Origin of the sequence: Cellulomonas pakistanensis (assembly GCF_016862755.1) — a bacterium.
In the GTDB taxonomy this organism is placed as follows: domain Bacteria; phylum Actinomycetota; class Actinomycetes; order Actinomycetales; family Cellulomonadaceae; genus Cellulomonas; species Cellulomonas pakistanensis.
This window is the reverse complement of sequence record NZ_BONO01000012.1, coordinates 1-54971: the sequence shown is the minus strand read 5'-3', so window position 1 is coordinate 54971 and position 54971 is coordinate 1. Positions and strand designations below refer to the sequence as shown.

The window sequence follows — 54971 nt, the reverse complement described above, 5'->3', positions numbered from 1 at the left end:
CACGGCGTTCTTCGTCGGCGGCGCGCTCGGGACGCTCGTGGGCTGGCGGCCGGTGTTCGGGGTGGTGCTGGCGCTCGCGGTCGCCGTGCTGGTGCTGAGCACCCGGCTGCGGTCCGACGGCGGGGACCGCGAGGTGCGGATCGACCTGGTCGCCTCCGTCCTCATCGGCCTGGCGGTCGTGCTGCTCACGCTGGGGTTCAACAACCTCAACGCCTGGGGGCCGCTGGTGGCCACGGACGACGCGCCCTTCAGCGTCGCCGGGGTGTCGCCCGCGCCGCTGCTCGTGGTCACCGGGGTGGTCCTCGGGCAGACGTTCTTCTGGTGGACCCGCCGACGCGCCGCGTCGGGCCGGACGCCGCTGGTCGACCTGCGGGTGCTCGCCCGGCCGAGCGAGCGCGCCGCCGTCTACGCGATGTTCGTGGTGGTCGCGCTGGAGGCCGCGCTCAACTTCACCGTGCCGCTGTACATCCAGATCGTGCAGGGCCGCACGCCGTTCGACACGGCGCTCGCGATGATGCCGTTCAACCTCACGGTGTTCGTCACGGCGACCCTGGTCGTGCGGTTCTACGGCCGGTTCAGCCCGAAGGTGATCGGCGTCTTCGGGTTCACGCTCACCACCGTCGCGCTCGCGTGGCTGTCGCTGGTGGTCACCAACAACTGGGAGACGCTCCCGACGGTCCTCGGGCTCCTCGTGTTCGGCGTCGGGCAGGGCGCGCTCGTGACCCTGGTGTTCAACGTGCTGGTCACCGCCGTCCCGAAGCACCTGGCGGGCGACGTCGGCTCGATCCGCGGGACCACGCAGAACCTGGCCTCGGCGGTCGGCACCGCGCTGGTCGGCGCGCTGCTGGTGACGATCCTGTCGGTGAACGTCGGCCGCGCGGTGGTCGAGCACCCCGAGCTGCCGCCCGGCCTCGTCGCGCAGGTCGACCTGGACGCCGTGAACTTCGTCAGCAACGACGAGCTCCGCGAGGTCCTCGCCGGGACGGACGCCGACCCCGCGCAGGTCGAGGCCGCGGTGGCGCTGAACGAGGAGGCGCGGCTGAACGCCCTGCGGCTCGGGCTGCTCGTGCTCGCCGGGGTCAGCGCGACCGCGGTGCTGCCCGCGAGCCGGCTGCCCCGCTACCGCCCGGGAGAGATCCCGGACCCGTCGCCGGAGCGGGAGGGCTGAGGGCGGGCTCGACGTCCCGCGCTCCCGCGACCTCGGCCAGCCGGCGCGCGAGGTAGCGGCGCTCCGCCTCGTTGCGGACCAGCCCCAGCGCGTCCCGGTACCCGTCCGCGGCCTCCGCGGCCCGGCCCGCCCGGCGCAGCAGGTCCGCCCGCGCCGCCGGGACGTAGTGGCTGCCGGCCAGCCGGGCGTCGCCCGCCACCGCGTCCAGCGCCGCGAGCCCGGCGTCCGGCCCGTCGGCCATCCCGGTGGCCACCGCGCCCGCGAGCCCCGCGAACGGCGACGGCGCGAGCCGCAGCAGCTCGCGGTACGCCGCCGCGATCGCCGCCCAGTCGGTGGCCGCCGCCGACGGCGCCGTGGCGTGCGCGGCCGCGATCCGCGCCTGCACCAGGTACGGCCCGGCCCGGCCGCCCCGGGCCACGAGCCGGTCCCCGGCGGCCAGCGCCGCCAGCCCCTCGGCGGTGGCCGCGGCGTCCCACCGCCCGCGGTCCTGGTCCTCCAGCGGCACCAGGTCGCCGGCGTCGTCCGTCCGGGCGGCCCGCCGCGCGTCCTGCAGGAGCACGAGGGCCAGGCAGCCCCGCACCTCGGGGTCGTCCGGGACCAGGCGCGCGACCAGCCGGGCGAGCCGCACCGCCTCGTCGCACAGCCGCAGCCGCAGCAGGTCGGCCCCGGCGCTCGCGGTGTACCCCTCCGAGAACAGCAGGTAGACCACCGCGAGCACCCCGTCCAGCCGCTCGGGCAGCCGGTCGGCGGGCGGGACCCGGTACGGGATCCGGGCGTCGGCGATCTTCCGGCGACCGCGGACCAACCGCTTGGCGGTCGCCGCCTCCGACGCGCCGAACACCCGCCCGATCTCCGCGACGGTCAGCCCGCACACGGTCCGCAGCGTCAGCGCCACCTGCACCTCCAGCGCGAGGGCCGGGTGGCAGCAGGTCGCGATCAGCGCGAGCCGGTCGTCGGGGAGGTCCCGGGGGTCGCCCGGCTCCGGACCGGGCACCGCGTCGACCGCCACCGCCGCTGCCACCTCCGCCAGCCGCCGCGCCTCGGTGCCCGCCCGGCGCAGCCGGTCCAGGGCGCTGCGGCGCGCCGCCGTCGTGAGCCACGCCCCGGGGCGGTCGGGCACGCCGTCCCGGGGCCAGGTGCGGGTCGCCGCGGCGAACGCGTCCTGGGCGCAGTCCTCCGCGAGCGCCCAGTCGCCCGTCACCCGGATCGTCGTCGCCACGACCCGCCCCCACTCGTCCCGGAACGCGCGGACGAGCGCGTCGTCGACCGCGGTCACGGCTGCCAGAGCGGCCGGACCTCGACGGCGCCGGCCGCGGCGGCCGGGTGCCGGGCCGCGGCGTCGAGCGCGGCGTCCAGGTCCGGCGCGGCGATCATCGCGACCCCGGCCACCTGCTCCGCGACCTCGGCGTAGGGGCCGTGCGCGACGACGGTCCGGCCGTCGCGCACCCGTACCGTCCGGGCCTCGGCGGGCGGGCGCAGCCGGTGGCCGCCCAGGTCGGTGCCGCGGTGCACCCGCGCCCACGCCGTCGGCGGCTCGTCCGGGTGCGGCGACCCGTCGGGCACCTCGCCCATCAGCAGCAGGTAGTGGCCGGCGCCCGCGTCCTCCGGCGCGAGCACGTGCCCGTCCGCCGCGGACCCGTCGAACGGCCACACCTCCCGGACCTCGATCGCGCCGAACCGCGCCGCGGGGTGCTCGGCCGCGAGGGCGACCGCCGCGTCCAGGTCGGGCACGTCGAGCACGTCGAAGCCGCCGACCAGCTCCTTGTACTCCGCGAACGGTCCGTCGGACACGAGCACGCGCCCGTCCCGCACCCGCACCGTCGTGGCGGTGTCCGCCTCGGCCAGGCGGTGCCCCTCCCGCCGGCCGGCGCGGTCCGCCCGCTCGACCCACGCGGCGGGGTCGGCCTCCTCGGCGGTGGGCGCGGCATCGGGTCCCACCCGCACGAACGTCACGAACGTCATGGCTCCTCCTCGGTGTCGTTCTGTCACCAGCACGACGCACCGGCGCGCCCCACGAGGACACCCCGGCATCATCCGGCCCGCGGTGGCCCCCGGTCGAGGGGTGTCCCGCGGCACGGGGCGGTGCGTCGGGCGGGTGCGGGCCGGCGCGACGCCGGTCCGACCGATCCCGAGGAGGCACGCCATGACCTTCGACCAGCCCCAGCTCGCGCTGCTGCTGTCCCGGCGCGCGGTGCTCACCGACGCCCGCAGCGCGCTCCCGGACGCGCCGCAGGTGCCGTCCCGACCGCCCCGAGGCCGTCGCGCCCACCGCGCGTGGACCGCCGTCGTCCGGCGGCGCCGGCGGTGATGCACCGAGTGTCCAGAAACGCCTGGACATCCGGGACTTACCGGTCCGGTTTCTGGACACTCGGTGGCGGGCCCCGCCGCGTGGACGAACGTCAGCGGCCGAGTACGAAGGTCTGGATCGCGATCACCGCGGCACCGCGCGCCCACTCGGTGAACGCCGGCGACTGCAGCGCGACGTCGGGCAGGGCCGCCTCGGGGTCGCGGTCCGCCCGCATCCCCGCGACCAGGGCGTCCCGGGCCACCTCGGCCAGGCGCACGCCCTCGCCGCCGAGCACGACGCGCTCGGGCATCGTGAAGTTCGCGGCGGCCGCGACCAGGCGGCCGAGCGCGCGCCCCGCGTCCTCGACCACCCGCGCCGCCGGCGGGTCGCCCGCGACCGCGAGGTCCAGCACCTCGTCGTAGCCGACCGGCCGCCCGTGGGCGACGGCGACCTGCGCGGTGATCGAGCCGATCGTCAGCATCGCGCCCGCGCACCCGCGGTGGCCGAGCGGGCACAGCGGGCCGGCGGGGTCGAGCGGGTGGTGGCCGATCAGCCCGAGGCTGGCGTCGTCCTCGGTGACCAGCCGGTCGTGCACGACGAGGCCCAGGCCGACGCCCGCGCCGATCGTGACCAGCGCGAACCGGGCGGCGCCGCGGCCCTCGCCGAACCAGTGCGTGGCCTCGGTCAGCGCCGTCACGTCGTTGGCGACCACGACGGGGAGCCCGGTCCGGGCGCGCACCATGTCGGCGAGCGGGACGTCGCGCCAGCCGAGGAACGGCGCGCGCACCACGTCGCTCGCGGCGGCGACGTGCCCGCCGAGGCTCACGCCGACCGCGGTGACGCCCGCGGGCGCCCGCCCGACCAGGTGCTCGGCGAGCTCCCCGACGACGTCCGCCACGGCGGCGGGCCGGTGGTCCGGCAGCCGGCGCTCCGCCACGGCGACGACGCCCGCACGCAGGGTGGTGAGCACGCCGTGCGCGGTGTCCCCGGTGAGCTTGATGCCCACGAAGTGGTGCGCGGCGGCGACCACGTCGAGCGGCTGCGACGGCCGGCCCACCCGCTGGTCCGCGACCGGGGTGTCGACCTCGACGAGCAGGCCGTCGTCGAGGAGCGGCTTCGTGAGCCGGGTCAGGCTGCCGGGGGACAGGTCGACGCGGCGGGCGAGCTCCGCGCGCGACAGCGGCCCGTCGAGCAGCACCTCGAGCGCGATGCGGTGGGCCGCTCCGGTGAGCGGCACCCAGGGTCCCGGCGTCATGCGCCCAGTGTGCCGGATCGAGTTCCGCGTCGGAACAAACAAGCCCGATTAGGTTCCGCACGAGAACTAATCCGGTCAGAAGCGATGGCGGCGCAGGTGAGCCACGCGGTCGAGCGCAGGGGTTGACGGCGAGGTTAATTCCGACGTAGAACTTACCCGTCCCCGACGAAGAGGCCCGCACCATGACGACGACGACGTCCCTGCCGACCCGCGCCGACCGCACCGACGTGACCGGCGACCCGATCCTCCACCTGTCCGCCGACGGCGTGAGCCTGGTGCTCGACCTGTCCGGCGACCGGCTGCCCCGCGTCCTGCACTGGGGCGCCGACCTGGGTGACCCGGGCGCCGACGAGCTCGCGGCGCTGCGCGCGACCAGCATCCCGCCGATCGCCTCCGGCGTCACCGACCTGCCCGTGCCGCTGTCCCTGCTGCCCGAGCAGTCGGTGGGGTGGCTCGGCACGCCGGGCGTCACCGGCCACCGGGACGGCCGCGACTTCTCGACGGCGTTCGTCGTCGACGAGGTGCGCGTCGAGCACGGCACGGACCGCGACGGCGCGCCGGTGGCCCACCGCGTGACGGTCGGCGCCACCGACGCCGTCGCCGGGCTCGCGCTCGTCCTCGAGATCGAGATGCTGCCCGACGGCCTCGTGCGGACCCGCGCCGCAGTGACCAGCACCGCGGGCGGCGTCTTCACGCTCGGCGGCGTCGACCTGGCGCTGCCCGTGCCCCGCGAGGCCGACGAGATCCTCGACTTCACCGGCCGGCACCTGCGCGAGCGGAGCCCGCAGCGGCACCCGTTCGTCGCCGGGACGCACCTGCGCGAGTCCCGCCGCGCCCGGAGCCACGACGGCACGCTGCTGCTGCTCGCCGGGCGCGCCGGGTTCGGCTACCGCTCCGGCGAGGTGTGGGGCGTGCACGTCGCCTGGTCCGGCAACACCCGCACGTTCGCGGAGCAGGCGATGCCGACCGGCGTCCGCGTGCTCGGCGCCGGCGAGCTCCTGCTGGCCGGCGAGGTCCGGCTCGCCGAGGGCGACACGTACGCGACCCCGTGGGTCTACGGCTCCTACGGCGACGGGATCGACGCGCTGTCGCACCGGTTCCACGCGTACCTCCGCTCCCGCCCGCAGCACCCGCGCACCCCGCGGAAGTCGCTGATCAACGTGTGGGAGGCCGTGTACTTCGACCACGACCTGCCGCGCCTCACAGCCCTCGCCGACGCCGCGGCCGCGGCCGGCGTCGAGCGGTACGTCCTGGACGACGGCTGGTTCAAGGGCCGGCGCTCCGACGACGCGGGGCTCGGCGACTGGGTCGTCGACGAGGACGTCTGGCCCGACGGGCTCGGCCCGCTGGTCGACCACGTGACCGGGCTCGGCCTGGAGTTCGGCCTGTGGTTCGAGCCCGAGATGGTGAACCCCGACTCCGACCTCGCCCGCGCGCACCCGGAGTGGATCCTGCAGACGGGCGACCGGCTGCCGCCCGAGGCGCGGCACCAGCAGGTGCTCGACCTCGGCCACCCCGGGGCCTGGGACCACGTCTTCGGCCAGATCGACGCCGTGCTCTCGGCCTACGACATCGGCTACGTGAAGTGGGACCACAACCGCGACCTGATCGACGCGGGACACACGGCCACCGGCGCCGCGGGCGTGCACGCCCAGACGCTCGCCACGTACCGACTGCTCGACGCCCTGCGGGCGAAGCACCCGCACGTGGAGTTCGAGTCCTGCTCGGGAGGCGGCGGCCGCGCGGACCTCGGCATCCTGGAGCGGACGGACCGCATCTGGACGTCCGACTGCATCGACGCGCTCGAGCGCCAGGTCATCGAGGCCGGGACCGGGCTGCTGGTGCCGCCGGAGATGCTCGGCTCGCACATCGGCTCGCCGCACTCGCACACCACGGGGCGCCGGCACGAGCTGGGCTTCCGGGGCGCGACCGCGTTCTTCGGCCACCTCGGGATCGAGTGGGACCTCACCTCCGCGACCGACGACGAGCGCGCGGGGGTGGCCCGCTGGGTCGCCGCCTACGCCGAGCACCGCGACCTGCTGCACCACGGCCGCACCGTCCGCGCGGACGACCCGGACCCCGCCCTGCGGGTGCACGGCGTCGTCAGCGCGGACCGGCGTGAGGCGATCATCGCGGTCGTCCAGGTCGCCACCGGCGTCTGGGCGCCGCCCGGGCGCGTGCGGGTCCCCGGCCTGGACCCGGCCGCGACGTACGAGGTCCGCCCGCTGCCGCCCGGCGACGAGGTCGTCCCCGGCCACGGCGACGCGCTGCCGCGCTGGTGGTCCGAGGGCGCCCGGCTGTCCGGCCGCACCCTCGGGGCCGTCGGCGTCCAGGTGCCGAACCAGTTCCCCGAGCGCACCGTGCTGCTGCACCTCACCGCCCGCTGAGGCACCCGTCCCGTCCGTCCGTCCCAGTCCCGCGAAGGCGCGGGGGAGGAGCACCGACATGGCCATCGCGTCATCACCGGCACGTCCGGCGACCACCAGGAGCCGTCCCGCCCGCCGCGGCGGGCGGGACGGGGGCGGCAGGGGCGACCTGCGCGCCGCGCTCGTCTTCCTGATCCCGGCGAGCATCGGGTTCGTCGTGTTCTACCTCGTGCCCGCCGTGCGCGGCGCCTGGTTCAGCCTCACCGACTACTCGGTGCTGGCCCCCGCGGAGTTCGTCGGCCTGGAGAACTACCGCCGGCTGCTCGACGACCCGCTGTTCTGGAACGCCATGAAGGTCACGGCGTACTACGTGCTGGTCAACATCGTGATCCAGACCGTGGTCGCCATCGCCCTGGCCATGCTGCTGCAGCGGATGACCCGGTCGATCCTCGTCCGCGGGATGGCGCTGCTGCCGTACTTCGTCGCGAACGTGGTCGTCGCCCTGGTCTGGTACTTCATGCTCGACTACCAGATCGGCGTCGTGAACGTCCTGCTCGGGAAGGTCGGCGTCGACCCGCAGGCGTTCTTCGGCGACCCGGCGCTCGCGCTGCCCACGATCGCGCTCATCAACGTCTGGCGGCACATGGGCTACACGGCGCTGCTGCTGTTCGCCGGGCTGCAGACCATCTCGCCGCAGGTCTACGAGGCGGCGTCGCTCGACGGCGCGTCCGCCTGGCGGCAGTTCCGCTCGATCACGCTCCCGCTGCTGCGGCCGGTGCTCGCCCTGGTGCTGGTCGTCACGGTCACCGGGTCGTTCCAGATCTTCGACACGGTCGCCGTCACCACGGGCGGCGGCCCCGTCAACGCCACCCGCGTCATCTACCTCTACATCTACGACCTGGCGTTCGCGCAGCTCGACTTCGGCTACGCCTCGGCGATGTCGGTCGTCCTGTTCGCCGTCCTGCTCGTCGTCGCCCTGGTGCAGCTGAAGCTGACCCGGGCGGACGAGTCGGACAACGCCTGAGGAGGCCACCGTGTCGACGACGACCGCCGAACCCCTCGCCCTGCCCGCCGACCCCGGCCGGGTCCGCCCGCGGCCCGACCGCCGCGCGCGACGGCGCCCCACCTGGGGGCGCGTGCTCGGGTGGGCGACGCTGATCGTGATCCTGCTGATCACGCTGTTCCCGTTCTACTGGATGCTGCGCACCGCGTTCTCCGACAACCGGGCGCTCGCGGCCCAGTCGGACAACCTGCTGCCGGCCGACTTCACCCTGGACGCGTTCCGGCGCGTGTTCGGCCTGACCACCCTGGAGGAGTCGCTCGCGCAGGGCGGCGCCGGCGGCCGGATCAACTTCTGGCTGTACCTGCGCAACTCCGTGGTCGTGGCGACGTCGATCACGCTCGGCCAGGTGTTCTTCTCCGCGATGGCGGCGTACGCGTTCGCGCGGCTGCGCTGGCCGGGCCGCAACACCGTGTTCGCGGTGTTCCTGTCCTCGCTGATGGTCCCGGGCATCTTCACCGCGATCCCGAACTTCGTGCTGATCAAGGAGCTGGGGCTGCTCAACACGTTCCCCGGGCTGATCCTGCCGACGCTGTTCATGACGCCGTTCGCGATCTTCTTCCTGCGGCAGTTCTTCCTCGGCATCCCGCGGGAGCTGGAGGAGGCGGCGATGCTGGACGGCGCGAGCCGGGCGCGGGTGTTCCTCCGGATCATCCTGCCGATGGCCGGGGCGCCGATCACCACGCTCGCCGTGCTGACCTACATCACGGCGTGGAACGAGTACTTCTGGCCCCTGCTCGTCGGGCAGAGCGACGACGTCCGGGTGCTGACCGTCGCGCTCGGCATCTTCCGGTCCCAGACACCGCAGGGCAGCCCCGACTGGGCCGGGCTGATGGCCGCGACGCTGGTCGCCGCGCTGCCGATCGTCCTGCTGTTCATCGCGCTCGGGAAGCGCATCGTCAGCTCCATCGGCTTCTCCGGGATCAAGTGAGGTGCGCCCGATGACCACGACCGACCACCACCGCACCGGCCGCGCCCGGCGCCGGCCCGGCCGCGCCGTCGCCGCCGCGCTCGCCGCGGGCCTGGCCCTGGCGGGCTGCGGGTCCGCCGCCACGGCGGCCGACGACGACCGCGTCGCGCTCACCTACTGGATGTGGGACGCCAACCAGGTGCCCGGGTACCAGCAGTGCGCCACCGACTTCGAGGCCGCCAACCCCGACGTGCTGATCAACATCGAGCAGTACGGCTGGGACGACTACTGGACGCAGCTCACCGCGCGCATGGTCGCCGAGAGCGCGCCGGACGTGTTCGTCGACCACGCCCAGCAGTTCGGCAAGTACGCGAGCTTCGACCAGATCCTCGACGTCTCCGACCGGGTCGAGGAGTCCGGGCTGGACCTCGACCGGTACCAGCCGGGGCTGGTCGACCTCTGGCGCGGCGCCGACGGCGGGCTGTACGGCCTGCCGAAGGACTGGGACGCCGTGGGCCTGTTCTACAACGAGGACCTCGTCGCCGAGGCGGGGCTGACCGCCGAGGACATGGGGGACCTGGAGTGGAACCCGGAGGACGGCGGCTCGTTCGAGCGGCTGCTCGCCCGGCTGACGGTCGACGCGAACGGCGTCCGCGGCGACGAGCCCGGCTTCGACAAGGACGACGTCGCCGTCTACGGCATGGGCTACAACGAGAGCGGCGGCGGCTTCGGCCAGGTGCAGTGGGCGTCGTTCGCGCTGAGCAACGGCTGGACCTACGCCGACCGGAACCCGTGGCCGACGGAGTTCGCCTACGGCGACCCGGCGCTCGCGGAGACGATCGGCTGGTACCGGTCGCTGATCGAGAAGGGCTACCTGCCGCCGCTGGCGGTGGCGACCTCCGGCATCGGCACGATCGAGTCGATGGGCTCCGGCTCGTACGCGCTCCTGATCGAGGGCGCCTGGAACGCCCGCGCGATGTCGGAGCTGCAGGGCGTCGACATCGGCATCGCCCCGACCCCGGTGGGTCCGACCGGCGAGCGGGCGAGCGTCTACAACGGGCTGTCGGACGCGATCTACTCGGGCACGCCGCACCCGGACGAGGCGTGGCGCTGGGTCGAGTACCTCGCCAGCCCCGCGTGCCAGGACGTCGTCGCCGAGCAGGCGCGGGTGTTCCCCGCCCTGACCGCGTCCTCCGAGCGGGCGATCGCGGCGTTCGAGGAGATCGGGATCGACGCGGACGCGTTCGCCGTGCACGTCGAGGACGGCACCGGGACGCTGCCGCCGGTCACCGACCGGTGGGCGGAGATCCAGGCCGTGATGCAGCCGGCGATGGACTCGGTGCTGTCGTTCCAGGCCGAGCCCGACAGCCTGGTGGCGGCGGACGACCGCGTGGACGGGCTGCTGGCGGACGACTGACCGCCGGCGTGCGCGAGGGCCCCCGGCGGCGGTCGCCGGGGGCCCCTCGTCGTCGTGCGGGGCGCGGGTCGTCAGGCGATCGTCGCGACGTCGATGACGAACCGGTACCGCACGTCCGAGCGCAGCACGCGCTCGTACGCCTCGTTGATCGCGTCGGCGCCGATCAGCTCGGTCTCCGGCGCGATGCCGTGCTCGGCGCAGAAGTCGAGCATCTCCTGGGTCTCGGCGATGCTGCCGATGCTCGACCCGGCGAACGAGCGGCGGTTGCCGAACAGCGTGAACACCTGCACGGGCAGCGGCTCGCCCGGGGCGCCGACGTTGACCAGCGTGCCGTCGAGCCGCAGCAGCGACAGGTAGGCGCCCAGGTCGACGACCGCCGACACGGTGTTGACGATGAGGTCGAAGCTGTTCGCCAGCTCGGCGAACGTCGCCGGGTCCTCGGTCGCGTAGTAGTGGTCCGCGCCGAGCTCGAGGCCGTCGGCCTTCTTGCTCAGCGTGCGGGACAGCACCGTGACCTCGGCGCCCATCGCGTGCGCGAGCTTGACGGCCATGTGGCCGAGCCCGCCCATGCCGACGACCGCGACCTTCTTGCCCGGGCCGGCGCCCCAGTGGGCGAGCGGCGAGTACGTGGTGACGCCGGCGCACAGCAGCGGCGCCGCCTTGTCGAACGGGATGGCCTCCGGCACGCGGAGCACGAAGTCCTCGACGACGACCACGTGGGTCGAGTAGCCGCCCTGCGTGATCGTGCCGTCGCGGTCCACCGACGCGTAGGTCTGGGTGTTGCCCTGCAGGCAGTACTGCTCGAGCCCGGCGCGGCAGTTCTCGCACTCGCGGCACGAGTTCACCATGCAGCCGACCCCGACGCGGTCGCCGACGGCGTGCCGGGTGACCTCGGGGCCGACCTCGGCGACGACGCCGACGATCTCGTGCCCGACGACCTGCGGGTACGTGATCGGGCCCCAGTCGCCGCGGACCGTGTGGATGTCGGAGTGGCAGATGCCGGCGTAGTGGATCTCGATCAGCACGTCCGTCGGGCCGAGGTCGCGGCGCTCGATCGTCGTCGGGACGAGCGGCTCGGTGGCGGACGGGGCGGCGTAGGCCTTGACGGTGCGCACGGGTCTCCCGGGTGGTGCGAGGGGGTGGGGGCACCAGTGAACACGACCCGCCCCTCCCCAGGGAGGTCCGCTCACCACGCTGAACCACGCGATGGACCCGGCGCGGCGCGCGGACATGGTGCCGGCGCCCGTCGTGATCGGGAAGCGGGTGTGGGTCGGGGCGTCCGTGACCGTCGTGCCGGGGGTGACGATCGGCGACGGGGCGGTCGTCGCGGCCGGCGCGGTGGTGACGAAGGACGTGCCGCCGGACACGGTCGTCGGCGGCGTGCCGGCGCGGGTGATCCGGCCGACCGGGTACGACTCGGCGGCGCCCTGAGGTCCGCGCGCCGGCGGGAGGGGGGTCCCGACAGGGCCCCTCTCCGGGCGGGCCGCAGGCCCCCGACGCGCCTACTGTCGACGGAGCACCGAGCCCGGGCGGGACCCGGGACCGGCACCCCGTTCCCCCACCTCACGAGGAGCACCACCATGCGTGGAGTCGTCATGCACGCCCCCGGCGACGTCCGTGTCGAGGACCGCGAGGACCCGACCATCGTCGAGCCGACCGACGCGATCCTGCGGCTGACGGCGACCTGCATCTGCGGGTCCGACCTCTGGCCGTACCGCGGCGCCGAGCCCGTGGACCACCAGGTCATGGGGCACGAGTACGTCGGCGTCGTGGAGGCGATCGGCTCCGACGTGCGGAACGTCCAGGTCGGCGATTTCGTCGTCGGCTCGTTCTGGGCCTCGGACAACACCTGCGAGATCTGCGAGGCCGGCTACCAGGCCTACTGCGTGCACCGCGTCCTCATGGGCACGGTCGGCACCCAGGCCGAGAAGGTCCGCGTCCCGCTCGCCGACGGCACGCTCGTCGCGACCCCGGGGCAGCCGGACGCCGACCTGATCCCGTCGCTGCTCGCCGCGTCCGACGTGCTCGGCACCGGCTGGTTCGCCGCCGTGGCCGCCGAGGCGGGCCCGGGCAGGACCGTCGCCGTGGTGGGAGACGGCGCCGTCGGCCTGCTCGCCGTGCTGGCGGCGAAGCAGCTCGGCGCGGAGCGCATCATCGCGATGTCGCGGCACGCCGACCGGCAGGCGCTGGCCCGCGAGTTCGGCGCCACCGACGTCGTCGAGGAGCGCGGCGACGCGGGCGTGGCCCGGATCAAGGAGCTCACCGGCGGGCTGGGCGCGCACAGCGTGGTCGAGGCCGTCGGCACCCAGGAGTCGATGATGCAGGCCATCCGCTCGACCCGTCCCGGCGGGCACGTCGGGTTCGTCGGCGTCTCGCACGACGTGTCGCTGCCCGGCGAGGAGATGTTCGGCGCCGGCATCCACCTGCACGGCGGGCCCGCCCCGGTGCGCCGGTTCCTGCCCGAGCTCGTCCGGCTGATCTGGGACCGGGAGATCGACCCGGGCAAGGTCTTCGACCTGACCCTGCCGCTCGAGGACGCCGCCGCCGGCTACGAGGCCATGGACCAGCGGCGCGCGACCAAGGTGCTGCTCACGCTCTGACCGGCCCGCCGGGCCCGCGTCCCCGTCACGACCAGGAGGAACCACCATGACCACCATCGCCGTCGTGGGCGCAGGCCCCGGCCTGGGCGCCGCCGTCGCCCGCCGGTTCGCCGCCGAGGGGCTGTCCGTCGCCCTCGTCTCCCGCACGCAGGAGCACGTGGCCGACCTGGCCGGCGTGCTCGCCGCCGAGGGCGCGACCGCCCGCGGGTACGCCGCCGACGTCCGGGACCCCGGCGCGCTGGGCGCCGCCCTGGACGCCGCGGCCGCCGATCTCGGCCCGGTCGAGGTGCTGCAGTACAGCCCGCTGCCGGCCCGGGACTACCTCAAGCCGGTCCTCGGCACCACCGCAGAGGACCTGGACCAGGCGCTCGCGTTCTCGCTGCACGGCCTGCGCACGGCCGTCGAGCGGGTGCTGCCCGGCATGCGGGGGCTCGGGCGCGGGTCGGTACTGCTGGCGAACGGCGGCAGCGCGATCCGGCCGAACCCGGAGGTCGCCGGGACGTCGGTCGCGTTCGCCGCGGAGGCCGCGTACGCGCAGATGCTGCACGCCGCGCTCGCGCCCGAGGGCGTGCACGTCGGGCAGCTGATCATCCCCGGCGGGATCGAGCCGGGGCACCCCACGCACGACCCGGCGGTGCTCGCCGGGCGGCTGTGGACCATGCACGCCGACCGCGGGGACTTCCGGGTGCTCGCGGACCGGATGCCGGACTGAGCGGGGTCGCGGACGTGGCGCGGGTCGCCTGACCGCCGGGGTCGCCCGCCTCAGGCGAGGACCCGCAGCTCCGCGACGCTCCACCACGGGTCGGCGTCCGCGGTGAGCCGGACCCGCAGGTACCGGACGGCGCCGCCGTCGAGCCGCGCGGCCGCGACCTGACCGGCGCCCGCTCGCCCGGGGACGACGACGTCCCACGCGTCGCCGTCCGCGCTGGTCAGCACCTCGTAGCCGCGCGGCCAGTCACCGCCGCCGGCGTCGAGGACGACCGACCGCGCCGCGACCGGCGCCCCGAGGTCGACCTCGAGGACGTCGCCGGGCCGCTGCGCCCGGCCGGTCGACCAGCGGGTCGCGAGGTCGCCGTCGACGGCGTGCGCGGCGACGTCGCCGGTGCAGCACGGGTCGCCGGGCGCGGCGGGGTCAGCGGTCACGGCCGCGCCGGACAGGTCGACCTCGGCGGGGAGCGCGGGCGGGTCGTCGGTGGCGGGGCCGGCCCGCTGCGCCTCGTCGCCGATCACCACCGTCGTGAGCGACCGCGTCTCGAGCCGCACCGGGTACCGCGCGCCGCCGTCCTCGACCACCACGTCCGTGCCGTCGCCGTCGTGGTGCGCGAGCAGCACCGTGGCGCCGGCCGGCGTCCGGAACGCCACCTGCGTGGTCGCGTCCCCGGCGGTCGACGACGCCCCGACCCGCACCGAGCCCCGCGGCACGAACCGGGCGGCGTGCGCGAGCACCTCCCGCTCCGCGTTCGGGGTCGCGTCGGCGCCGTCGACGGTCACCACCCCGGTGCAGGTGCCGCAGCCGCCGACGTGCGGCCCGCCGTCCGGGTCGAGCGCGAGGTTCCACGTCAGCACGACGGACGCGCCGTGGGCGAGCGACCCGACCAGCAGGTTGCGGGACTGCCAGCCGAGGGTGTCGGCGAACACGCGGTCCGCCGCGGACCCCTCGGCGTGCGAGCCGGAGCACTCGGTCACCCAGATCGCGGCGTCCGGGAACTCGTCCCGCACCGCGTCCTGCGCCGACGCGTCGCCGGAGTAGCAGTGGAACGCCACGCCGGACACCCAGCGCGCGGCGTCGCTGCGCAGCACGCGGAGCGGGTAGTCGGCCTCGGGGTCGCGACCCTCGGGGGTCGACTCGGCGTCGGCGGGGTGCAGCGCCCAGTTGTGGTCGTAGGCCAGCACGGCGGGGTCGAGGCCGGCCTCCTCGAGCGCTGGGCCGAGCGCCTCGAGCAGCCGGACCTGGTCCGCGACCGGCATGTCGGTGCCCGGGTACCCGTCGGGGTGCCGGGCCTGGGGCTCGTTCTGCACGGTCAGCGCGTCGACCGGCACGCCCGCGGCGGCCCACTCCTGCAGCGCGCGCACCAGGTACGCGGCGTAGTTCGCGTACGCCCGGTCGTCGTCCAGCAGCCGGCCGCCCTCGAGGCTGCCGGAGTCCTTGAGCCACGCCGGCGGGCTCCACGGCGACGCGACGACGACGAGGTCAGGCGCGAGCACCCGGATCTGCCGGAGCAGCGCGCGCACCGGCTCGTCGCCGGCGCTGCTGAACCGCTCCAGGTCCCGGTCGACCTCGCCGGGCGGCAGGTCGTCGTAGGTCGTGGCGGGCTCGGGGACGAAGTCGGAGCCGCCGAGCGCGACGCGCACCACCGACAGCCGCACGGGGCCGGCCGGGTCGAACAGCTCGGTGAGCAGGGCGCGGCGGTCGTCCTCGGGCATGGCGAGCAGCAACGACGCCGACGACAGCGTCAGCGCGGCGCCGAACCCGGTGACCTCCTGGCCGCGGTCGTCGGCGTCGACGGCGAGGACGGCGTCCGGTGCGTCCCCGGCCGAGCCGACGACGGGGTCGGCGGTCGCGGTGCGCGCGACGCGGTGGGTGCCGTCCGCGGTGGTCGTCCACACCTCGGCCCGGCGCGCCTCGGTGACGACGGCGTCGGGGGCGGGGTCGTCGCCGGTCCGGGCGAGCAGGAGGGCCGCGGCGCCGGCGAGGACGACGGCGAGGACGACCGCGAGCACCCACGCACGCCCGCGCCGGGGGCTGCCGCGCCCGGGTGCCTCCCGCCCGGGCTCCGCGAGCCCCGGCACCGCGCGCCCGCGGGCCTCGCGTCCCGCGCTGTCGTCGGACACCACCGCACCCCCTGGCCCGGCCGGGCGGGCGCGCCGCTCCGGACGCCCGCACCTCCGACGCTAGGCCCGGCGCGCGTCCGGCGCCCGGGAGCCGTGGCGCCGGGGTGCAGACGACACGTCCGCGGTGCCTCCGGTGCGGGCACCGCGGACGCGTCCCGGGCACCCTCGCGGGGTCAGGCCAGGCGCTTGGCGTAGCAGCGGGAGGGCAGCGGCATCGCCGCGTCGTACGGCGGGTAGGTCGGGATCCGGGTCCAGCCGAGGGCGACGTAGAGCGCCTCGGCCTCGGGCTGGCGGTCGCCGGTCTGCAGGATGACGCGGTCGGCGCCGGCCGCGCGGGCGACCCGCTCGACCTCGGTCATGATCGCGCGGCCGACCCCGCGACCGCGCTGGCCGGCGCCCACCACCACGCGCTTGACCTCCCACTCGCCGCCGAGGTCCCGCAGCGCCGCGTGCCCGATCGGGGTGCCGTCGTGGTCCACGGCGAGCACGACGTGCCGGACCGTCGCCGGGTCGACGGTCAGCGCGGCCTGCGCGGCCGGGCTCAGCGGGCCGGCCGAGGCGTAGCGCGCGCCCATCTCGGCGTCCATCGCCTCGCGCATCGCGACGGCCCGCGGGTCGGCCCAGTCGACGGACTCGAGCGTGTACGACGCGTCGGACGTGGTGGTCATGCGGCGGGTCCCCTCCGGTCGCGCGCCGCGGGGTGCCGGGCGCGCGGCGCAACGTAGCACGCGGCGGGGCGCGGGTCCGGCGCGGCCCGGGCCGGTCCGAGGGCGGACCGGGCGCGGTCCGGGCCGCCTAGTCGTCGCCCGTGCAGCCGTCGGCGGGGCCGCAGGCCGCGAGCAGGTCGACGACGTCCGGCGCGGCCTGCCGGACGACGGTCAGGGCCGCGTCGCCGAGCGCCGACATCCGCTCGGGCCCGAGCGCGTCGACGACCAGCCGCCGCACCTCGCGCACGTGCCCGGGCGCCGCGCGCCGGAGCTGCTCCTCGCCGCCGGCGGTGAGCCGCGCGCTGGTCCGCTTGCCGGCGGCGACGCACGACCCGCGCGTGACCCAGCCGGCCTGCTCGAGCCGGCCGATCGCGTGCGACAGCCGGGACGGCGAGCTCTGCGTCATCCGGGCGAGGTCGCTCATCGGCAGCTCGCCGTGCGGCCGGTCGGACAGGGCGACGAGCACGTTGTACTCGTACAGATTCATCCCGGAGTCGCGCTTGAGCTGGGCGTCGAGCGCCGCCGGCAGCGTCGTGAGCAGGGCGACGACGGCCTTCCAGTCGTCGATCTGGGCGTCGGACAGCCACGGGGTGGCGTCCTCGACCCGCTGGCTCATGCGGCCAGCGTACCGGACTTGAACATTCAACACTGGCGTGCGTAGGGTCTCTGTTGAACATTCAACACGCGCCGCCCGCGGCGCCGACCCCCCGGGAGTTCCGCATGACCGTGCTGCGCATCGACGCCTCCATCCAGGGCGCCCGCTCGGCGAGCTCCGCGCTCGCCGACCTCGTGACCGCCGAGCTGACCGCCGGCCGCCCCGACGAGGTCGTCGTCCGCCGGCACCTCGGCGAGACCCCGGTCCCCGCCGACGCCTGGGCCACCGCGGTCGGCGCCGGCTGGACCCCGGCGGAGCAGCGCACGCCCGAGCAGGCCGCCGCCGTGGCGCTCGCCGTGGAGATCGCCGACGAGCTGCGCGACGCGGACGCCGCCGTGCTGGCGCTGCCGCTGTACAACTGGGGCGTCTCCCAGCACGTGAAGGCGTGGATCGACCTGGCGATCGCCGGCGGCACCCCCGGCGACGCGTACCTGGCGGGCAAGCCGGTCGTGCTCATCGTGACCCGCGGCGGCGGCTACGGGCCGGGCACGCCGAAGCACGGCTGGGACCACAGCATCGACTACCTGCGCCGGATCGTCGGCGAGGTGTGGGGCGCCGACCTCACGGTGATCGAGCGCGAGCTGACGCTCGTGGGTGTCAACCCGGCGATGGATGCGCTCGCCGAGCCGGCCGAGCTGATGAAGAAGGAGGCCGAGGCGGCCGCGACGGCGGCCGGCCGCGCCCTCGCCGCGCGCTGAGCGCCTCCGCCCTTCTGGGTGCGTCGAGGTTGCACTCGTTGCGGGGTTCAGATCGTCGAACACCGCATCGAGTGCAATCTCGGCGAAGTGACGTCGGCGACGCGTCGCCCGGGTCAGGCCCGGACCGCGTCCAGGCGGAAGCCCTGCTCGCGCAGGCGCTCGACCAGCGCGTCGCCCAGCGCGGTCGCCGGTGTGAGCGAGCCCGCGCGGTCGGGCAGCCGAGCACCGTCGAGCGCCAGCGCCAGCGCCGCCTCGCCCAGCATCACCGCGGTCGCGGCGTAGCCCGGGTCGCCCGACGCCTGCACCCGCGCCGCGTACCGCCGGCTGGAGGCGGTCGTCGCCAGGAACCGGTGCCGGAACCAGCCCGCCTCCCGGGTCGCCGCGTCGGGACCGTCGCCCGCGGCGGGCAGCGCGCGCTCGACGAGGGTCCGGGTCGGCGGGAGCGCGAGTGCGGCGGCGCCCAGCGCGGTCGCCCCGGCCAGGGCGGTCGCGCGCAGCAGCCCGGCCGGCCCGCGCCCGGCGTCCAGGTGCTCGGCGTACCGGAGCCCGCGGCCGTACGCCCAGCCGGTCAGCGCGTTCGACCGGCGGACGACGTGCGCGTCGAACGGCGCCATCACCGAGGGCGCCGCCCACCGCCCGGCGACCCGGTGCGGCGGGGTCATCAGCCGCGGCTGCGGCGTGCCCGGCTCGGCCGCGCGGTCGGGGGACAGGGCGTGGGCGTCGGCGTGCAGCCGCCGGGCGCGCGGGTCGGAGCGCACGGCCTCGACCTCGCCGAGCAGCGACGACACTGTGCCGCCCGAGACCCCGCCGCGCGCCGCGACGAGCGCCTGCACGTCGGCGAGCCCGCCGTCGTCGTCCCCGTCGTCGGCGGCGGCCCGGTGCAGCAGGAGGACGCCCAGGTCGGACGGGATCGAGTCGTAGCCGCACGCGTGCACGAGGCGGGCGCCCGTGGCCCGGGCCCGCGCGTCCGTCGCGTCCGCCGCCGCCCGGACGAACGTCAGCTCGCCGCTCAGGTCCGCGTAGTGCGTGCCCGCGGCGGCGCACGCCTCGACGACCGGCAGCCCGCGGCGCGCGTAGGGCCCGACGGTGGTGACGAGCGCGGTCGTCGACCCCGCGACGCGGCGGAGGGCGGCCGCGTCCTCGACGTCGACCACGACGAGCGGCCAGTCGTGCGCCGCCGCGGGCAGCCCGCGCCGCACCGCGGCGAGCCGCTCGCGGTCCCGGCCCGCCAGCGCGACCCGGGTGCCGGGTGCCGCTGCGCGCGCCAGGTGCTCGGCGGTGAGGGCGCCGACGAAGCTCGTCGCGCCCAGCAGGACCAGGTCGTGCTCGCGGTCGGCCATGCGGGGCACCGTAGGCGCGGACGGGGCCCGGCCGCGCGACGAGCGTGTTCGACAGTACACGTTTCGCTGTACTGTCGTGGCCATGGAGACGGTGACGCTCTCGCACACGGCCGCGCTGGCGCGGCTGGGCCACGCCCTGTCCGACGAGACCCGCGCGCGGATCCTGCTCGCGCTGCGCGAGGCGCCCGCGTACCCCTCCGACCTCGCCGACGCGCTCGGCGTCTCCCGCCAGGTGATGTCCAACCAGCTCGCGTGCCTGCGCGGCTGCGGGCTCGTGGAGGCGATCCCCGACGGGCGCCGGGTCTGGTACCGGCTCGCCGACGGCCACCTGGCGCCCGCGCTCGGCGACCTGCTCTCCCTGGTCGTCGCCGTCGACCCGGGCTGCTGCGGCCCCGACTGCACCTGCGCATGACCGCGCCCGCCCCGCCCCTCGAGCCCGCGCGCCGCGCCGTCCTGCAGCGGCGCGTCCGCCTGGTCGTCGCCGCCACCATCGCCTACAACCTCGTCGAGGCGGTCGTCGCGCTCGCCGCCGGCAGCGCCGCCTCGTCGTCGGCGCTGATCGCGTTCGGGCTCGACTCGGTGGTCGAGGTGCTGTCCGCCGCGGCGGTGGCGTGGCAGTTCGCGGCGCCCGACCCCGAGGTGCGCGAGCGGACCGCGATGCGGGTGATCGCCGTGTCGTTCCTCGGGCTCGCCGCGTTCGTGACCGTCGACGCCGCCCGGGCGCTGCTGGGGGCCGCCGAGCCGGACCACTCGGCCGTCGGGGTCGTCCTGGCAGCGGTCAGCCTGGTGGTGATGCCCGGGCTGTCCTGGTTCGAGCGGCGCACCGGGCGGGAGCTCGGGTCGGCGTCCGCCGTGGCCGACTCGAAGCAGACGCTGATCTGCTCGTACCTGTCGGCGGTGCTGCTGGCCGGGCTGCTGCTGAACGGCGGGCTCGGCTGGTGGTGGGCGGACCCGGTCGCGGCGCTCGTGATCGCGGGGTTCGCGGTACGCGAGGGCATCGAGGCGTGGCGCGGGGACGCCTGCGGCACGCCCCTGGCGGACCTGGTCGGCGGGGACCGCGCGGCCGACCCGCGCGACGGCTGCTGCTGACCCGACCGGGTCGCCGAGCGGTCAGGCCTCGCCGTACGTGCGGCGACGCCGGGCGGCGTGGGCGCGCTGCCGGCGCGTGCGCAGGCGACCGCCGAGCCGTGCGCCGGACACCGCCCCGCCCGCCGCGCCGAGCACGGCCCCGGCCCCGACCAGCACCGGGTACGACGGCGTCTGCTCGCCGCGCCGGACGCTGACGCCGAGGTCCGTGCCCCGGCTCGCCGGTCGCGGGTCGAGGTGCACGACGACCTCGACGCCGCCGCGCCGCGCGCGCACCTCCTGCCCGGGGTCGGCCTCCGGCTCCACCTGTGTGACTTCCCACCCCGCGCCGGTCAGCGAGGCGGCCAGGCCCTCGACGTCCGGGGCCGCGCCGCTCCGGGCGTGGCTGAACACCTGGCCGCGGAAGAACGCCGGCGCCCACGCGCCGTCGACCGTGGGCGGCTCCAGCACGGCGAACCCCTCCGGGACCACCGCGGCCGCCACCGCGCGCAGCTCGTCGTCGCTCGGCTGCACGAGCGTGTAGTGCGCCGCGGCCGCGACGACCCCGCCGAGCGCGGCCGCGGGTAGCGCGAGGGCCACGGCGACGGCGGTCCGGAGGGCGGCGCTCACCGGGCCGACGCTAGCGGGGCGGGTGCCCCTCGCGGGCGGGTTCGGCGGCACGTCCACCCGGCCGGAGGGCGGACGGGTGGCGGCGCGGCCTCAGCCCGCGGCGACGTCGTCCAGCAGCGCCACGCTCGCCGCGACGATCTCCCGCTGGGCGGACTCCCGCGTCGTGGTCGGGGTGCCGTCGCCCGGCTGCGGCCCGTAGTCGGCGAAGAAGGCGTGCACCGCGCCGTCGACCTCGGTGAACGCCGTGCCGGCCGGGAGCTTCGGGCGCGACGCGTCGACGTCCTCGGGCGTGGTCAGCCCGTCCGCGGAGCCGGACACCGACGCGACCACGAGATCCGCGCCGGACAGGTCACCCAGCGGGTAGGACGCGTGCAGCAGCAGACCGTCGACCTCGTCGGCGTGCGACGCCGCGAAGGACGACGCCGCCACCCCGCCGAGCGAGTGCCCGCCGACCGCCCAGCGCTCGATCCCGTCGAACTCCGCCATCGCCGACGCCGACTGGTCCGGCGAGGTCAGCGCGATGCCGAGCGGCTCCTTGAGGGCGACGACCAGGTAGCCGGCCTCCGCGAGCGGCCGCAGGACGGTGGCGGTGGCGCGGACGTCGACCCGGGCGCCGGGGGAGTAGACGAGGCCGGTCGTGGGCTCCGCGCCGCGCGGCACGAACGCGTACCAGCCGGCCGACTCCCGGACCTCGACGGCGTCGTCCGCGCGCAGGGCGTCGAGCGCGACGTCGGTCGCGGGGAACGGACGCAGCCACGCCGTGGCGCCGGCCAGCACGACGAGCAGGGCGAGGCCGACGCCGGCGCCGGTGGCGCGGAGCACCCGGCGCGCCCGCGGCCGGTCCGGGCTCCCGGGCTCGCGGCGGGTGCGCAGCCACGCGACCGCGGTCGTGACGAGCAGGACGACGCCCGCCAGCGCGCCGGCTGCTAGCAGCGCCGCGAGCGTCCCGTGCTGGTGCGGCACCGCGCCGCCCGCCGTCACGAGCACCCACGCCGGGGCGGCGAGCAGCAGGAGCCCGACGAGCGCGCGCAGGGTCAGCCAGGTCGTCCGTCGGGTCATGGAATCAGTCTAGGCGAAAGGTCAGCATGCTGAGGATCTCGCGCGCGAGTGGAGGATCCGGCCGGACACGCCGGGGCGTGTCGGGCCGGATCGTCCACTCGTCGGGGTCCGGCGCGCGGAACCGCCCTGCTACGGACGCGCGGGTCGGTAGCGTCGGCGAGGACCGCGGGCGCCCGGCCCGCGCCAGGGGAGGACGACATGCACCAGCGCGACACGGTCGAGGGCTGGCGCCTGCTCCTGCCCGCGCCGTACGACCTGCTCTGGTCCGCGGCGCTCGTCGTGCTCGTCGGCCTGACCGTCGCCGCGGTGCTGGTCTGGTCCCGCCGCCGCGAGCCGGCGTCCAGCGCGCTCGGCACGCTCGCGCTGATCGTCCTGGTCCCGGTGCTCGGCCCGGCGACGTACCTCGCGGCCGCCGCGCTGGATCGCCGGGCGGAGGACCGCGCAGCCGCGCCGCCGAAGGACTGACCGCCCGCCCCCTGAGCCGGGGACGGGCGGTCGGGGACGCGCGGGATCAGTCCCGGGTGCGCAGGGCGACGACCACCTCGTCGAGCAGGTCGTCGACCGCGCTCTGGTCGTACCCCTCGCGGAACTTCGTCGGCGCGAACCTCGCGTCGAGCACGTCCTCGGGGCGGAACGCCTCGTCGGCCCCGTCCAGGGCGGCAGCGATCCGCACGGCGAGGGCGTCGACCTGGTGGACGTCGTAGCCCTCGCGGAACTTCGTGAGCGGGATCGCCTCGACCCGCGCGAGCAGCTGCTCGCCGGTCAGCCCGGGGCCGTGGTCGCGGGCGCCCGCGGACGGGCCGCCGAGCGTGGCGGTCGCCGCGCCCGTCGGTGCCGAGGGCGCGTCCGGAGAAGCCGTGAGCACGGGGGCGTCGGGGCCGCGGAGCAGGCGCGTCAGCCAGGACACCGCCGCCGCCTCAGTCCGTCGCGCCGTCGACGGCGGCGGCCGCGCTCACGGACGCCGGGGCGACGGGGCGCGGGGGCGTCGAGGTGCCCGCGGAGCCGTCGCCGCCCAGGCCGCGGACCAGGTCGAGCAGGTCGATCCCGGTCTGCGCCTTGAGCATGGTCGCGAGCTCCTGCACGCCCGTCGTCACCTGGCCGGGCAGCCGCGAGGCGCCGTCCTTGTCAATGATCGTGATGTCGTCGATCTTGCCGAGCGCGTCGGCGTACGGCTGGGCCAGCTTCGGCAGCGCGTCGAGCACCATCTGCAGGCGGGCCGACTCGGGGAAGGTCTGGTACGCGTCCGCCTCGGCCTTGATCGCGGCGGCGCGGGCCTCGCCCTGGGCACGCTCGGCGGCGGCCTCCGCCTCACCGCGCGCCTGGATGCCGTCGGCCTCGGCCCGGGCAATCGCCAGGGCACCCTCGGCGCGGCGCTGCTGCTCGACCAGCGCGGCCTCGGCGCGGGCGCGGGCGGCGGACGCCTCGGCGTCGGCCTGCGCGGTCGTGCGCTGCGCCTCGGCCTCGGCCTTGCGGATCGCCGCGGTCTTGAACGCCTCGGCCTCCTGCTCGGCGGCGTACTTGCGGGCGTCGGCCTCCTGCGCGGCCTCGTACTTGCGGGCCTCGGCCGGCTTGCGGACCTCGGTCTGCAGCTCCTGCTCGCGCAGGGCCGCGCGGCGCAGCGCCACCTGCTCCTGCTGGACCAGGACCTCCTGCTGGGCCTCGGCCTGCGCGCGCTCCTGCGCGGCGGCGGCGTCGGCCTGGGCGGTGGCGGTCTCCTGGGCGATCGTCGCGTTGCGCAGCGCGAGCGCCTTGTTCGACTCCGCGATCTGCACGGCGGCCTCGTTCGACCGCTCGGTGCTCTCCTGCCGGGCCTGCGCCTCGGCGATCTCGGCGTCGCGGGCGACGGCGGCGGCGCGCGGGCGGCCGAGGTTGCGGATGTACTCGCCGGTGTCCTCGACGGTCTGGATCTCGAAGTTCTCGAGGATCAGGCCGCGCTCGGCCAGCATCGGCACCGCGATGTCCTTGACCTCCTTCGAGAACTCCTGGCGCTCGTAGAGGATCGACTCGACGGTCAGCGTGCCGGCGATCGTGCGGAGCACGCCGACGAGGACCTCGGAGGTCTGCTGCTCGATGACCTGCTCCTGGCTGCGGCCGGCGAACCGCTGCGCGGCGGCGCGCACCATGCGCTCGGTGCCGCCGACCTTGACGACCGCGATGGACCGCAGCGTCACGCCGACGCCCGACTTCGTGGTGGCGTCCTCGGCGGCGACCGGGAAGCTCTGCGACGCGAGCGACAGCCGGACGACCTGCTCGAAGATCGGCTTCACGAACGTGCCGCCGCCGATCACGACCCGCTGGCCGGACAGGTCGGTGGTCTCGTCGCCCGTCTCCGGGTTGATGACCGGCTTGCCGCTCTTGCGGCCGGTGATGATCAGCGCCTCGTCGGGCGTGGCGATCTTGAACCGGACCTTGGCGTAGATCGATCCGACGACCGCGACCGCGATCACGGCGACGACGACCAGGACGACGATCAGGGCAGTACCTGCGAGCTCCATGGGACTCCTCGGGCGCGGCCGCGTCGCGGCCGGTCGTGTGGGTGGGCTGCCTCGACCCTATGCGGATCCTGTGCCCGCGGGCAGGCCTTTCGTGACGCGTCATCCGGCTGCGCGCCCGCGCGTCCGGGGCGGGGCCCGCTCAGCCCACGCGGACCGGCTCGGCCGGCGCCGGCAGCGTGTGCAGCGCCGTGACCAGCGGCGCCAGCTCCGGCGTCGCCTCCGCGCGCTCCAGCGCCTCCGCGAGCGCCGCGTCGTGGGTCGGCCGCGCGGCGCGCAGCAGCGCCTCGCCGGCAGGGGTCAGCTCGGTGTAGATCCCGCGGCGGTCGTCCTGGCACAGGATCCGGGTGAGCAGGCCGCGGTCCTCCAGGCGCGTCACCAGGCGCGTGGTCGCGCTCGCGCTGAGCGCCGCGGCGCGGGCCAGCTGCTGCATCCGCATGTGCCAGCCGTCCTGCCGGGAGAGCGCGTCGAGCACGGTGAACTCCACGACCGAGAGCTCGTGCGCCCCCTGGAGGGCGCGCTCGAGCGCGGCGTCGAGCGCGCCGTGCAGGGCCGCGAGCGTGCGCCAGCCCTGGGCGCGCACCTCGACGGCGTCGTCGGCGATCCCCATGCTGCCTCCTCGGTGTCGTCCACCCATCCTACGCCGCTTGCGCAGATATGCGGCGCGTGCAAACATCTCCAGCCGTTGCGCCTGCAACTAGTGCAGGCGCGGGATGTTGCATACGCATGGAGGATGTCGTGCCCCTCGCCCTGCTCGCCCTCGCCCTGGGCGGCTTCGGGATCGGACTCACCGAGTTCGTCATCATGGGCCTGCTCCCGGAGGTCGCCGCGTCGTTCGACGTGTCCGAGCCGGTCGCCGGCTACCTGATCTCCGGCTACGCCGTGGCCGTCGCGGTCGGCGCCGTGGCCCTCACCGCCGCGGTGACCCGGCTGGACCGCAAGCGGGTCCTGACCGGGCTCATGGTCCTGTTCATCGCCGGCAACCTGCTGTCGGCCACCGCGCCCACGTACGGCGTGATGCTGACCGGCCGGATCGTCGCCGCCCTGTGCCACGGGGCGTTCTTCGGCATCGGCGCGGTCGTCGCGGCCGGCCTGGTGGCGCCGGAGCGGCGCGCCGGCGCGGTCGCCACCATGTTCGCCGGCCTCACCACCGCGAACGTCCTGGGCGTGCCGTTCGGCACCCTGCTCGGCCAGCAGCTGGGCTGGCGCTCGACGTTCTGGGCCATCACGGCGATCGGCGTGGTGGCGCTCGTGGGGATCCTCGTCCTCGTGCCGGGCGCCCGCGCCCGCGACGGCGCGCCCGCGGCGTCGCTCCGGACCGAGCTGGCGGCGTTCCGCGAGCCGCAGGTCTGGTGGTCCGTCGTCCTGACGGTGCTCGGGTACGGCGGCATGTTCGGCGCGTTCACCTACATCGCGTTCACGCTGACCGACGTCTCCGGCTTCGCCGCCTCGACCGTCCCGTGGCTGCTCGTGGTGTTCGGTGCGGGCATGTTCGCCGGGAACCTGGCCGGCGGCCGCGCCGCGGACCGGTCGGTGACCCGCACGCTCGCCTCGGTGCTGGTGGTCCTGACGGTCGTCCTCGTGGCGTTCGCCCTCACCGCCGGCAGCCGGCCGCTGACCGTCGTCTGGCTGGTGCTCATGGGTGCCGCAGGGTTCGCCACCGTGCCCGCGCTGCAGATGCGGATCATGCGGCACGCGGAGGGGGCGCCCACGCTCGCGTCCGGCGCGAACATCGCGGCGTTCAACATCGGCAACGCGCTCGGCGCGTGGGTCGGCGGCGTCACGATCGGCGCCGGGCTCGGCTACACGTCGCCCATCTGGGCAGGCGCCGCCATCACCGTCCTCGGGCTCGGCGCCCTGCTGGCCGCCACCGCGCACGAGCGCCGGGTCGCCTCGCGCCGACCCGCGCCCGCCGCACCCACCGCCACCGAGGCGCCGGCCCCCGCCGCCGCCTGACCCCCGCGAAGGAGAAACCCGCATGACCACCGTCCCCACCGTCGCCCTGCACACCGGCACCCGCATGCCGCAGGTCGGCTTCGGCGTGTTCCAGGTCCCGGACGCCGAGACCACCGCCGCCGTCGCCACCGCCCTCGAGGCGGGGTACCGCAGCATCGACACCGCCGCCGTCTACGGCAACGAGGCGGGCACCGGCCGCGCGATCGCCGCCGCCGGCCTGCCGCGCGACGAGCTGTTCGTGACGTCCAAACTCTGGGTCGCCGACCTCGAGCACCCGCGCGAGGCGTACCTGCGCACGCTCGACCGCCTCGGCCTGGAGCGCCTCGACCTGTACCTGATCCACTGGCCCGCGCCGGGCCTCGACCGCTACGTGCACGCGTGGGCGGAGCTGGCCGCGATGCGCGAGGAGGGCATCGTGCGCGAGGTCGGCGTGTCCAACTTCCAGCCCGAGCACCTCGACCGGGTCGTCCGGGAGACGGGGGTGACCCCGGTCGTCAACCAGGTCGAGCTGCACCCCGGGCTGCAGCAGCGCGAGCTGCGCGCGCACCACGAGCGCCTGGGCGTCGTGACCGAGGCGTGGAGCCCGCTCGCCCAGGGCGCGGTGCTCGACGACCCGGCGATCACGGGGATCGCCGCCCGGCACGGCGTCTCGCCGGCGCAGGTCGTGCTCCGGTGGCACCTCCAGCGCGGCACGGTCGTCATCCCGAAGTCCGTGACGCCGGCCCGGATCCGGTCCAACCTCGACCTGCTCGGGTTCGCGCTGGACGACGCCGAGCTCGCGGCGGTCGACGCCCTGGACCGCGGCCTGCGCACGGGCCCGCACCCGGACCGCTTCGACGGCTGAGCGGCGCGGTCCCTCGGCCGGACCCGCAGCCCGGCGCTGCGTGATCCGGCCGAGGGACCACGGTGAGTGGGGGGACCGCACCGACGAACCCGGTGGTCAGGCGGTTAGGATCACCGCGGTCGAGAGGGGGCTCCGTGATGGTGGAGGTGGAGACACCGCCCGTGGTCTACCTGGCGTGCCTCGCGCACCACGGGTCGGATCCTCGCGCGATGGTGCTCGGCATGGACGACGGGCGACGTGCGCTGCTCGCGTACAGCAGCCTCGATCGCCTCCAGCGCTACGCGGGACCCGACCAGGCGTGGGCGCTCGTGTCGCGCGACGACCTGGCGACCGTCGCCGCGCACGACGTGCTCCTGCTCGACGCACGGGTCCCCGGACGCGAGCCCGAGCCGCGATCCGCACGCCCGGTGGTGGGCCCGGCGGTGTACCTGCCGGTGCGGATCGATGGCGACTCGGTCGAGGTGCGCACGCTGAAGGACGGGCGGCGTGCGCTGCTCGCCTACTCCGCCCTCGACCGCCTGGCGGAGCACTGCGGGCCGGCTCAGCGCTGGATCCTGGTCGAGACGGCGCAGCTGGGCTTGGTGAAGCAGCGTCAGCCGTTCGACGTCGTGATCACCGACATGCACGTGCCCGAGCAGTACCGCCGCGAGGGGCGGATCGCGTGAGCGGCCTCGACATCGACCGCGCCGCGGCGACCCAGATGGCGCAGAAGTACCGCAACGCGGCGGAGGACCTGGAGTCGGCGCTCGGCGGGCTGCCCGCGTCCGTCGACGGCGGCATCGCCAGTGGCGTGCTGGCCGACATCGTGTCCACGCTGGCGCAGAACGCCGCGGATCTCGCCGTCCTGAGCCGCGTGATGGGCGGCGTCATCGACGCGACGGTGTCCGACGCGACCGCCACCGACGACTCCGTGTCCGAGTCGTTCGGTGGGCTCACGCTTCCGGGCGAGGAGGCTGCGCCGTGATCGACCTCGACGTCCCCGGCAGCCCGTCCTCCGTCCGCGCCGCCGCCGAGTGGCTGTCGCCGGCTCTGCGGGACGCGGTCACCGCCTGGGCGGACACGGCCGCGGACATCCGCACCTCGTCCCACCACTGGCAGGGCGAGTCGGGCGACGCGTACCGCGACACCGCCGCTCGCGCGGTCACAGCGGGGGACGACCAGACGGGCCCGCTGAGCGACGCCGCCGAGAAGCTGCGCGCGTACGCGGGGCAGCTCGAGCGGATGCAGGAGGACTTCGCGGAGCACCTGGCGACGGCCGCCGCGGGGGGCCTGCAGGTCGACGGGACCGTCGTGCATCCGCCCGCCGACGCGGTGTCGCCGGGCCGGGAGCCCGGGGCGGGCGCCCAGGCCAGCGACGTGGCCGCGTGGGAGGCGGCGGAGTCCCGGTACCGCAGCCAGGTCGCGAAGATCGAGCTGTACGAGGAGATCTCGACCGAGGTGGGGACGGCCTGGGGCGAGCTCGAGGCCTGGATCGACGCCAACCTGGTCGCGTTCCGGGACGGCACGCTCGGAGAATCGTTGGCGACCCGGCTGCTCAGCTTCGCGCGCGACGCCAACCGAGGGCTGGTCGACTGGGTGCTCGAGACGCACGACCTGCAGCTCGAGCGTGACATCGCCGAGCTCGGCCGCACCGCGACGACCCAGCGTGCCGAGGCCGAGCTCTTCCGCGACGGTCTCCGATCGGGCAACCCCGCGGTGCGCGCCGCGGCCGAGGCCGCGGATCCGGCAGCGATCCGTCGCGCTGCGAACGCCGCTGAGCTCGCGGCGGATGCGCTGGGTCACACTCCGGTCAGGCACCTGCCCGTCATCGGAACCGCCGTCGGGCTCGGCCTCGCGGGGGCGTCGATCGCTTCGGGTGACTCACCCTCGCGCGTCATCGCTGAAGAGGCGGGCAGCGCGGTCGGTGCCGTCGCAGGTGGCGCGCTCGTCGTGGCTGGCGCGGCGCTGGGTACCGCGACTGCGCCGGTGTGGGCCGTCGGCGCGGGTGTTGTGGTCGGAGGTCTCGCGCTCGGTTACGGCGCGAAGTGGGCGTACGAGAACTGGGTGCCGCAGGACGTTCGAGAGTCGATCGACGCCGGGCTCGAGGACGCGTGGGATGCCACCACCGATTTCGCCCAGGACGCTTGGGAGGACATGTCCAGCGGAGTCTCGGGAGCGTGGAAGTCGGTGTTCGGCTGATGGAACGTGTGGTCGTCCGCATCGTGGAGCCGGCTACTGCCTATCCCCGCGCCACGACCGCGATGCGGCTCCCCGTCGTCGCGGGCCTGCTGCTCGGCGGCGGCGCGTTCGCGCTCGGTGCGGCGGCGTTGGTGGCTGATGGCGGCCTCGTGGGCATCGGGCTCGGAGTTGCGATCGCGCTGCTGCTGCTTCTCGGGCTCGCGACCGTCGGGACGTTCCTCTTCCAGCCACGGCGAGACCGGCTGGAGGTGGTGACGGAGGAGGGAAGGCTCTGGCTACCCGCTGCCAGACCGCTCGGTGTGCTCAATCTTGCCGGACTCGTCGTGTGTGTCACTCTCGGGCTGGTGGTCGTCGCCGGCTACGCGGTGACGCGCGAGTTCGAGGGCCCCGTCGCGGCGTCGGTTGGTGCCGTCGTGCTCGCCGTCGTCTGCGTGCGCGTCCTGGTGGCGACGCTGCGGGGAGACTCGGTGCTGCCGGCCGTCGGCCTCGGCCCGGATGATGTCGTCCGTCGATCAGGGCGGAGCCGACAGGTGCTGCGCTGGGAAGACATCGCTGAGGTGACGCTGGAGACCGACGCCGGTCCCCGCGTCGTCCTCCGCGGGCGGCGTCCGGTCACCACCCGCCTCACCTCTCAGCCCACGCTGGGCGAACGACCGGTCGCCGGATCCTCGACGCGCACAGATCAGATCTCCATCGGAGCCAACCTGCACGGTTCCGATCCGCGGCTGATCGCACGGCTGATCCGTCACTACCAGCGGCATCCCGCCGACCGGATCGAGCTGGGGACCTCCCGAGCTGAGATTCGCCTCAAGGAAGGCGACCTCGATGGAGGCGCGCCCGGGCGGCGAACCGGCGGTAGCGCGAGAGGACGATGAGCCCTGGCGACGGCTCCGTCCCGCGTTCCGCATCGGTTCTCGTGCTCGCCCCCTTTCGGGCGTGCGGACGTCGGTCTCCTGGCCGGGGGTGCAGCGCGGTCGTCGGCGTCGTCGCGCCGAGCGGCAGTGGAGGACGCGTGGGAGAACGTCTCAGGAGGGGTGTCGGCATGGAGGTCGGTGCTCGGATGACAGGTCGGCGGGTGCAGCGACCCGACGTGCTGGTCGCGCGTGGGGTGTCGTCGCTGGTGTTCGGCTGATGGTGCGCCGCGTTCTGCGGCCGTCGGTGGAGACGGGGCCGGCGGTGTCGTCCGCGGCCGCGCTGAGACCGGGTTTCGTCGTGCTGGCGATCGTGATGCTCGCGATCGCGGTGCCCGTGATCGGCCTGTTCGTCACCGAGGGCGGATTCACCGGGCCAGCACTCGGCATCACCTTGTGCCTCCTGGTCCTCGTCGGGGTGTCGTTCTTCGTCGGCCTCCTGGCCCTGCCGAGACGGGTCGGATCGAGGTGGTGACGGATGCGGGTCGTCTGTGGCTGCCCGCTGCGCGTCCGGTCGGACCCCTGGCCCTCTGCGCCATGGTCCTGGCGGTCCTCCTGGGCCTCGTCGTCGTGATCGGGTTCGTCGTCGACGGCGGTTTTCGTGCGTCGAACCTCGCGTCGGTCGGTGCCGTGCTCGTCGCGGCTCTCATGGTGCCGACGTTGATCGGGGCGGTGAGGGGCGCGCTCGTCGCCCCCCGCGTCGGGCTCGGGCGCGACGACATCGTGCGGGAATCCGGGCGGTCCGTCGTGAGCGCGCAGTGGAAGGACGTCCTCAAGGTCGAGCTGGTGACGGACCCGGCTCCGCGCGTCCTCATCACGAGCGCGGCCCCGATCCGCTCGGAGCGACGCTCCCCCGTACCCGCGGGGGAGCTGCCGGTGGGTGGACCGCGCACAGGCGCCCAGCAGCTGGCGATCCCGACGAACATGCACGCCTCGGATGCGCGCCTGGTGGAGCTCCTGATCCGCCACTACGCGAAGCGCGAGCGCGATCGGGCGGAGCTCGGCACCCCCGCGGCGGAGGACCGCATCGCGCGCGGCGACCTCTCCGCCTGAGACCCCGCGCGCCTCAGCCCGGTCCCACGCGCAGCCCCGCGTCCGCGCCGTCCGCCGCCCACTCCTCGTCCGTCAGCAGCCGGCTGCGGATGAGGAACCGCACGCCCTCCGGGGCCTCCAGCGAGAACCCCGCGCCGCGGCCGGGCACGACGTCGATCGTCAGGTGCGTGTGCCGCCAGTACGCGAACTGGCTGCGGCTCATCCACACCGGCACCGCGAACGCCTCGCCGCCCGGGGCGTCGTCGGCGACGACCTGCAGGTCGCCCAGGTGCACGTCGGCGTCTCCGGTGAGGAGCTCGCCCGCGGGGTAGCACATGGGCGACGACCCGTCGCAGCAGCCCCCGGACTGGTGGAACATCAGCTCGCCGTGCTGGTCGCGCAGCGTGCGCAGCAGGTCGGCGGCGGCAGGCGTCAGGTCGACCCGCGAAGGACCGTCCACGTCCACTCCTCCCCGGTGCCGCGGCCGGCCGCCCGCCCTCGCCGGCGGCCGACCGCGGACCTCGTCGGATCAGAAGAACCCGAGCTTCTGGCCCGAGTAGGAGACCAGCAGGTTCTTGGTCTGCTGGTAGTGGTCGAGCATCATCTTGTGGTTCTCGCGGCCGACGCCCGAGCCCTTGTATCCGCCGAACGCCGCCGCGGCGGGGTAGGCGTGGTAGCAGTTCGTCCACACCCGCCCGGCCTCGATGTCGCGGCCCGCGCGGTAGGCGATCGCCGACTCCCGGGACCACACGCCGGCGCCCAGGCCGTACAGCGTGTCGTTGGCCGTGTGGATCGCGTCCGAGTAGTCGGAGAACGACGTCACCGCGACGACCGGCCCGAAGATCTCCTCCTGGAAGATCCGCATCGAGTTCTTGCCCTCGAAGATCGTCGGTGTGACGTAGTACCCGCCGGCCAGGTCGCCGTCGAGCTCGGCGCGGTGGCCGCCGGTCAGCACCTTGGCGCCCTCGGCCTTGCCGATGTCGATGTAGGACAGGATCTTCTCGAGCTGGTCGTTGGACGCCTGCGCGCCGATCATCGTCTCCGTGTCGAGGGGGTTGCCCTGCTTGACCGCCTCGGTGCGGGCGATCGCGTCGCCGAGGAAGCCGTCGTAGATCGACTCCTGGATGAGCGCGCGCGACGGGCAGGTGCACACCTCGCCCTGGTTGAGGGCGAACATCGTGAACCCCTCGAGCGCCTTGTCGTAGTAGTCGTCCTGCTCCCGGGCGACGTCCTCGAAGAAGATGTTCGGGCTCTTGCCACCGAGCTCCAGGGTCACCGGGATGATGTTCTGGCTGGCGTACTGCATGATCAGCCGCCCGGTGGTGGTCTCGCCGGTGAACGCGATCTTCCGGATCCGCGGGCTCGAGGCGAGCGGCTTGCCGGCCTCGACGCCGAAGCCGTTGACCACGTTGACGACGCCCGGCGGCAGCAGGTCGGCGATCAGCTCCATGAGCAGCAGGATCGACGCCGGGGTCTGCTCGGCCGGCTTCATCACGACGGCGTTCCCGGCGGCCAGCGCGGGCGCGAGCTTCCAGGTCGCCATGAGCAGCGGGAAGTTCCACGGGATGATCTGCCCGACGACGCCCAGCGGCTCGTGGAAGTGGTACGCGATGGTGTCGGCGTCGATCTCGGAGATCGAGCCCTCCTGCGCCCGGACGGCGCCGGCGAAGTACCGGAAGTGGTCGACGGCCAGCGGCAGGTCGGCGGCGAGCGTCTCGCGCACGGGCTTGCCGTTCTCCCAGGTCTCGGCCACGGCGAGCATCTCGAGGTTGTCCTCGATGCGGTCGGCGATCTTGTTGAGGATCACGGCCCGCTCCGTCGCGGACGTCCTGCCCCAGGAGCGCGCGGCGCCGTGCGCGGCGTCCAGCGCGCGGTCGATGTCGGCGGCGTCACCGCGCGCCACCTCGGTGAAGGTGCGGCCCGTCACCGGCGACGGGTTCTCGAAGTAGCGGCCGGACGCGGGGGCGACGAACTCGCCGCCGATCCAGTGGTCGTAGCGCTCGCGGTAGGTGGCGGGGCTGCCGGGCTGCCCCGGCGCTGCGTAGACGGTCATGTGCGCCCTCCGTGCAGGCTGACCGGCCGTCCGGGGGTGCGGGGGCGGCCGGGCGCGCCGCCTCGTTGCGGCGCGTGCCCCGGACGCTAGGGCGGGAGGAGTTGCAGGTGCGTTGCACCGCAGGCCGCGCCGCCCGCGGCTCAGTTCGGGACCTCGGTCAGCGCCCGCTCGATCCGCTCCAGCCGGTGCTCGATCGCCTCGAGCCGGACGAGGACCTCGTGCCGCGACGGGCCGGCGTGGATCTCCGCGATCTTGCGGCGGTTCTTCAGCACGCTGTCGGCGACCGACGCCAGGCTGCCGAACACGATCGCGCCCAGCACGATCCACGCGAACCAGGGGATGCTCTCCATGCTCAGGGCCCTTCCTCGGGGTTCTCGGCGATCGCCGCGGCGACGATCGCGGGGGTGACGCGCAGGTCGAACGGGACGACCTCGTAGTGCCGCAGCGCCTTGCCGTCCGGCGAGACGCTGTGGTGGCTGGTGACCAGGCCGGCCTGCTCCAGCTTGGTGAGGTGGCCGTACAGCAGCGGGCGGGACATGCCCACCCGGCGGGCGAGCTCGCTGACGTGCACGCTCTCCTGCCCGAGCTCCGCGAGCACCCGCAGGCGCTGCGGGCTCGCGAGGGCGCCCAGCGCCTGCACCAGCTCGTCCACCGTCACGATCGACCTCCATGTGTTACCTGAAAGTTACACGTGAAAGGTCGCGTGCGTCCACCGGGTCGCGGCGGCGGCCGGCGTCAGCGCCAGGGGTGCGCGGCCGGGCCCGCGCCCAGGCGCCGGACCAGCAGGTCCAGCCGCCCCGCCGCCCGCGCGTGCGACGCCGAGCCCGGCGGCGTCAGCGCCACCACCCGCTCCCACGCCTGCCAGTCCTCCCCGCCCTCGTCGCGGTCGAGCCACCGCTCGAGCACCGCGGGGTCCGTCGCGTGGAGCACCGCGGCCCGGACGTCGGAGGCCAGCGCGTCCCGGACCTGCTCGACGCCGGGCGCCCGGGATCGCGGCAGCACCGGCCCGGGGTAGCGGTCGAGCGCCGCCCGCACGTCGCCCGCCGCCAGCGCCTCCCGCACGGCGGCGACGTCGGTGCCGAGCGCCGCCGCGAGCCGGTACGGCCGGGACTGCGCCACCAGCGGCCCGCCCGCCCGGCGCAGCCGCGACACCTCGGCCCGGACGGCGACGTCGGACATCGCGCCGGGGTGCAGCAGGACGGCCAGCTCGTCGGCGTGCAGGCCGCGCGGGTGCTCGGCGAGCAGGAGCAGCAGCTCGGCGTGCCGCAGGGCGAGCGCCCGGGGCGCGGCGCCCGGGGTGTGCAGCACGCCGGAGCCCGGGCGCAGCACCTCGAGCCGGGCCCGCACCCCGGCGCCCGCCGCGCCGGGGCCCGCCGTGCCGGCGCCCGCCCCGGTCCCGGCCGCCGCCCCGGCCCCGCCGGGCGCTCCCGCGGCGAGCACCCGCGCCCGCAGGTCCGCCTCCACGGCGGCGGCGGTGGCGCGCACGAGCGACAGCATCAGCGCCGAGCCGGCTGCGTCCCGCCCCGTGACGTCCAGCGCCCCGAGCGCCCGGCCGGCGGGGTCGCGCAGCACCGCGGCCGTGCAGCTCCACGGCTGGACGGCGCGCGCGAAGTGCTCGGGGCCCAGCACCTGCACGTCGCGCCCCGTGGCCAGCGCGGTCCCGGGGGCGTTCGTGCCGGCGTGCCGCTCGTCCCACGCGGCGCCCTCGACGAACCCGACGCCCTCGACCGCCCGCCGCACCGCGGGGTCGCCGGCGACCCAGAGCAGCCGCCCGTCGGCGTCGGTGAGCGCGACCAGGAACCCCTCGCCGACCGCGGCGTCGAGCAGCAGCCCGCGCACCAGGGGCAGCGCGTGCCGGAGCGGGTGCTCCGCGCGGTACGCCTGCAGGTCGGCGTCGGCCAGGGCGACCGGGGGAGCGGGGTGGTCGGGGTCGACGCCGCTGCGCAGGCTGCGCCGCCACGAGTCGGCCACGACGTCCCGGACGCCGCGGGCTGACCCGGTGCCGAGGAACCGCTCGTGCGCCGCGAGCACCGCGCGGCCGAACGGCAGGGCGCGGGCGACCGGCCGCAGCAGGTCGCGCTCGGCGTCGGGCACGGTCCACCCCCCTCGACGTCGCTGTCGCGCGGCCAGTGTCGCGCGGCGGGCGCGGCGCGCGCCAGGGGTCGTCCGGGTGAGGGCCGTCGGTCAGGGGAGCAGGCCGAACAGGTCCCACCACCGGGACGGGTCGCCCGAGCGCAGGCCGATCGGGGACGCGGCCAGCTCGTGGTCGTCGTACTCGAGGAACCGGGCCTGTGCCCGCAGCGCGTCGACGACCTCGCGCTCGCCGCGCGTCCCGCCGGCGTCCAGGTCGTCGGCGAGCGCGCGCAGCAGCCCGGACGGCTGGCACGACGCCGTGCGCAGGTCCACCACGGGCACCCGGACCGTCGACCGCGCCGACCGGGACAGCATCAGGTCGACGCCGTGCTCCGTGCTGTGCAGCGACACGGTCGACCCCCGCCCGGCCCGCGCGGGCCGGCGCCGCCACGTGGTGCGCACGGGGACGAGGGTGCGGGCCGCGCGGTCCCAGGTGCCCGCCGGCTGCCCGGCGCCCTCGGGGTCGAGCCGCCGGAAGCTCAGGGTGCCGGACGGTGGTCGATCGGGCACGGCGGCCCTCCTGCCGGGTTCGGGGTCGGGTCTCGGCGCGGCGGCGCCGGTCAGCACGGTACTGCGCCGGCGTCACCCCGCCGCCGCGGCCGCCAGCCGGTCGCCCGCCCGCCGCGCCGCGCCCGTGACCAGCGCCGCCACGGCGGGCACGTCCTCGTCCGGGAACCGCGAGTCCAGGTACGCCACCGACAGCGACCCCAGCGCCCCCCGTCGCGTCGAGGACCGGTGCCGCGATGCTCGACGAGTGCGGCACCCGCTCGGACGAGGTCGACGCCCAGCCGCGCTCCCGGATCCCCCCGAGCCGGTCGCGGATCGCGGCCGGGTCGACGGCGGTGCCGCCTCCGCACCCGGCACGAGCGCGCGTGGCACCCTGGCCGCGTGAGACTCCGCCGCCCCACCGTCGCCGTCGACGTGCCCGCCGGCTTCCACGCCACCGAGGCCCGCGCGCTGCAGGTCGCGCTGGCCGGCGTGCTGACCGCGGCCGAGCGCGCCGCCACCGGCACCCCCGTGCCGGTCGACGCCGTCCTCGAGCCCGGACGCGGCGAGGCGCTGGTGGTCGTCGTCCGGAACCGGGTCGTCGGCTTCGTGCCCGACGCGCACGCCGCGGGACTCCGGCCGCAGCTCGCCGGCGCCGGCCGCCGCGCCCGCGTGGTCGCGCCCGCGCTGGTCGTCCGGGACGGCGAGCTGCTGCGGGTGTGGGTGGGGCCGGCTCCCGACGGCGGCGTGCCGGCGGCGCCGGACGGCACGGACACTCTGCCCGAGCCGCAGCCGACGATCCTCGGCGTGCCGCTGCGCCGCGACGGCGCCTGAGGCCCACCCCGCGCCCGCGCCCGCCGCGTCAGGCGTGCGCGAAGAACCCCCGCGGAGCGAGCCGGTCGGACATCCGGGGCGCGTAGTGGTCGAAGAACACCCGCGCCACCAGCTCGCGGCGGCTGCCGACGCCGGCCTTCTCGAACACCGCCTTGAGGTGGTCCTGCACCGTCCACGGCGACAGGTGCAGAGCACGCCCGATCTCCTGCGTGCTCTCGCCCTGCAGCACGCCCGCGACGACGTCCTGCTCGCGGCCGGTGAGCCCGAACGCCGCGACGACCAGCGGCACGATCTCCGGCGGCCGGGCCTCCTCGATCGTCACCACCACCTGCCGCGGTCGCCCGTCCGGTCCGGCGAGCGGGGCGGCGTGCACCACCAGCCACTCGCCCGCGCGGGTCCGCACGCGCAGCCGGGGGACGGTGCCGAGCCGGCCGTCGGCCAGCGCCCGGGCGGCGGCGGTGATCGCCGCCACCGGCGTGGGCAGCGCGTCCCACCCCCGGCCGCCGAGCTCCGCGACCCGGGCCTCGGCGGCGGGGCTCAGCAGGCTCACCGTGTTGTCGGGCTCGACGACCAGCACCGCCGGTCCCACGGGTGCGGCGCCGGGCGCGCCGACCGCGTCCGTGACCAGGCCCGCGCGCACGCCCACCGCGATCACCGGCGCGACGCGGGCGAGGAAGTCCGCCTCCGCCGGGCTGAACCCGCTGGTGGCGCCGCTGCGGTACACCGCGATGGCCGCCCACGGGGTGCCGTCCGACAGCCCCGAGGCGCGCATCTCGTGGTCCAGGGACCAGTGCGGGACGAACATGTCGCGGTGCCGGCTGCTGCGCCGCGGGTCCCCGGCGGTGTCCTCCGCGAGGATCCCGACCGGGTGCGGACGCCGGGCGAGGGTGCGGAACAGGTTCACCTCGTCGGTGACGTACTCGTGCTGCAGGAACTCGGCGTCCAGCTCGTCGCCGAGGTTCCGCTTCTCGGAGCCGGTGAGCAGCCCCGTGTCCGGGTCGACCGGCCCGATGCAGGCGGCGTCGTGCGGCACGGCCACGGCGAGCAGGTCGGTGGCTGCCTGGACGAAGGCGCGCCAGTCCAGCCCGGCGCGCGCCAGGTTCCCGAGACCGCGCTGCACCGGCTCGGTGCGGAGGGTCGTCACCCTCTGATCGTGCTCCGTCCGGTTCGTCCCGAAAAGACCTATTTCATGGAGGTCGCGGGACCCCAGGTGAGCGGGCCGCGTTTCACCCAGGTTCCTGGGATACCCGCCGCGACGGCGGCCCGCGACGCTCGTCGGCATGGTCACAGAGATCGCGGCTCCCCAGCCGCTCGACACGACGACGCTCGACGAGCTCCGCGCCGCGGTATCCGGCGCCGTGCTCGGTCCCGGCGACCCCGAGTGGGACGCCGCACGCCTGCCCTGGAACCGCCTGGTCGACCAGCAGCCCGCCGCCCTCGTGGTGGCCGCGGACGCCGCCGACGTCGCCGCGACCGTGCGGTGGGCCGCCCGGCACGGCGTCACGGTCAGCGCGCAGCCGAACGGCCACGGTGCCAGCGCGGCGCTCGACGGGACCGTGGTCGTGCGCACCGCGGCGCTCGACGACATCTGGGTCGACACCGACGCCCGGGTCGCGCGGGTCGGCGCGGGGGTGAAGTGGGGCGACCTGCAGACCGCGCTCGACGGCACCGGCCTGACCGGGCTGATCGGCTCGAACCCCGACGTGACGGTCGTGGGGTACAGCCTGAGCGGCGGGCTGTCCTGGTTCAGCCGCGCGTTCGGCCCCGGCGCCGCCTCGATCCGCGCGGCCGAGGTCGTCGACGCCACCGGCGCGCAGCGCTGGGTCCGGTCCGACGAGCCCGCCGACGCCGACCTGCTGTGGGCGCTGCGCGGGGGCGGTGGCGAGTTCGCGCTCGTCACCGCGCTCGAGCTCGACCTGCACCCGGCGCCGCAGATCTACGGCGGCCTGCTCGCGTACCCCGCCGAGGCGGCGGCGCCGGTGCTGCGGGCCTTCCTCGACGTGACCCGGTCCGCGCCCGAGGAGCTGACCGCGTGGTTCACGCTCATGCACCTGCCGGACGCGCCGTTCATCCCGGCCGAGCTGCGCGGCCTGTCGCTGGCCGTCGTCACGGCGACCCACCTGGGCTCCGCGGACGAGGCCGAGCGGCTGCTCGCGCCGCTCCGGACCGCCGGGCCGGTGGTCCGGGACACGCTCCGGCCGGTCGCGCCGGGCGAGGTCGGCCTGCTCGCGGAGGAGCCCGTCGACCCGGTGCCCGCCGTGCTGGCCGGGACCCGGCTGCACGCGTTCGACGACACCGCGGCCGAGGCGCTGCTCGCGCTCGCCGGCGCCGGCAGCGGGACGCCGCTGCTGCAGGTGCAGCTCCGGCACGTCGGCGGGGCACTGGCCCGGGAGCGCGTTCCGGCGGCGGCGGGGACCGCCGACGAGCCGTACCTGCTCACCGGCCTGACGATCGTGCCCAGCCCGGACCTCGCCCCGCTGGTGTCAGCGGCGCTGGACCAGCTGTTCACGACGTTCGCCCCGTGGAGCACCGGCACCGCGCCGCTCACGTTCCTCGATCGCGACGAGTCGATCCGGCGGGCCTACCCGGCGGCGACGATCGACCGGCTGCGCGCGGTCAAGGCCGCGGCCGACCCGGCGGGGCTGTTCCGGGGGAACCGCCCGGTCGACGCCTGACGCGCGCGGACGCGGGCCGGTCCCCGGCAGGGGGAGGGACCGGCCCGCGCACCCGCGCGTGCGGCGAGACCGTCCGGGCCGTGGCACGGGACCGCGAGGTCACCGCCCCGCGGCCCACGCCCAGCGGATCAGCGGCCACTGCAGCGGCAGGCGGGCGAGCGTGACGGCGGCCCGGGTCGCGGCGCCTGGGGATTGGTGGTGCGCCAGGTCGCGGACGCCGTCGACGGCCATCTGCACGTTCGCCGGGAACACCGCGGCGAGCAGCGCGGCGCTCGCGGGTCCGGCCGCGCGCCGGGTCGCCGGCACGACGAGGCCCGCGGCGCACGCCAGCTCGGCGGCGCCCGACAGCAGCACGAGCGCGCGCGGCCGGGGGAGCGCGCGGGGTACGGCAGGCTCGAACACCCGCGGCCGCACGAGGTGGACGACACCGGACACGAGGAACGCGGCGGCGACCGCGCGGGCGCCGGGCCCGAGCGGGCGGACGGGGGCGGGAGGGTGGCGGGTCACCGGACCATCCTCGCCGGGTGCGCGGCGAGGGGCACCCGCGCCACACTGGGGCGATGACCGCGCGACGCTGGGTGGTGCACGGGCAGGTGCAGGGGGTCGGCTACCGGGCATCGATGGCCGCGGAGGCCCGGCGGCTCGGCGTCGCCGGCTGGGTGCGCAACCGCCCGGACGGCACCGTGGAGGCCCAGGCCGAGGGCCCGGACGACGCGCTGGCGGCGCTGGCGTCCTGGGCGCGGAGCGGCCCGCGCTTCGCGGACGTCGAGCGCGTCGACGAGCGCGAGTCGTCGGCGGAGGGCGCCACGGACTTCACGATCGCCGGCTGACGCCCGGGGTGCACGAGACACGTCCGCGGGGCCCTCAGTGTGGGCACCCTGGACGTGTCTCGTGCACCCTCGCGGGTCAGCGGCCCGGGACCACCACGGCGCGGCCGCGGACCTGGCCGGCGTGCAGGCGCTCGTACGCCTCCGTGGCCTGGTCCAGGCCGAACTCCTCGACGTGGATCGTGATGGCGCCGCGCTTCGCGAGCTCCACGACCTCCATGAGCTCCGTGCGCGAGCCCCAGTTGATCGCGCGGCCGTTGACGTCGAGCGGGACCGTGGTCTGGCCGATCCGGACGGCGCCGGACGCGACGCCGACGATCACGACGTCGCCGCCGACGCGCACCATCGAGCCGGCCAGGTCGGCGGTCGGCTGGATGCCGACGAAGTCGAACACGACGTCCGCGCCGAGGCCGCGGGTCAGGCCCTTGACCGACTCGATCGCGTCCGGGTTCGACAGGAACGCGTGGTCGGCGCCGACCTCGCGGGCGAACGCCAGCTTGTCCTCGGCGACGTCGAGCACGACGACGGTGCTCTGGGTCAGCGCCTTGAGGATCTGGATCGCGACGTGGCCGAGGCCGCCCGAGCCGATCACGACGGCGGTCGAGCCGGGCGTGAGGCGGGGGAGCGCGGACTTCACGGCGCGGTACGGGGTGAGGCCGGCGTCGGTCAGCGACACGTTCTGCACCGGGTCCAGGTCGCCGAGCGGCACCAGGTGCCGGGCGTCGTCGACGATCATGTACTCGGCCATGCCGCCGTCGCTGAAGATGCCGGGCGCGCGCATGCCGTGCTCGCAGTTCTGCTCCTCGCCCGACGCGCAGGCGTAGCAGCGGCCGCAGCCCCACGGGCCGTAGACCAGCACGCTCTCGCCGACCTCGACGCCGTGCACGCCCGCGCCGACCTCCTCGACGACGCCCGCGACCTCGTGGCCGAGCGTCAGCGGCACCGGCTTGAAGTAGTAGTCCTCCGCGGAGGTGCCCATGATGAACTCGTCCGAGTGGCAGGCGCCCGCGGCGGTCACGCGCAGCAGCACCTCCGACGGGCCCGGGGTGGGCTTCTCGATCTCGACCAGCTCGGGGCGGGCGCCGATCTCGCGGTACTGCAGGGCCTTCATGGCAGCGACTTCTTCCTCCGGGACGACCCCCGGATCGGTGGTGGACACAGCCACCCTACGCTTGAAGTGTCAACTACCGATTGGTCGGCGTCTGCGTCAGGATCCGCCCGCAGGTCGCCTCCCTTCACGTGTGTCACAGGTCACGTCTACGGTCGGACCATGAACGTCGTCCTCATCCCGGGTTTCTGGCTCGACGCGTCCTCCTGGGCGCCGGTCTCCGCGGCCCTGGAGGCCGCCGGACACACCCCGCACCCCGTCACGCCCCTCGGGGCGGGCGGTCCGGCGGAGGAGGTCGCCGGCATCACGCTGGCCGACCAGGCCGCCGCGGTCGCGGAGCTGATCGACGGCATGGATGGCCCGTTCGTGGTCGTCGGCCACAGCGGCGGCGGCGCGGTGGCGCACGCCGTGGCGGACCTGCGCCCCGACCGGGTCGAGCAGGTGATCTACGTCGACAGCGGCCCGCTGGGCGAGGGCGGGGTCGTCAACGACGAGCTGCCCGTGGTCGACGGCGTCGTCCCCCTGCCGGACTGGGGCGTGTTCGAGGAGGAGGAGCTGGAGGGGCTGACGGACGAGATCCGCGCCGACTTCCGCTCCCGCGCGGTGTCCGTGCCGCCGCTCGTCGCGAACGGCGCGCAGCAGCTGCACGACGAGCGTCGCTACGAGGTCCCCGTCACCCTCATCACGTCGACCATGCCCGAGGCGGTGCTCCGCGACCTCATGGCCAAGGACCACCCGTACGTCCGCGAGCTCGCGCGCATCCGCGACGTGACGATCGTCGAGCTGCCCACCGGGCACTGGCCGCAGCTCAGCCGGCCCGACGACCTCGCGGCGGCCGTCGTCGCCGCGGTGCAGGGCGAGGCGGACGCCGAGGAGGCGATGGCCGTCCCGACCTGAGTTTGCTATGGTCGACTTTAGTAAAGTCAGGCATAGTAAAGTCGACCGTAGTCAGGGGCAGATCATGGGCTTCGTCGGGCGGGCCCGCGAGCTGGGCGAGCTCGAACGCCAGCTCGCGGTCGTCCGGTCCGGCAGCCGGGCCGACGCCGGCGTGGCCGTCCTCGTCCGCGGGCGGCGCCGCGTCGGCAAGTCCCGGCTGGTGGCCGAGCTCGTGGAGCGCTCGGGCCTCCCCTCCGTCACCTTCCAGGCCGCGCGCGGGGCGCCGGTGGCGCAGGAGCTCGCACTGCTCGCGGAGGCGGTCGCCGACTCGGACCTGCCGGGCGCGGATGTCGCGCGCGGATCCACGCCGACCACGCTGACCGCCGCGCTCACCCTGCTCGCCGCCGCTCTGCCCGACGACGCGCCGTCCGTGGTGGTGCTCGACGAGATCCCGTGGCTGCTCGAGCAGGTCGACGGCGGCGCGGGGGAGCTGCAGCGCGTCTGGGACGCGCGCCTGTCCCGCAAACCCGTGCTGCTCCTCCTCGTGGGGTCGGACCTGGCCATGATGGAGCGCCTCACCGCGCCCGACCAGCCGTTCTACGCGCGAGGTACCGAGCTCGTGCTCGACCCGCTCAGCCCCGCCGAGGTCGCGGAGATGACCGGGCTCGGTGGCGGTGCGGCCTTCGACGCGTACCTGATCACCGGCGGCCTCCCGCTCGTCGCGCAGGAGTGGGAGCCCGGGGAGCCGGCGGCCGACTTCCTGCGCGCGTCGCTGGCCTCGTCGACCAGTGCGCTCGTGGTGTCCGGCACCCGCGTGCTCGACGCCGAGTTCGGCGAGGTCTCCCTCGCGCGCCAGGTCCTGACCGCGATCGGCGGGCGCGGCGAGCGCACCTTCAGCGGGATCCAGGGAGCCGCGCGCGGCGGGCCCCTCAACGCGGCCAGCCTGACGGCCACGCTGCGCGCGCTCGTCGACAAGCGCGTGGTGGCCGTGGACGAGCCGCTGTCCTCGACGTCCGCCCCGCGGAACCGGCGGTACCGGATCGCCGACTCCGCGCTCCGGTTCTGGCTCGCGTTCGTCGAGCCGGCGCTCGGCGAGGTGGACCGCGCGCGGCCGGACCTGGCACTGTCCCGCATCGACCGCGGCTTCGCGGCCTGGCGTGGCCGCGCGGTGGAGCCGGTGGTGCGGGCCGCGCTGCACCGGCTGCTCCCCGGTGCGGGCTTCGCCGACGTGTCGGCCGTCGGCGGCTGGTGGACCCGGAGCAACGTGCCGGAGATCGACCTCGTGGGTGCAGCGGGCGCCTCCGGGCCGGTCCGCCTGGTCGGGACCGTGAAGTGGCGGGCCGGCACCCCGCTCCGCGCGACCGAGGTGGACGCCCTCGCCGCCGACGCGGTCGCGGTCCCCGGTGTCACCGCCGCGACCCCGCTGGTCGGCGTGTGCCCCGCGGGCGTCGAGCCGGGGACGCCGCTGGCGGCCTGCTGGACCGCCGACGACCTGCTCGGCGCCTGGAGGGCTTGACCCGCGGCCCGTCCCGTCCTCCTGCCAGCGTGGATGACACGTCAGGCGCCGGTCGCCTAGCATCGGCCGCGACCCGCCGGAGCCGCCGCCGCGACCAGGGGACCGCGGCACCGCACCCGCCGCCCCGGCGCGGACGGACACCGGCCCGCACCCACGCCGCGGGCCACGCAGAGCCCCGGGGAACGTGTGATCAGGATCGGCATCGTCGAGGACGACGCGGCGAGCGCCGCGCTCCTCCTCGACCACCTGCGCCGGTACGAGCGCGAGCACGGCGAGCAGTTCGACGTGACCCGGTTCGCCGACGGCGCCGAGGTCGTGTCCGGGTACCGCCCGGTGTTCGACATCCTGCTGCTCGACGTCGAGATGCCCCGGCTCGACGGGTTCAGCGCCGCCGAGCGGATCCGCCAGGTCGACCGCGACGTCGTCATCGTGTTCATCACCAACATGACGCAGCACGCGATCCGGGGCTACGAGGTCGACGCGCTGAGCTACGTGCTCAAGCCCGTGCCGTACTTCGCGTTCTCGCAGGAGATCAAGCGCTCGGTCGCCCGGCTGCGCCGTCGCTCGGCGGACTACCTGCTGCTCGCCGTCGACGGCGGGCTGGTGCGGGTCGCGACCGACGACATCGTGTTCCTGGAGTCGGCGAAGCACCGCACGACCGTGCACACCGTCGACGGCCGGTACTCCGTGGTCGGGCCGCTCAAGGCGCTGGAGGCGCAGCTCGAGGGCAAGAGCTTCTTCCGCAGCAACAGCGGCTACCTGGTCAACCTGCGGCACGTGCTCGGCGTGCAGGGCAGCAGCGCCCAGCTGGTCGGCGGCCACGACCTGCTGATCAGCCGTCCGCGCAAGAAGGCGTTCCTCGCGGCGCTCACCGACTTCCTGGGGGCGCGGCACACGTGATCATGGAGACCCTCCCCGACATCCCGCGCGTCCTCACGGGCGTCGCGGAGTGGGCCGCCTGCCTGGTGTACGTGCTGCTGCGCCGGCAGCGGCTCGGCGTCCGGCGGCTCGTGCTCGTGGCGGCCGCCGCGCTGGGCGTGCTGGTCGCGGTGCAGGAGCTCGCGGACCGGCTACCGCTGACCCTGTGGTCGCTCGGCATGGCCGCGGCCGTGGCGGCGATGTTCGGCTTCATCGTGACGGCGGCCCGGGTGTCCGCGCGGGACGCCGGGTACTTCGCGGCGCGGGCCCTGGTGCTCGCGGAGCTGGTCGCGGCGCTGCACTGGCAGATGCACTGCTTCTTCTTCCTGCCCGAGGGGCGGCCGGGCGTCGGCTGGCAGGTCGCGTTCGGGGTCGTGCTGTACGTCGTGGCGTTCGGCGGCGCGTACCTGGTCGAGACCCGGCACTTCCGCCCCGCGCAGCCGCTGGAGGTCTCGTCCGGCGAGCTCGCGTCGGCCGTCGCGATCGCCCTGGTCACGTTCTTCATGAGCAACATCAGCTTCCTCAACGCGAACACGCCGTTCAGCGGCCGGCTGGCGCTGGAGATCTTCTACATCCGCACGCTGGTGGACCTGTGCGGCTTCGTCGCCCTCTACGCCCAGCAGGGCCAGCGGCTGCAGCTGCGGGCGCGCGCCGAGGTCAAGGCCGTCGATGACATGCTGCGCCGCCAGCACGAGCAGTACCTGCAGTCCAAGCGCAGCATCGACGTCGTCAACCGGAAGTACCACGACCTCAAGCACCAGATCGCGGTGATCCGGGCGGAGGACGACGAGCACAAGCGGGCGTCCTACCTCGACGACCTGGAGGCGAGCGTCTCGGGCTACGCCGCGCAGGCCGACACCGGCAACGGCGTGCTCGACGTCGTCCTGACGACCAAGAGCCTGGAGTGCGCGGAGAAGGGCGTCGACCTCACGTACGTGGCGGACGGCGCCGCGATCGCCTTCATGTCCGCGATGGACGTGTCCGCGGTGTTCGGCAACGCGCTGGACAACGCGATCGACGCGGTGATGGCGGTCCCGGACCCCGAGCGGCGGCTGATCAAGGTGGCCCTGTACGCCACGGGCGGGTTCGTGCTGGCGACCTTCGAGAACTACTTCGCGGGCGAGCTGCGGCACGAGGACGGTGAGATCGTCACGCGGCGGGCCGACCGGGACCGGCACGGGTACGGGCTGGCGTCGATCCGGTACACCGCGGAGAAGTACGGCGGGTCCGTGACGGTGAACGCCGAGGACAGCTGGTTCGTGCTGCGGATCCTGCTGCCCGTCCCGGCTGCGGGACCGGCGGTCCCGCGCTGACCGCCGCCTCAGGCGGTGGCGAGCCGCGCCGCCAGCGCCGGCGCCGACCGCTCGAGCACCGCGCCCGACGTCCACAGCGACAGCGCGGAGGCGATCGCCATGTGCATGTCCAGGTACAGGTACGACCCGAGCCGCCCGCCGAAGTGCACGTCGGGCTCGTGCTCGGCGAGCGCGCGGTAGGTCCGCAGCCGCTCGCGGTCCTGCGGCGTCGCGACCGGGTAGTACGGCTCGTCGCCGGGCAGCGCGAACCGCGACCGCTCGCGCATGATCACGGTGCGGTCCTGCGCGTGCCGGTCCTCGCGCTCCGGGTGGTAGTGCCGGAACTCGTGCACGCGGGTGTACGGGACGTCGAGGTCGGCGTAGTTCATGACGCTCGTGCCCTGGAAGTCGCGGACCGGCACGGTCTCGGTCTCCAGGTCGAGCGTGCGCCAGCCGAGCGGCCCGGCGTGCTCGTCGAAGTACCGGTCGACCGGTCCGGTGTAGACGACGGGCACCCGGCCCCGCACGGCGCCGCGGCTGAGCGGCTGCGCGTCGTCGAAGAAGTCCGTGCCGAGCCGCACGTCGATCCGCGGGTGCGCGGCCATCGCCTCGAACCAGGGGCCGTACCCGTGCGCGGGCAGGCCCTCGTAGGTGTCGGCGAAGTACCGGTTCTCGTAGGTGTAGCGGACGGGCAGCCGCGCGATGACGGACGCCGGCAGCTCGCGCGGGTCGGTCTGCCACTGCTTCGCGGTGTAGTCGCGGATGAACGCCTCGTACAGCGGGCGCCCGATCAGCGAGATCGCCTTGTCCTCGAGGTTCGTGGGCTCGCCGCCGGCCAGGCCCTCGGCGGCCTGCCCGGCGACGAGCGCGCGGGCGGCCTCCGGGCCCATCGCCGTGCCGAAGAACTGGTTGAGCGTGCCCAGGTTGATCGGCAGCGGGTACACGGTGCCGCCGTGCGTCGAGTAGACGCGGTGCCGGTAGCCGGTGAAGGCCGTGAACCGGCGGACGTAGTCCCAGACCCGCTCGTTCGACGTGTGGAAGATGTGCGACCCGTAGCGGTGCACCTCGATCCCGGTCGCGGCGTCGACGCTGCTCCAGGCGTTGCCGCCGAGGTGGTCGCGCCGGTCGATCACCGTGACGCGCAGGCCGGACTCCGCGGCGCGCTCGGCGATCGTCAGGCCGAACAGGCCGGCGCCGACGACGAGCAGGTCCATGCGGCGTGCCTTCCTGGGGTGGTCTCGGCGCCGAGCGCCGGGCGGGCGGTGCGAGTGTAGGGCGCCGATCCGACCGCCGGGACAACGCCCGACGACCACGACAGAACGTGCGCCGGAACCGACAGATCGTGCCGGAGCACCCGGTGCCGACCGCGTGGCCGGGTTGTCTGGGCTCGGCTCCCGCTGCCCGGCACCGACGTCGTGCGGCGGCCACCCCCACGACAGTGTTCGAAGGAGAGACTCCTCGTGAGCAGCAGAGCGGCGAAGAGGCCGATGTCCAACAAGAAGTTCTTGTCCATCTGGGTCCCGGTGCTGGGGCTCGTGCTGGTGATCGCGGTCGTCGCGAACATCCTGCTCGGTGTCTACTCGAACTGGGTGGCCTCGCAGCTCGGCACCGGCACCTACACGGTCACCAACCCGGACGGCACCGAGGACTGGGACACCGAGTACAACCAGGCGGACTACGCCACGGCCGACGAGGCCGCGGACGCCGCGGACCAGCTCGTGCAGGACATCGCCGCGGAGGGCATCGTCCTGCTGAAGAACGAGGGCGCCGCGCTCCCGCTCACCGGCGACGCCCCGCAGGTCACGCTGCTCGGCCGCACGGCCGCTGACCCGGTGTACGGCGGCTCGGGCTCCGGCTCGACCGACACCAGCACGGCGGTCAACTTCCGCGACGGCCTGGAGAACGCCGGCATCGGCGTCAACGGCACCGTCTACGACGAGCTCGAGACCTTCGCGGCGGACGCCCCGAAGACCAACATCGTCATGGACCTGCCCGGGGACTCCGTGTACAACATCGGCGAGATGCCCGCCGCGGACTACTCCGCGGACGCCACCGCGAGCTTCGCGGACTACGCCGACGCCGCGGTGGTCGTCATCGGCCGCGCCGGCGGCGAGGGCGGCGACCTCGCCACCTCGATGGAGGGCTGGGACGACAACTACGCCGAGGGGCAGCACCAGCTGGAGCTGAACCAGGACGAGAAGGACCTCCTCGCCCTCGCGAAGGACAGCTTCGAGACCGTGGTCGTGGTCGTCAACGCCTCGACGAGCATGGAGCTCGGCCCGGTCCAGGACGACGCGGGCGTCGACGCCGTGCTGCAGATCGGCTCCCCGGGCCAGTCCGGCCTGAACGCCCTCGGCCGCGTGCTCACCGGCGAGGTCAACCCGTCGGGCCGCACCGTCGACCTGTACGCGCGGGACTTCACCGCGGACCCGACGTTCCAGAACTTCGGCTCGTACCAGTACGAGAACATCTCGGGCCTCGGCACCGACGAGGCCAAGGGCGTCGACGGCGGCGCCTACTTCGTCCAGTACGAGGAGGGCATCTACGTCGGCTACCGGTACTACGAGACCGCCGCCGCCGAGGGCTACCTCGACTACGACGAGGCCGTCGTCTACCCGTTCGGGTACGGCCTGAGCTACACCACGTTCTCCCAGGAGGTCACCGGGCAGCAGCTCGGCGCCGTCGACGGCGAGATCGCGGTGGACGTCGAGGTCACCAACACCGGCGACGTCGCGGGCAAGCAGGTCGTGCAGCTCTACTACTCCGCCCCGTACACCCCGGGCGGCATCGAGAAGTCGTCCGTCGTGCTCGGCGCCTTCGCGAAGACCGACGTCATCGAGCCGGGCGCGTCCGAGACCGTCACCCTGACCCTCGCGGTCGAGGACATGGCCTCGTACGACTACCGCGACGCGCAGGCGTACGTGCTGGAGGCCGGCGACTACGCGCTGACCGTCCAGGACGACTCCCACACCGTCACCGCGGGCACCGAGCCGATCACCTACACGGTCGACGAGACGGTCACCTACTCCGGCGAGGACCACCGCGCGTCCGACGAGGCCGCCGTGACCAACGCGTTCGACGACGTGAACGCGGCGTTCGTCGACACCGCCGAGGAGGGCAAGATCCTCAACATGTCCCGCGCGGACTTCGCCGGGACCTTCCCCACGGCGCCCACCGCGGCCGACATGGTCGCCACGGACGAGACCGTCGCGGCGTTCGAGCCGTACGACGCCGCCGCGGCGAACGCGGAGTCCGGCGCCGAGATGCCGACGCAGGGCGCCGAGGGCGACCTCGCGCTGATCGACGTGCGCGGGCTCGACTACGACGACCCGCAGTGGGACGCGCTGCTCGACCAGATCTCCGTGTCGGAGATGACGAGCGTGATCCTCAACGGCGCCTACAACTCCGGGGCGATCAACTCGATCGTCAAGGAGGTCGCGAACGACTACGACGGCCCCGCCGGCTTCAGCTCGTTCATCAACGACGCCATCTCCGGCGTGGCGTACCCGTCCGAGGTCCTGGTCGGCCAGACCTGGAACAAGGAGCTGGCGCACGCCATGGGCGTGTCCATCGGCAACGAGGCGCTCACCCTCGACGCCAACGGCTGGTACGCGCCGGCGGTCAACCTGCACCGCTCGCCGTTCGCGGGCCGCAACTTCGAGTACTACTCGGAGGACCCGCTGCTGTCGGGCGCGCTGGCGACCGAGGTCGTCGAGGGTGCCGCGACCAAGGGCGTCTACACGGCGATGAAGCACTTCGCGCTGAACGACCAGGAGACCAACCGCGTCAACCACGGCGTGGCCACCTGGGCGAACGAGCAGGCGATCCGCGAGATCTACCTCAAGGCGTTCGAGCTGCCCGTGAAGGACGCGGTCGTCGAGATCTCCTCCATCACCGACGACGAGGGCACGGTCGAGACCCGCGAGATGCGCGCCTCCACCGCGATGATGAGCTCGTTCAACCGGATCGGGAACACCTGGGCCGGCGGCTCCGTCGCCCTGATGGACACCGTCCTGCGCGACGAGTGGGGCTTCCGCGGCTTCGCCATCACGGACTTCAACCTGTACGAGTACATGTACCCGGACCAGGCGATCCGTGCCGGCTCCGACCTGATGCTCACCTTCCAGCCGATGAAGCAGCTCGAGGACACCACCTCGGCCGCGGCGGTGAGCAACATCCGGAACGCGACGCACAACATCCTGTACACGGTCGCGAACTCGAACGCGATGAACGGGGTCGCCTCCGGCGCCACGCTCGACTACACGCCGCCGACCTGGCGCTACGTGCAGATCGCGGTCGACGTGGTGCTCGGCGTCCTGCTGGTGATCGGCGTCGTGTGGGTCGTGCGCCGGGTGCGCCGCCGCCGCGAGGTCGAGGCCGCCGAGGCCGCCGCGCCGACGGCGACCGCCGACGAGGCCGCCACCGAGGACACCGCGGGCACGCCGACCCGCTGACCCCTCCCGTGGACCCGGCCGGCTCGCGCACGCGTCGAGCCGGCCGGGCCCGGGGCCGGCACCGCCCCTGCACCACCCCGCGTCACCCCGTACCCCCGCACCGCCGCGCACGTCCGGAAGGCCCCCATGATCGAGAAGCTGACCCTCCTGGAGAAGGCCGCCCTGCTGACCGGCAAGTCGGTGTGGGAGACCCACGACCTGCCGCGGCACGGGGTGCGCTCGGTCTGGCTGGCCGACGGGCCGCACGGCGTGCGCAAGCAGACCGGCGCCGCCGACCACCTGGGCATCGCCGAGTCGCAGCCTGCGACCTGCTTCCCGACCGCCGCCGCCGTGGCGAACACCTGGGACCCCGAGCTGGCCGAGGAGGTCGGGCGCGCGCTCGGCGCCGAGGCCGCGGCCCAGGACGTCGACGTGCTGCTCGGCCCGGGCCTGAACATCAAGCGCTCCCCGTTGGGCGGGCGCAACTTCGAGTACTTCTCCGAGGACCCGCTGCTCGCCGGCCGGATGGCCGCCGGGTACGTCCGGGGCATCCAGTCCGCCGGCGTCGCGGCCTGCCCCAAGCACTACGCCGCGAACTCCCAGGAGCTCCGCCGGATGGCGTCGGACTCCGTGGTCGACGAGCGGACGCTGCGCGAGATCTACCTGACCGCGTTCGGCATCGTCGTCGAGACCGCGCGGCCGCGCACCATCATGTCGTCGTACAACCTGGTCAACGGCACGTACGCGCACGAGGACCCGTTCCTGCTGCAGCAGGTGCTGCGCGACGAGTGGGGCTTCGACGGCGCGGTGGTGTCGGACTGGGGTGGCTCGAACGACGTCGTCGCCGCGGCGGCCGCGGGCGGCACGCTCGAGATGCCCGCGGCCGGGCTGGACTCGGCGCGGCAGCTCGTCGACGCCGTGCGCGCCGGCCGGCTCGCGGAGGCCGACCTCGACGCCCGCGCCGCCGAGGTGCTGCGCCTCGTCGCGGACGCCCGCGAGCCGGGGACCGCCGCGCCGGTGGACGACGCCGCGCACCACGCGCTGGCCCGCCGGGTCGCCGCTCGCTCCGCGGTGCTCCTCAAGAACGACGACGCGCTGCTGCCGCTGGCGGCCGGGACCCGGGTCGCCGTCATCGGCGACTTCGCGCAGATCCCGCGGTACCAGGGCGCCGGGTCCTCGGCCGTGAACCCGACCCGCCTGGACTCGGTGCTGGACGTCATCGGGGACTCGGGGCTGGCGATGACGGCGTTCGCGCCCGGCTTCCGGCGCAACGGCACCCCCGACGCCGCCCTGCGTGCCGAGGCCGTCGAGGCGGCGCGCGGCGCGGACGTCGCCCTGCTGTTCCTCGGGCTGGACGAGATCGCGGAGTCCGAGGGGCTGGACCGCTCGACGCTCGCGCTGCACGCCGCGCAGGTCGAGCTGCTCGAGGCCGTCGCCGCGGTGAACCCGCGCACCGTCGTGGTGCTGTCGGCCGGGGGCGTCGTCGAGATGCCGTGGCTGGCGTCCGCGCGGGCGCTGGTGCACGGGTACCTCGCCGGGCAGGCCGGCGCGGGCGCGCTGCTCGACGTGCTGACCGGTGCCGCCAACCCGGCCGGGCGCCTGGCCGAGACCGTGCCCGTCCGGCTGTCCGACACCCCGACCGCCGACACGTTCCCGGGGCAGCAGCGCACCGCGGAGTACCGCGAGGGCCTGTTCGTCGGGTACCGGTACTACACGACCGCCGGTGTCCCTGTGACGTTCCCGTTCGGGTTCGGGCTGTCCTACACGACGTTCGCGTACTCGTCGCTCGCGGCCACCGCGGAGGCGGCGACGGTGACCGTGACCAACACCGGCGCCGTCGCGGGCGCCGACGTGGTGCAGGTGTACGTGCACCGCGAGACGCCGGGCGTGCACCGGCCCGACCGCACGCTCGCCGGGTTCGCCCGGGTCGAGCTCGCGCCGGGGGAGTCCGCGACCGTGACCGTCCCGCTCGGCGACGCCGCGTTCCGGCACTTCGACGTCGGGACGGGCGCGTGGCAGGTCGAGCGCGGGACGTGGACGGTGCTCGCCGGGGCGAACGTGGCGGACCTGTCGCTGTCGGCTCCCGTCGAGGTCGCCGGGACCGTCGAGCCGGTGGCGGAGGACCCGGTCCCGGCCCGGTACCGCGCCGGGGACGTCCGGCACGTGCCCGACGCCGACTTCGCCGCGCTCCTGGGCCGGCCGGTCCCGCCCGCGTCGTGGTCCGGCCCGCTCGGCGTCAACGACGCGCTCGGCCGGATGTCCGGCGCGCGCTCCCCGCTGGCCCGCCTCGCGTACCGGGTGCTCGCGCTGCTGCGCGACCGCGCGGACCGCAAGGGCAAGCCCGACCTGAACATCCTGTTCCTGCTCAACATGCCGTTCCGTGCCATCGCCAAGATGACCAACGGGATGGTCAGCGCCGAGATGGTCGAGGGCATCGTCACGATCGTCAACGGCCGCTTCTTCGCCGGCGCCGGCGCCGTCGTCCGCGGGTTCCTCCGCAACCGCCGCGCCAACCGCACCACCGCCCGCCAGCTGCGCGGCGACGCCTGACCCGGAAGAGAGACCCGCTCGCATGTTCACCCGTCTCAAGGACGCCTGGGGGCGCTTCGCCACCGCGCGTCCGGGCGTCGCCCAGTTCGTCGTCTTCTTCGTGCTGAGCAACGGCATCACCGTCCTCCAGCTCGCGCTCATGCCGCTCATCAAGTGGCTGTTCGGCATGACGTCGCTGGTCGACACGTCGTTCCAGGTCTGGCCGATCGGCTCCAACCCGGACGGCTCGCAGTACTTCGTGTTCGACTACGCCGCCGGGCCCCTCCCGGTGGGCGGGGGCGGCCTGGCATACTTCCTGGCCGTGCAGATCACCCTGCTGGTCGCGCAGGTGATCAACTTCTTCGCCCAGCGCAGCATCACGTTCAAGTCGAACTCGTCGGTCGCGCGCGCCGCCACCTGGTACGCGATCGCGTACGTCGTGATCACGCTGGTGGCCGCCGCGCTGCAGGGCCTGTACAAGGCGCCGATCTACGACCTGTTCATCGAGACCTGGGGCCTCGGCGGTACCGGCGAGACGCTGGCCGACGTCGTCACGATGATCATCAACGCGGCGATCTCGTTCTGGGTGTTCTTCCCGATCTTCAAGGTCATCTTCAAGCAGGTCCCGGAGGAGGCCGCACCCGCGGCCGCGACCGACGCCACGGGGGTGCGCCCGGCGTGAGCCCCGCGAGCCCCGTCCTGTCGGTCGTCGTCCCCGCGTACAACGCGGAGCCGTACCTCGCGCGCGCCCTCGACTCCGTGGTCGGGGCCGACGGCGTCGAGGTGCTGGTCGTGGACGACGGGTCGACGGACGGGACCGCGGCGCTCGCCCGGCGGTACGAGACCGCGCACCCCGGGGTCGTCCGGCTGATCTCGAAGCCGAACGGCGGGCACGGGTCGGCGATCAACGCCGGGCTCGCCGCCGCGCGCGGGGAGTACCTGAAGGTCGTGGACGCCGACGACTGGCTGGACCGCGGTGCTCTGGAGTCGGTGCTGGCGACGCTGCGCGGGTTCCTCGCCGCGGGGCGGCCGGTCGACCTGCTGGTGTCGAACTTCGTCTACGAGAAGGTCGGCAAGCGGACCAAGACGGTCGTGCGGTACCAGGGCGCGCTGCCCGCCGGGCGGGTGCTGGGCTGGGGGCAGACCCGGCGGTTCGGCAAGCGGCAGTACCTGATGATGCACGCCCTGACCTACCGGACCGCGGTGCTGCGCGCGGCGGGGCTGGTGCTGCCCGAGCACACGTTCTACGTCGACAACCTGTACGCGCTGGTGCCGCTGGCGCACGTCTCGACGCTGTACTACCTGGACGTCGACCTGTACCGGTACTTCATCGGGCGCTCCGACCAGTCGGTGCAGGAGGCCGTGATGATCCGGCGCATCGACCAGCAGCTGCGGGTCAACCGGCTCATGCTCGACCACCTGTCCCGCGTGCGGGTCGCCGACCGCCGGCTGCGGGCGTACCGGCTGCACTACGTCGAGATCATCTGCGCGGTGTCCTCGATCCTGCTGATCCGCGCCGGGACGCGCGCGCACCTCGCCGAGAAGGACCGGCTGTGGTCCGAGCTCCACGCGCAGGACCCGTGGCTGTACCGCAAGGTCCGGTGGTCCGTGCTGGGGCAGATCTCCAACCTGCCCGGACCCGCCGGGCGGCGGGTGTCCGTGCTGGCGTACCGGGTGGCGCAGCGGGCGATCGGGTTCAGCTGACGCGCGCGTCGGGGTGACGTCGGGGGGCGTCCGGGACGATCTCGGGGCACCGGGACGACCACAGGCGTCGGGGGCGTGCCTGGTCCACAGGCGCAGGCTCGCGGGGTGGGTCGTGTCGGTGGTCG

At 75.1% G+C, this 54971-nt stretch carries 53 protein-coding genes and 2 pseudogenes (1 of these 55 running past the window's edge); 32 read left to right on the top strand and 23 right to left on the bottom strand.

Translation table 11 applies throughout. The features are described from left to right. Window positions 1-1168: the 3' portion of an MFS transporter gene (locus tag Cpa01nite_RS09405; RefSeq protein ID WP_239068664.1), read on the top strand. Its footprint begins 470 nt before the window's first position; 1168 of the gene's 1638 nt are visible here — the last part of the coding sequence; the start codon falls outside the window, past its left edge; the stop codon is at window positions 1166-1168. On the opposite strand, the gene Cpa01nite_RS09400 is transcribed toward Cpa01nite_RS09405, so the two are convergent. Both Cpa01nite_RS09400 and Cpa01nite_RS09395 read right to left on the bottom strand, forming a co-directional pair. Then, a complete protein-coding gene (locus Cpa01nite_RS09400; RefSeq protein ID WP_203668501.1) occupies window positions 1080-2444 on the bottom strand; it encodes an RNA polymerase sigma factor in 1365 nt (454 codons plus the stop codon). The two genes, Cpa01nite_RS09405 and Cpa01nite_RS09400, sit on opposite strands and share 89 nt — an antisense overlap. After that, window positions 2441-3130, bottom strand: coding sequence for a YciI family protein (locus tag Cpa01nite_RS09395; protein ID WP_203668500.1), 690 nt, complete (start codon window positions 3128-3130; stop codon window positions 2441-2443). The genes Cpa01nite_RS09400 and Cpa01nite_RS09395 overlap by 4 nt, the downstream gene beginning before the upstream one ends. 181 nt (window positions 3131-3311) lie before the next feature. Here Cpa01nite_RS09395 and Cpa01nite_RS09390 point away from each other — a divergent pair, with 181 nt between their 5' ends. Then, complete coding sequence (locus tag Cpa01nite_RS09390) at window positions 3312-3476, top strand: hypothetical protein (RefSeq protein WP_203668499.1); 165 nt, start codon at window positions 3312-3314, stop codon at window positions 3474-3476. A 91-nt stretch (window positions 3477-3567) separates the two neighbouring features. On the opposite strand, the gene Cpa01nite_RS09385 is transcribed toward Cpa01nite_RS09390, so the two are convergent. Further along, a complete protein-coding gene (locus Cpa01nite_RS09385) occupies window positions 3568-4710 on the bottom strand; it encodes an ROK family transcriptional regulator (protein WP_203668498.1) in 1143 nt (380 codons plus the stop codon). Window positions 4711-4892: 182 nt separating this feature from the next. Between Cpa01nite_RS09385 and Cpa01nite_RS09380 the strand changes: the two genes are divergently transcribed. The 4 genes from Cpa01nite_RS09380 to Cpa01nite_RS09365 are packed head-to-tail and all read left to right on the top strand — an operon-like array spanning window position 4893 to window position 10463. Continuing rightward, the gene (locus tag Cpa01nite_RS09380) at window positions 4893-7097 is read left to right on the top strand and encodes an alpha-galactosidase (RefSeq protein WP_203668497.1); all 2205 of its coding nucleotides are present in this window, start codon (window positions 4893-4895) and stop codon (window positions 7095-7097) included. 58 nt (window positions 7098-7155) lie between these two features. Further along, the gene (locus tag Cpa01nite_RS09375) at window positions 7156-8100 is read left to right on the top strand and encodes a carbohydrate ABC transporter permease (RefSeq protein ID WP_203668496.1); all 945 of its coding nucleotides are present in this window, start codon (window positions 7156-7158) and stop codon (window positions 8098-8100) included. Window positions 8101-8110: 10 nt separating this feature from the next. Continuing rightward, window positions 8111-9067, top strand: coding sequence for a carbohydrate ABC transporter permease (locus Cpa01nite_RS09370; RefSeq protein ID WP_373307376.1), 957 nt, complete (start codon window positions 8111-8113; stop codon window positions 9065-9067). Window positions 9068-9077: 10 nt separating this feature from the next. Then, the gene (locus Cpa01nite_RS09365; protein ID WP_203668495.1) at window positions 9078-10463 is read left to right on the top strand and encodes an ABC transporter substrate-binding protein; all 1386 of its coding nucleotides are present in this window, start codon (window positions 9078-9080) and stop codon (window positions 10461-10463) included. A gap of 71 nt (window positions 10464-10534) precedes the next feature. Here Cpa01nite_RS09365 and Cpa01nite_RS09360 read toward each other — a convergent pair whose 3' ends face one another. After that, a complete protein-coding gene (locus Cpa01nite_RS09360) occupies window positions 10535-11578 on the bottom strand; it encodes an NAD(P)-dependent alcohol dehydrogenase (protein ID WP_239068663.1) in 1044 nt (347 codons plus the stop codon). 133 nt (window positions 11579-11711) lie between these two features. Here Cpa01nite_RS09360 and Cpa01nite_RS09355 point away from each other — a divergent pair. The 3 genes and pseudogenes from Cpa01nite_RS09355 to Cpa01nite_RS09345 form a co-directional block, all read left to right on the top strand. Beyond that, window positions 11712-11894, top strand: a pseudogene (locus tag Cpa01nite_RS09355) (DapH/DapD/GlmU-related protein); the annotation flags it as partial. A gap of 149 nt (window positions 11895-12043) precedes the next feature. Further along, window positions 12044-13063 (top strand): zinc-dependent alcohol dehydrogenase family protein, encoded by a 1020-nt coding sequence (locus Cpa01nite_RS09350; protein ID WP_203668492.1) that lies wholly within the window; start codon window positions 12044-12046, stop codon window positions 13061-13063. Window positions 13064-13109: 46 nt separating this feature from the next. Next, window positions 13110-13775, top strand: coding sequence for an SDR family NAD(P)-dependent oxidoreductase (locus Cpa01nite_RS09345; RefSeq protein ID WP_203668491.1), 666 nt, complete (start codon window positions 13110-13112; stop codon window positions 13773-13775). Between the two features lie 50 nt (window positions 13776-13825). Here the strand turns inward: Cpa01nite_RS09345 and Cpa01nite_RS09340 are convergent, their stop codons facing one another. The 3 genes from Cpa01nite_RS09340 to Cpa01nite_RS09330 form a co-directional block, all read right to left on the bottom strand. Continuing rightward, entirely contained in the window at window positions 13826-15895 is a 2070-nt protein-coding gene (locus Cpa01nite_RS09340; protein ID WP_203668490.1) for a discoidin domain-containing protein, read from the bottom strand. Between the two features lie 173 nt (window positions 15896-16068). Continuing rightward, window positions 16069-16563: a GNAT family N-acetyltransferase gene (locus Cpa01nite_RS09335; protein WP_203668489.1), complete on the bottom strand. Its 495-nt coding sequence runs from the start codon at window positions 16561-16563 to the stop codon at window positions 16069-16071. A 127-nt stretch (window positions 16564-16690) separates the two neighbouring features. Continuing rightward, window positions 16691-17218 carry a MarR family winged helix-turn-helix transcriptional regulator gene (locus Cpa01nite_RS09330; RefSeq protein WP_203668488.1) on the bottom strand — a complete coding sequence of 176 codons (528 nt, stop codon included), beginning with the start codon at window positions 17216-17218 and terminating at the stop codon, window positions 16691-16693. 104 nt (window positions 17219-17322) lie between these two features. Between Cpa01nite_RS09330 and Cpa01nite_RS09325 the strand changes: the two genes are divergently transcribed. After that, entirely contained in the window at window positions 17323-17955 is a 633-nt protein-coding gene (locus Cpa01nite_RS09325; protein ID WP_203668487.1) for an FMN-dependent NADH-azoreductase, read from the top strand. 113 nt (window positions 17956-18068) lie between these two features. Here Cpa01nite_RS09325 and Cpa01nite_RS09320 read toward each other — a convergent pair whose 3' ends face one another. Next, window positions 18069-19295 (bottom strand): saccharopine dehydrogenase family protein, encoded by a 1227-nt coding sequence (locus tag Cpa01nite_RS09320; protein WP_203668486.1) that lies wholly within the window; start codon window positions 19293-19295, stop codon window positions 18069-18071. 82 nt (window positions 19296-19377) lie between these two features. Between Cpa01nite_RS09320 and Cpa01nite_RS09315 the strand changes: the two genes are divergently transcribed. Continuing rightward, window positions 19378-19707 (top strand): ArsR/SmtB family transcription factor, encoded by a 330-nt coding sequence (locus tag Cpa01nite_RS09315; protein ID WP_203668485.1) that lies wholly within the window; start codon window positions 19378-19380, stop codon window positions 19705-19707. Beyond that, window positions 19704-20384, top strand: a complete 681-nt coding sequence (locus Cpa01nite_RS09310) for a cation efflux transmembrane domain-containing protein (protein ID WP_203668484.1) — start codon at window positions 19704-19706, stop codon at window positions 20382-20384. Before Cpa01nite_RS09315 ends, Cpa01nite_RS09310 begins: the two co-directional genes overlap by 4 nt. 21 nt (window positions 20385-20405) lie before the next feature. On the opposite strand, the gene Cpa01nite_RS09305 is transcribed toward Cpa01nite_RS09310, so the two are convergent. Then, a complete protein-coding gene (locus tag Cpa01nite_RS09305; RefSeq protein WP_203668483.1) occupies window positions 20406-20990 on the bottom strand; it encodes a hypothetical protein in 585 nt (194 codons plus the stop codon). Between the two features lie 90 nt (window positions 20991-21080). Then, window positions 21081-22049 carry an alpha/beta hydrolase gene (locus Cpa01nite_RS09300; RefSeq protein WP_203668482.1) on the bottom strand — a complete coding sequence of 323 codons (969 nt, stop codon included), beginning with the start codon at window positions 22047-22049 and terminating at the stop codon, window positions 21081-21083. 198 nt (window positions 22050-22247) lie between these two features. Between Cpa01nite_RS09300 and Cpa01nite_RS09295 the strand changes: the two genes are divergently transcribed. Beyond that, the gene (locus Cpa01nite_RS09295; RefSeq protein WP_203668481.1) at window positions 22248-22514 is read left to right on the top strand and encodes a hypothetical protein; all 267 of its coding nucleotides are present in this window, start codon (window positions 22248-22250) and stop codon (window positions 22512-22514) included. 58 nt (window positions 22515-22572) lie between these two features. Here the strand turns inward: Cpa01nite_RS09295 and Cpa01nite_RS09290 are convergent. From Cpa01nite_RS09290 to Cpa01nite_RS09280, 3 genes and pseudogenes are all read right to left on the bottom strand, one after another. Beyond that, window positions 22573-22704: pseudogene (locus Cpa01nite_RS09290) on the bottom strand (DivIVA domain-containing protein); the annotation flags it as partial. 262 nt (window positions 22705-22966) lie between these two features. Continuing rightward, on the bottom strand, window positions 22967-24544 hold the full coding sequence (locus tag Cpa01nite_RS09285) for an SPFH domain-containing protein (RefSeq protein WP_203668480.1): 1578 nt from the start codon (window positions 24542-24544) through the stop codon (window positions 22967-22969). Between the two features lie 139 nt (window positions 24545-24683). After that, window positions 24684-25151 carry a MarR family winged helix-turn-helix transcriptional regulator gene (locus Cpa01nite_RS09280; protein ID WP_203668479.1) on the bottom strand — a complete coding sequence of 156 codons (468 nt, stop codon included), beginning with the start codon at window positions 25149-25151 and terminating at the stop codon, window positions 24684-24686. A 128-nt stretch (window positions 25152-25279) separates the two neighbouring features. Here Cpa01nite_RS09280 and Cpa01nite_RS09275 point away from each other — a divergent pair, with 128 nt between their 5' ends. The 8 genes from Cpa01nite_RS09275 (at window position 25280) to Cpa01nite_RS09235 (ending at window position 31483) form a co-directional block, all read left to right on the top strand. Next, the gene (locus Cpa01nite_RS09275) at window positions 25280-26497 is read left to right on the top strand and encodes an MFS transporter (RefSeq protein WP_203668478.1); all 1218 of its coding nucleotides are present in this window, start codon (window positions 25280-25282) and stop codon (window positions 26495-26497) included. A 22-nt stretch (window positions 26498-26519) separates the two neighbouring features. Beyond that, window positions 26520-27341, top strand: coding sequence for an aldo/keto reductase (locus Cpa01nite_RS09270; protein WP_203668477.1), 822 nt, complete (start codon window positions 26520-26522; stop codon window positions 27339-27341). A gap of 146 nt (window positions 27342-27487) precedes the next feature. Continuing rightward, window positions 27488-28006: an SseB family protein gene (locus tag Cpa01nite_RS18580; RefSeq protein ID WP_239068662.1), complete on the top strand. Its 519-nt coding sequence runs from the start codon at window positions 27488-27490 to the stop codon at window positions 28004-28006. Beyond that, window positions 28003-28305, top strand: coding sequence for a hypothetical protein (locus tag Cpa01nite_RS09255; protein WP_203668476.1), 303 nt, complete (start codon window positions 28003-28005; stop codon window positions 28303-28305). Before Cpa01nite_RS18580 ends, Cpa01nite_RS09255 begins: the two co-directional genes overlap by 4 nt. Further along, window positions 28302-29519 carry a hypothetical protein gene (locus Cpa01nite_RS09250; protein ID WP_203668475.1) on the top strand — a complete coding sequence of 406 codons (1218 nt, stop codon included), beginning with the start codon at window positions 28302-28304 and terminating at the stop codon, window positions 29517-29519. Before Cpa01nite_RS09255 ends, Cpa01nite_RS09250 begins: the two co-directional genes overlap by 4 nt. Further along, window positions 29498-30394 carry a hypothetical protein gene (locus Cpa01nite_RS09245; RefSeq protein ID WP_203668474.1) on the top strand — a complete coding sequence of 299 codons (897 nt, stop codon included), beginning with the start codon at window positions 29498-29500 and terminating at the stop codon, window positions 30392-30394. The genes Cpa01nite_RS09250 and Cpa01nite_RS09245 overlap by 22 nt, the downstream gene beginning before the upstream one ends. A gap of 256 nt (window positions 30395-30650) precedes the next feature. Further along, a complete protein-coding gene (locus Cpa01nite_RS09240) occupies window positions 30651-30905 on the top strand; it encodes a hypothetical protein (RefSeq protein WP_203668473.1) in 255 nt (84 codons plus the stop codon). Between the two features lie 62 nt (window positions 30906-30967). Then, on the top strand, window positions 30968-31483 hold the full coding sequence (locus tag Cpa01nite_RS09235; RefSeq protein WP_203668472.1) for a hypothetical protein: 516 nt from the start codon (window positions 30968-30970) through the stop codon (window positions 31481-31483). Window positions 31484-31496: 13 nt separating this feature from the next. Here Cpa01nite_RS09235 and Cpa01nite_RS09230 read toward each other — a convergent pair whose 3' ends face one another. The 6 genes from Cpa01nite_RS09230 to Cpa01nite_RS09205 all read right to left on the bottom strand — a co-directional run bounded on the left by Cpa01nite_RS09230 (window position 31497) and on the right by Cpa01nite_RS09205 (window position 36158). After that, entirely contained in the window at window positions 31497-31922 is a 426-nt protein-coding gene (locus Cpa01nite_RS09230; protein ID WP_203668471.1) for a DUF779 domain-containing protein, read from the bottom strand. Between the two features lie 69 nt (window positions 31923-31991). After that, window positions 31992-33515 carry an aldehyde dehydrogenase gene (gene adh / locus Cpa01nite_RS09225; protein WP_203668470.1) on the bottom strand — a complete coding sequence of 508 codons (1524 nt, stop codon included), beginning with the start codon at window positions 33513-33515 and terminating at the stop codon, window positions 31992-31994. Between the two features lie 140 nt (window positions 33516-33655). Then, complete coding sequence (locus Cpa01nite_RS09220) at window positions 33656-33865, bottom strand: hypothetical protein (RefSeq protein WP_203668469.1); 210 nt, start codon at window positions 33863-33865, stop codon at window positions 33656-33658. Window positions 33866-33867: 2 nt separating this feature from the next. Beyond that, window positions 33868-34173, bottom strand: coding sequence for an ArsR/SmtB family transcription factor (locus Cpa01nite_RS09215; protein ID WP_239068661.1), 306 nt, complete (start codon window positions 34171-34173; stop codon window positions 33868-33870). Between the two features lie 77 nt (window positions 34174-34250). Continuing rightward, window positions 34251-35609, bottom strand: coding sequence for a sigma-54-dependent transcriptional regulator family protein (locus Cpa01nite_RS09210; protein ID WP_239068660.1), 1359 nt, complete (start codon window positions 35607-35609; stop codon window positions 34251-34253). 90 nt (window positions 35610-35699) lie between these two features. Further along, on the bottom strand, window positions 35700-36158 hold the full coding sequence (locus Cpa01nite_RS09205) for a hypothetical protein (RefSeq protein WP_203668468.1): 459 nt from the start codon (window positions 36156-36158) through the stop codon (window positions 35700-35702). A 378-nt stretch (window positions 36159-36536) separates the two neighbouring features. Between Cpa01nite_RS09205 and Cpa01nite_RS09195 the strand changes: the two genes are divergently transcribed. Then, on the top strand, window positions 36537-36968 hold the full coding sequence (locus tag Cpa01nite_RS09195; protein WP_203668467.1) for a hypothetical protein: 432 nt from the start codon (window positions 36537-36539) through the stop codon (window positions 36966-36968). 28 nt (window positions 36969-36996) lie between these two features. Here the strand turns inward: Cpa01nite_RS09195 and Cpa01nite_RS09190 are convergent, their stop codons facing one another. After that, complete coding sequence (locus Cpa01nite_RS09190) at window positions 36997-38112, bottom strand: helix-turn-helix transcriptional regulator (protein WP_239068659.1); 1116 nt, start codon at window positions 38110-38112, stop codon at window positions 36997-36999. A gap of 136 nt (window positions 38113-38248) precedes the next feature. Between Cpa01nite_RS09190 and Cpa01nite_RS09185 the strand changes: the two genes are divergently transcribed. Next, window positions 38249-39643: an FAD-binding oxidoreductase gene (locus Cpa01nite_RS09185; RefSeq protein WP_203668465.1), complete on the top strand. Its 1395-nt coding sequence runs from the start codon at window positions 38249-38251 to the stop codon at window positions 39641-39643. 99 nt (window positions 39644-39742) lie between these two features. Here the strand turns inward: Cpa01nite_RS09185 and Cpa01nite_RS09180 are convergent, their stop codons facing one another. Next, window positions 39743-40150: a DoxX family protein gene (locus tag Cpa01nite_RS09180; protein ID WP_239068658.1), complete on the bottom strand. Its 408-nt coding sequence runs from the start codon at window positions 40148-40150 to the stop codon at window positions 39743-39745. 53 nt (window positions 40151-40203) lie between these two features. Between Cpa01nite_RS09180 and Cpa01nite_RS09175 the strand changes: the two genes are divergently transcribed. Further along, entirely contained in the window at window positions 40204-40473 is a 270-nt protein-coding gene (locus tag Cpa01nite_RS09175) for an acylphosphatase (protein WP_203668463.1), read from the top strand. A gap of 76 nt (window positions 40474-40549) precedes the next feature. Here Cpa01nite_RS09175 and Cpa01nite_RS09170 read toward each other — a convergent pair whose 3' ends face one another. Continuing rightward, window positions 40550-41581, bottom strand: a complete 1032-nt coding sequence (locus tag Cpa01nite_RS09170) for an NAD(P)-dependent alcohol dehydrogenase (protein WP_203668462.1) — start codon at window positions 41579-41581, stop codon at window positions 40550-40552. Between the two features lie 159 nt (window positions 41582-41740). Here Cpa01nite_RS09170 and Cpa01nite_RS09165 point away from each other — a divergent pair, with 159 nt between their 5' ends. From Cpa01nite_RS09165 to Cpa01nite_RS09150, 4 genes are all read left to right on the top strand, one after another. Beyond that, on the top strand, window positions 41741-42475 hold the full coding sequence (locus Cpa01nite_RS09165) for an alpha/beta fold hydrolase (protein WP_203668461.1): 735 nt from the start codon (window positions 41741-41743) through the stop codon (window positions 42473-42475). 7 nt (window positions 42476-42482) lie between these two features. Then, window positions 42483-43970, top strand: coding sequence for an ATP-binding protein (locus tag Cpa01nite_RS09160; RefSeq protein ID WP_203668460.1), 1488 nt, complete (start codon window positions 42483-42485; stop codon window positions 43968-43970). A 186-nt stretch (window positions 43971-44156) separates the two neighbouring features. Next, window positions 44157-44870 (top strand): LytR/AlgR family response regulator transcription factor, encoded by a 714-nt coding sequence (locus tag Cpa01nite_RS09155; RefSeq protein ID WP_203668459.1) that lies wholly within the window; start codon window positions 44157-44159, stop codon window positions 44868-44870. Window positions 44871-44872: 2 nt separating this feature from the next. Next, window positions 44873-46201, top strand: a complete 1329-nt coding sequence (locus Cpa01nite_RS09150) for an ATP-binding protein (protein ID WP_203668458.1) — start codon at window positions 44873-44875, stop codon at window positions 46199-46201. A gap of 8 nt (window positions 46202-46209) precedes the next feature. On the opposite strand, the gene glf is transcribed toward Cpa01nite_RS09150, so the two are convergent. After that, the gene (glf, locus tag Cpa01nite_RS09145; protein WP_203668457.1) at window positions 46210-47394 is read right to left on the bottom strand and encodes a UDP-galactopyranose mutase; all 1185 of its coding nucleotides are present in this window, start codon (window positions 47392-47394) and stop codon (window positions 46210-46212) included. 246 nt (window positions 47395-47640) lie between these two features. On the opposite strand from glf, the gene Cpa01nite_RS09140 reads away from it, so the two are divergent. The 4 genes from Cpa01nite_RS09140 (at window position 47641) to Cpa01nite_RS09125 (ending at window position 54846) form a co-directional block, all read left to right on the top strand. Further along, on the top strand, window positions 47641-50634 hold the full coding sequence (locus Cpa01nite_RS09140) for a glycoside hydrolase family 3 protein (RefSeq protein WP_239068657.1): 2994 nt from the start codon (window positions 47641-47643) through the stop codon (window positions 50632-50634). Window positions 50635-50760: 126 nt separating this feature from the next. Next, a complete protein-coding gene (locus tag Cpa01nite_RS09135) occupies window positions 50761-53163 on the top strand; it encodes a glycoside hydrolase family 3 C-terminal domain-containing protein (protein ID WP_203668456.1) in 2403 nt (800 codons plus the stop codon). Window positions 53164-53185: 22 nt separating this feature from the next. Further along, window positions 53186-53824, top strand: a complete 639-nt coding sequence (locus tag Cpa01nite_RS09130; RefSeq protein ID WP_203668455.1) for a hypothetical protein — start codon at window positions 53186-53188, stop codon at window positions 53822-53824. Further along, the gene (locus Cpa01nite_RS09125; protein WP_203668454.1) at window positions 53821-54846 is read left to right on the top strand and encodes a glycosyltransferase family 2 protein; all 1026 of its coding nucleotides are present in this window, start codon (window positions 53821-53823) and stop codon (window positions 54844-54846) included. Before Cpa01nite_RS09130 ends, Cpa01nite_RS09125 begins: the two co-directional genes overlap by 4 nt. Window positions 54847-54971 lie beyond the last annotated feature (125 nt).

What these genes read in the sequence shown, in the direction of transcription:
- Cpa01nite_RS09390 (WP_203668499.1), top strand. Translation starts at nt 3,312, where the DNA reads ATGACCTTCGACCAGCCCCAGCTCGCGCTGCTGCTGTCCCGGCGCGCG.
- Cpa01nite_RS09160 (WP_203668460.1), top strand. Translation starts at nt 42,483, where the DNA reads ATGGTCGACTTTAGTAAAGTCAGGCATAGTAAAGTCGACCGTAGTCAG.
- Cpa01nite_RS09170 (WP_203668462.1), bottom strand. Translation starts at nt 41,581, where the DNA reads ATGAAGGCCCTGCAGTACCGCGAGATCGGCGCCCGCCCCGAGCTGGTC.
- Cpa01nite_RS09130 (WP_203668455.1), top strand. Translation starts at nt 53,186, where the DNA reads ATGTTCACCCGTCTCAAGGACGCCTGGGGGCGCTTCGCCACCGCGCGT.
- Cpa01nite_RS09385 (WP_203668498.1), bottom strand. Translation starts at nt 4,710, where the DNA reads ATGACGCCGGGACCCTGGGTGCCGCTCACCGGAGCGGCCCACCGCATC.
- Cpa01nite_RS09375 (WP_203668496.1), top strand. Translation starts at nt 7,156, where the DNA reads ATGGCCATCGCGTCATCACCGGCACGTCCGGCGACCACCAGGAGCCGT.
- Cpa01nite_RS09310 (WP_203668484.1), top strand. Translation starts at nt 19,704, where the DNA reads ATGACCGCGCCCGCCCCGCCCCTCGAGCCCGCGCGCCGCGCCGTCCTG.
- Cpa01nite_RS09330 (WP_203668488.1), bottom strand. Translation starts at nt 17,218, where the DNA reads ATGAGCCAGCGGGTCGAGGACGCCACCCCGTGGCTGTCCGACGCCCAG.
- Cpa01nite_RS09235 (WP_203668472.1), top strand. Translation starts at nt 30,968, where the DNA reads ATGGTCCTGGCGGTCCTCCTGGGCCTCGTCGTCGTGATCGGGTTCGTC.
- Cpa01nite_RS09240 (WP_203668473.1), top strand. Translation starts at nt 30,651, where the DNA reads ATGGTGCGCCGCGTTCTGCGGCCGTCGGTGGAGACGGGGCCGGCGGTG.
- Cpa01nite_RS09300 (WP_203668482.1), bottom strand. Translation starts at nt 22,049, where the DNA reads ATGACCCGACGGACGACCTGGCTGACCCTGCGCGCGCTCGTCGGGCTC.
- Cpa01nite_RS09270 (WP_203668477.1), top strand. Translation starts at nt 26,520, where the DNA reads ATGACCACCGTCCCCACCGTCGCCCTGCACACCGGCACCCGCATGCCG.
- Cpa01nite_RS09380 (WP_203668497.1), top strand. Translation starts at nt 4,893, where the DNA reads ATGACGACGACGACGTCCCTGCCGACCCGCGCCGACCGCACCGACGTG.
- Cpa01nite_RS09175 (WP_203668463.1), top strand. Translation starts at nt 40,204, where the DNA reads ATGACCGCGCGACGCTGGGTGGTGCACGGGCAGGTGCAGGGGGTCGGC.
- Cpa01nite_RS09285 (WP_203668480.1), bottom strand. Translation starts at nt 24,544, where the DNA reads ATGGAGCTCGCAGGTACTGCCCTGATCGTCGTCCTGGTCGTCGTCGCC.
- Cpa01nite_RS09295 (WP_203668481.1), top strand. Translation starts at nt 22,248, where the DNA reads ATGCACCAGCGCGACACGGTCGAGGGCTGGCGCCTGCTCCTGCCCGCG.
- Cpa01nite_RS09135 (WP_203668456.1), top strand. Translation starts at nt 50,761, where the DNA reads ATGATCGAGAAGCTGACCCTCCTGGAGAAGGCCGCCCTGCTGACCGGC.
- Cpa01nite_RS09365 (WP_203668495.1), top strand. Translation starts at nt 9,078, where the DNA reads ATGACCACGACCGACCACCACCGCACCGGCCGCGCCCGGCGCCGGCCC.
- Cpa01nite_RS09315 (WP_203668485.1), top strand. Translation starts at nt 19,378, where the DNA reads ATGGAGACGGTGACGCTCTCGCACACGGCCGCGCTGGCGCGGCTGGGC.
- Cpa01nite_RS09280 (WP_203668479.1), bottom strand. Translation starts at nt 25,151, where the DNA reads ATGGGGATCGCCGACGACGCCGTCGAGGTGCGCGCCCAGGGCTGGCGC.
- glf (WP_203668457.1), bottom strand. Translation starts at nt 47,394, where the DNA reads ATGGACCTGCTCGTCGTCGGCGCCGGCCTGTTCGGCCTGACGATCGCC.
- Cpa01nite_RS09165 (WP_203668461.1), top strand. Translation starts at nt 41,741, where the DNA reads ATGAACGTCGTCCTCATCCCGGGTTTCTGGCTCGACGCGTCCTCCTGG.
- Cpa01nite_RS09325 (WP_203668487.1), top strand. Translation starts at nt 17,323, where the DNA reads ATGACCGTGCTGCGCATCGACGCCTCCATCCAGGGCGCCCGCTCGGCG.
- adh (WP_203668470.1), bottom strand. Translation starts at nt 33,515, where the DNA reads ATGACCGTCTACGCAGCGCCGGGGCAGCCCGGCAGCCCCGCCACCTAC.
- Cpa01nite_RS09220 (WP_203668469.1), bottom strand. Translation starts at nt 33,865, where the DNA reads ATGGAGAGCATCCCCTGGTTCGCGTGGATCGTGCTGGGCGCGATCGTG.
- Cpa01nite_RS09335 (WP_203668489.1), bottom strand. Translation starts at nt 16,563, where the DNA reads ATGACCACCACGTCCGACGCGTCGTACACGCTCGAGTCCGTCGACTGG.
- Cpa01nite_RS09185 (WP_203668465.1), top strand. Translation starts at nt 38,249, where the DNA reads ATGGTCACAGAGATCGCGGCTCCCCAGCCGCTCGACACGACGACGCTC.
- Cpa01nite_RS09395 (WP_203668500.1), bottom strand. Translation starts at nt 3,130, where the DNA reads ATGACGTTCGTGACGTTCGTGCGGGTGGGACCCGATGCCGCGCCCACC.
- Cpa01nite_RS09350 (WP_203668492.1), top strand. Translation starts at nt 12,044, where the DNA reads ATGCGTGGAGTCGTCATGCACGCCCCCGGCGACGTCCGTGTCGAGGAC.
- Cpa01nite_RS09320 (WP_203668486.1), bottom strand. Translation starts at nt 19,295, where the DNA reads ATGGCCGACCGCGAGCACGACCTGGTCCTGCTGGGCGCGACGAGCTTC.
- Cpa01nite_RS09150 (WP_203668458.1), top strand. Translation starts at nt 44,873, where the DNA reads ATGGAGACCCTCCCCGACATCCCGCGCGTCCTCACGGGCGTCGCGGAG.
- Cpa01nite_RS09345 (WP_203668491.1), top strand. Translation starts at nt 13,110, where the DNA reads ATGACCACCATCGCCGTCGTGGGCGCAGGCCCCGGCCTGGGCGCCGCC.